The 56,194-nt window shown below is 65.9% G+C and carries 56 protein-coding genes (3 of these 56 only partly in view); 27 read left to right on the top strand and 29 right to left on the bottom strand.

The features are described from left to right. On the top strand, positions 1-5 hold the final stretch of the coding sequence (locus tag UU9_RS11600) for a hotdog family protein (RefSeq protein ID WP_007081944.1). 463 nt of this gene lie to the left of the window's left edge; 5 of the gene's 468 nt are visible here — the last part of the coding sequence; its start codon lies beyond the left edge, outside the window; its stop codon occupies positions 3-5. After that, a protein-coding gene (gene fabG / locus UU9_RS11595; RefSeq protein WP_007081943.1) for a 3-oxoacyl-ACP reductase FabG crosses the window boundary here: on the top strand, positions 1-726 show its 3' portion. The gene continues 3 nt to the left of window position 1, outside the view; the window shows 726 of its 729 coding nt (coding positions 4-729); its start codon lies off the left edge, out of view; its stop codon occupies positions 724-726. The genes UU9_RS11600 and fabG overlap by 8 nt, the downstream gene beginning before the upstream one ends. 92 nt (positions 727-818) lie before the next feature. After that, positions 819-1,259, top strand: a complete 441-nt coding sequence (locus UU9_RS11590) for a hypothetical protein (protein ID WP_007081942.1) — start codon at positions 819-821, stop codon at positions 1,257-1,259. Positions 1,260-1,380: 121 nt separating this feature from the next. Continuing rightward, positions 1,381-2,538: an isovaleryl-CoA dehydrogenase gene (locus tag UU9_RS11585; RefSeq protein ID WP_007081941.1), complete on the top strand. Its 1,158-nt coding sequence runs from the start codon at positions 1,381-1,383 to the stop codon at positions 2,536-2,538. A 178-nt stretch (positions 2,539-2,716) separates the two neighbouring features. Here the strand turns inward: UU9_RS11585 and UU9_RS11580 are convergent, their stop codons facing one another. After that, positions 2,717-5,557 carry a S8 family serine peptidase gene (locus tag UU9_RS11580; protein WP_007081940.1) on the bottom strand — a complete coding sequence of 947 codons (2,841 nt, stop codon included), beginning with the start codon at positions 5,555-5,557 and terminating at the stop codon, positions 2,717-2,719. A 220-nt stretch (positions 5,558-5,777) separates the two neighbouring features. On the opposite strand from UU9_RS11580, the gene UU9_RS11575 reads away from it, so the two are divergent. The 3 genes from UU9_RS11575 to UU9_RS11565 all read left to right on the top strand — a co-directional run bounded on the left by UU9_RS11575 (position 5,778) and on the right by UU9_RS11565 (position 9,301). After that, positions 5,778-6,962, top strand: coding sequence for an acetyl-CoA C-acyltransferase (locus UU9_RS11575; protein WP_007081939.1), 1,185 nt, complete (start codon positions 5,778-5,780; stop codon positions 6,960-6,962). A gap of 160 nt (positions 6,963-7,122) precedes the next feature. Beyond that, a complete protein-coding gene (locus UU9_RS11570) occupies positions 7,123-7,518 on the top strand; it encodes a hypothetical protein (protein WP_007081938.1) in 396 nt (131 codons plus the stop codon). A 175-nt stretch (positions 7,519-7,693) separates the two neighbouring features. Then, positions 7,694-9,301: a carboxyl transferase domain-containing protein gene (locus tag UU9_RS11565; protein ID WP_007081937.1), complete on the top strand. Its 1,608-nt coding sequence runs from the start codon at positions 7,694-7,696 to the stop codon at positions 9,299-9,301. Between the two features lie 30 nt (positions 9,302-9,331). Here UU9_RS11565 and UU9_RS11560 read toward each other — a convergent pair whose 3' ends face one another. The 5 genes from UU9_RS11560 to UU9_RS11540 form a co-directional block, all read right to left on the bottom strand. Continuing rightward, a complete protein-coding gene (locus UU9_RS11560) occupies positions 9,332-10,183 on the bottom strand; it encodes an FTR1 family iron permease (RefSeq protein WP_007081936.1) in 852 nt (283 codons plus the stop codon). A 5-nt stretch (positions 10,184-10,188) separates the two neighbouring features. Continuing rightward, entirely contained in the window at positions 10,189-10,497 is a 309-nt protein-coding gene (locus UU9_RS11555; protein WP_007081935.1) for a cupredoxin domain-containing protein, read from the bottom strand. A 150-nt stretch (positions 10,498-10,647) separates the two neighbouring features. Further along, positions 10,648-10,941 (bottom strand): DUF6587 family protein, encoded by a 294-nt coding sequence (locus tag UU9_RS11550; protein ID WP_007081934.1) that lies wholly within the window; start codon positions 10,939-10,941, stop codon positions 10,648-10,650. Continuing rightward, on the bottom strand, positions 10,938-12,773 hold the full coding sequence (gene feoB / locus UU9_RS11545) for a ferrous iron transporter B (protein WP_007081933.1): 1,836 nt from the start codon (positions 12,771-12,773) through the stop codon (positions 10,938-10,940). Before feoB ends, UU9_RS11550 begins: the two co-directional genes overlap by 4 nt. After that, positions 12,770-13,015 (bottom strand): FeoA family protein, encoded by a 246-nt coding sequence (locus UU9_RS11540; protein ID WP_007081932.1) that lies wholly within the window; start codon positions 13,013-13,015, stop codon positions 12,770-12,772. Before UU9_RS11540 ends, feoB begins: the two co-directional genes overlap by 4 nt. 115 nt (positions 13,016-13,130) lie before the next feature. Here UU9_RS11540 and UU9_RS11535 point away from each other — a divergent pair, with 115 nt between their 5' ends. The 8 genes from UU9_RS11535 (at position 13,131) to UU9_RS11500 (ending at position 22,399) form a co-directional block, all read left to right on the top strand. After that, a complete protein-coding gene (locus tag UU9_RS11535) occupies positions 13,131-13,925 on the top strand; it encodes an enoyl-CoA hydratase-related protein (protein ID WP_007081931.1) in 795 nt (264 codons plus the stop codon). Between the two features lie 156 nt (positions 13,926-14,081). Further along, positions 14,082-16,088, top strand: a complete 2,007-nt coding sequence (locus UU9_RS11530; protein ID WP_007081930.1) for an acetyl/propionyl/methylcrotonyl-CoA carboxylase subunit alpha — start codon at positions 14,082-14,084, stop codon at positions 16,086-16,088. A gap of 92 nt (positions 16,089-16,180) precedes the next feature. Next, positions 16,181-17,083, top strand: a complete 903-nt coding sequence (locus UU9_RS11525; protein ID WP_007081929.1) for a hydroxymethylglutaryl-CoA lyase — start codon at positions 16,181-16,183, stop codon at positions 17,081-17,083. A 38-nt stretch (positions 17,084-17,121) separates the two neighbouring features. Continuing rightward, positions 17,122-17,610 carry a GNAT family N-acetyltransferase gene (locus UU9_RS11520; protein WP_007081928.1) on the top strand — a complete coding sequence of 163 codons (489 nt, stop codon included), beginning with the start codon at positions 17,122-17,124 and terminating at the stop codon, positions 17,608-17,610. 8 nt (positions 17,611-17,618) lie between these two features. Continuing rightward, the gene (locus UU9_RS11515; protein ID WP_007081927.1) at positions 17,619-18,209 is read left to right on the top strand and encodes a GNAT family N-acetyltransferase; all 591 of its coding nucleotides are present in this window, start codon (positions 17,619-17,621) and stop codon (positions 18,207-18,209) included. Positions 18,210-18,240: 31 nt separating this feature from the next. Next, on the top strand, positions 18,241-19,008 hold the full coding sequence (locus tag UU9_RS11510; protein ID WP_007081926.1) for an SDR family NAD(P)-dependent oxidoreductase: 768 nt from the start codon (positions 18,241-18,243) through the stop codon (positions 19,006-19,008). Positions 19,009-19,108: 100 nt separating this feature from the next. Continuing rightward, a complete protein-coding gene (efpL, locus tag UU9_RS11505; RefSeq protein ID WP_007081925.1) occupies positions 19,109-19,672 on the top strand; it encodes an elongation factor P-like protein EfpL in 564 nt (187 codons plus the stop codon). A 609-nt stretch (positions 19,673-20,281) separates the two neighbouring features. Next, positions 20,282-22,399 (top strand): FUSC family protein, encoded by a 2,118-nt coding sequence (locus UU9_RS11500; RefSeq protein WP_007081924.1) that lies wholly within the window; start codon positions 20,282-20,284, stop codon positions 22,397-22,399. 33 nt (positions 22,400-22,432) lie between these two features. Here UU9_RS11500 and UU9_RS11495 read toward each other — a convergent pair whose 3' ends face one another. Further along, entirely contained in the window at positions 22,433-22,993 is a 561-nt protein-coding gene (locus UU9_RS11495) for an ECF-type sigma factor (RefSeq protein WP_007081923.1), read from the bottom strand. A gap of 221 nt (positions 22,994-23,214) precedes the next feature. Here UU9_RS11495 and UU9_RS11490 point away from each other — a divergent pair, with 221 nt between their 5' ends. The 5 genes from UU9_RS11490 to UU9_RS11470 all read left to right on the top strand — a co-directional run bounded on the left by UU9_RS11490 (position 23,215) and on the right by UU9_RS11470 (position 27,909). Beyond that, entirely contained in the window at positions 23,215-24,249 is a 1,035-nt protein-coding gene (locus UU9_RS11490; protein WP_007081922.1) for an amidohydrolase family protein, read from the top strand. Continuing rightward, positions 24,246-24,755: a hypothetical protein gene (locus UU9_RS11485; RefSeq protein ID WP_007081921.1), complete on the top strand. Its 510-nt coding sequence runs from the start codon at positions 24,246-24,248 to the stop codon at positions 24,753-24,755. Before UU9_RS11490 ends, UU9_RS11485 begins: the two co-directional genes overlap by 4 nt. A gap of 35 nt (positions 24,756-24,790) precedes the next feature. Further along, positions 24,791-26,083 carry a kynureninase gene (kynU, locus tag UU9_RS11480; RefSeq protein WP_007081920.1) on the top strand — a complete coding sequence of 431 codons (1,293 nt, stop codon included), beginning with the start codon at positions 24,791-24,793 and terminating at the stop codon, positions 26,081-26,083. 65 nt (positions 26,084-26,148) lie between these two features. Then, the gene (locus UU9_RS11475; RefSeq protein WP_040670865.1) at positions 26,149-27,180 is read left to right on the top strand and encodes an alpha/beta hydrolase; all 1,032 of its coding nucleotides are present in this window, start codon (positions 26,149-26,151) and stop codon (positions 27,178-27,180) included. Positions 27,181-27,411: 231 nt separating this feature from the next. Next, positions 27,412-27,909 (top strand): pyridoxamine 5'-phosphate oxidase family protein, encoded by a 498-nt coding sequence (locus tag UU9_RS11470; protein WP_007081918.1) that lies wholly within the window; start codon positions 27,412-27,414, stop codon positions 27,907-27,909. 76 nt (positions 27,910-27,985) lie between these two features. Here UU9_RS11470 and UU9_RS11465 read toward each other — a convergent pair whose 3' ends face one another. From UU9_RS11465 to UU9_RS11410, 12 genes are all read right to left on the bottom strand, one after another. Then, a complete protein-coding gene (locus tag UU9_RS11465) occupies positions 27,986-29,248 on the bottom strand; it encodes a glutamate-5-semialdehyde dehydrogenase (protein ID WP_007081917.1) in 1,263 nt (420 codons plus the stop codon). Further along, complete coding sequence (gene proB / locus UU9_RS11460; protein ID WP_040670863.1) at positions 29,245-30,423, bottom strand: glutamate 5-kinase; 1,179 nt, start codon at positions 30,421-30,423, stop codon at positions 29,245-29,247. The genes UU9_RS11465 and proB (UU9_RS11460) overlap by 4 nt, the downstream gene beginning before the upstream one ends. A 90-nt stretch (positions 30,424-30,513) precedes the next feature. Continuing rightward, positions 30,514-31,683, bottom strand: a complete 1,170-nt coding sequence (proB, locus tag UU9_RS11455) for a glutamate 5-kinase (RefSeq protein ID WP_007081915.1) — start codon at positions 31,681-31,683, stop codon at positions 30,514-30,516. A 157-nt stretch (positions 31,684-31,840) separates the two neighbouring features. Further along, on the bottom strand, positions 31,841-33,136 hold the full coding sequence (argH, locus tag UU9_RS11450) for an argininosuccinate lyase (RefSeq protein ID WP_007081914.1): 1,296 nt from the start codon (positions 33,134-33,136) through the stop codon (positions 31,841-31,843). A gap of 124 nt (positions 33,137-33,260) precedes the next feature. Then, complete coding sequence (gene argC, locus UU9_RS11445) at positions 33,261-34,214, bottom strand: N-acetyl-gamma-glutamyl-phosphate reductase (RefSeq protein ID WP_007081913.1); 954 nt, start codon at positions 34,212-34,214, stop codon at positions 33,261-33,263. After that, positions 34,211-35,533, bottom strand: a complete 1,323-nt coding sequence (locus UU9_RS11440; RefSeq protein WP_007081912.1) for an acetylglutamate kinase — start codon at positions 35,531-35,533, stop codon at positions 34,211-34,213. The genes argC and UU9_RS11440 overlap by 4 nt, the downstream gene beginning before the upstream one ends. Continuing rightward, positions 35,526-36,656, bottom strand: coding sequence for an acetylornithine deacetylase (locus UU9_RS11435; RefSeq protein ID WP_007081911.1), 1,131 nt, complete (start codon positions 36,654-36,656; stop codon positions 35,526-35,528). Before UU9_RS11435 ends, UU9_RS11440 begins: the two co-directional genes overlap by 8 nt. A gap of 10 nt (positions 36,657-36,666) precedes the next feature. Further along, positions 36,667-37,902, bottom strand: coding sequence for an argininosuccinate synthase (locus tag UU9_RS11430; protein WP_007081910.1), 1,236 nt, complete (start codon positions 37,900-37,902; stop codon positions 36,667-36,669). Positions 37,903-37,956: 54 nt separating this feature from the next. Beyond that, positions 37,957-38,454, bottom strand: a complete 498-nt coding sequence (locus UU9_RS11425; RefSeq protein WP_007081909.1) for an OsmC family protein — start codon at positions 38,452-38,454, stop codon at positions 37,957-37,959. Then, the gene (locus UU9_RS11420; protein ID WP_007081908.1) at positions 38,451-39,074 is read right to left on the bottom strand and encodes an FMN-binding negative transcriptional regulator; all 624 of its coding nucleotides are present in this window, start codon (positions 39,072-39,074) and stop codon (positions 38,451-38,453) included. The genes UU9_RS11425 and UU9_RS11420 overlap by 4 nt, the downstream gene beginning before the upstream one ends. Before the next feature lie 10 nt (positions 39,075-39,084). Beyond that, a complete protein-coding gene (locus UU9_RS11415) occupies positions 39,085-40,092 on the bottom strand; it encodes an N-acetylornithine carbamoyltransferase (protein ID WP_007081907.1) in 1,008 nt (335 codons plus the stop codon). A gap of 376 nt (positions 40,093-40,468) precedes the next feature. Next, the gene (locus UU9_RS11410; RefSeq protein ID WP_007081906.1) at positions 40,469-40,996 is read right to left on the bottom strand and encodes a glycine zipper 2TM domain-containing protein; all 528 of its coding nucleotides are present in this window, start codon (positions 40,994-40,996) and stop codon (positions 40,469-40,471) included. A gap of 178 nt (positions 40,997-41,174) precedes the next feature. Here UU9_RS11410 and cysS point away from each other — a divergent pair, with 178 nt between their 5' ends. Then, positions 41,175-42,539, top strand: coding sequence for a cysteine--tRNA ligase (gene cysS / locus UU9_RS11405; RefSeq protein WP_007081905.1), 1,365 nt, complete (start codon positions 41,175-41,177; stop codon positions 42,537-42,539). 67 nt (positions 42,540-42,606) lie between these two features. Further along, positions 42,607-43,032 carry a SufE family protein gene (locus UU9_RS11400; RefSeq protein ID WP_007081904.1) on the top strand — a complete coding sequence of 142 codons (426 nt, stop codon included), beginning with the start codon at positions 42,607-42,609 and terminating at the stop codon, positions 43,030-43,032. A 105-nt stretch (positions 43,033-43,137) separates the two neighbouring features. Here the strand turns inward: UU9_RS11400 and dksA are convergent, their stop codons facing one another. Continuing rightward, entirely contained in the window at positions 43,138-44,355 is a 1,218-nt protein-coding gene (gene dksA / locus UU9_RS18390; protein WP_237710274.1) for an RNA polymerase-binding protein DksA, read from the bottom strand. Between the two features lie 92 nt (positions 44,356-44,447). Between dksA and yidD the strand changes: the two genes are divergently transcribed. Next, complete coding sequence (yidD, locus tag UU9_RS11385) at positions 44,448-44,738, top strand: membrane protein insertion efficiency factor YidD (protein ID WP_425476849.1); 291 nt, start codon at positions 44,448-44,450, stop codon at positions 44,736-44,738. 71 nt (positions 44,739-44,809) lie between these two features. Here yidD and UU9_RS11380 read toward each other — a convergent pair whose 3' ends face one another. Next, positions 44,810-46,123 carry an MFS transporter gene (locus UU9_RS11380; RefSeq protein ID WP_007081900.1) on the bottom strand — a complete coding sequence of 438 codons (1,314 nt, stop codon included), beginning with the start codon at positions 46,121-46,123 and terminating at the stop codon, positions 44,810-44,812. A 109-nt stretch (positions 46,124-46,232) separates the two neighbouring features. Further along, complete coding sequence (locus UU9_RS11375) at positions 46,233-46,865, bottom strand: response regulator transcription factor (protein WP_007081899.1); 633 nt, start codon at positions 46,863-46,865, stop codon at positions 46,233-46,235. A gap of 80 nt (positions 46,866-46,945) precedes the next feature. Between UU9_RS11375 and UU9_RS11370 the strand changes: the two genes are divergently transcribed. Continuing rightward, entirely contained in the window at positions 46,946-48,553 is a 1,608-nt protein-coding gene (locus tag UU9_RS11370; RefSeq protein WP_237710273.1) for an MASE1 domain-containing sensor histidine kinase, read from the top strand. Between the two features lie 408 nt (positions 48,554-48,961). Here UU9_RS11370 and fur read toward each other — a convergent pair whose 3' ends face one another. Next, positions 48,962-49,384 (bottom strand): ferric iron uptake transcriptional regulator, encoded by a 423-nt coding sequence (gene fur / locus UU9_RS11365; RefSeq protein WP_007081897.1) that lies wholly within the window; start codon positions 49,382-49,384, stop codon positions 48,962-48,964. 77 nt (positions 49,385-49,461) lie between these two features. Between fur and UU9_RS11360 the strand changes: the two genes are divergently transcribed. Continuing rightward, positions 49,462-49,941 carry an outer membrane protein assembly factor BamE gene (locus UU9_RS11360; protein ID WP_007081896.1) on the top strand — a complete coding sequence of 160 codons (480 nt, stop codon included), beginning with the start codon at positions 49,462-49,464 and terminating at the stop codon, positions 49,939-49,941. Between the two features lie 50 nt (positions 49,942-49,991). Here the strand turns inward: UU9_RS11360 and UU9_RS11355 are convergent, their stop codons facing one another. Both UU9_RS11355 and UU9_RS11350 read right to left on the bottom strand, forming a co-directional pair. After that, entirely contained in the window at positions 49,992-50,291 is a 300-nt protein-coding gene (locus tag UU9_RS11355; RefSeq protein ID WP_007081895.1) for an RnfH family protein, read from the bottom strand. After that, entirely contained in the window at positions 50,284-50,715 is a 432-nt protein-coding gene (locus UU9_RS11350; protein ID WP_007081894.1) for a type II toxin-antitoxin system RatA family toxin, read from the bottom strand. The genes UU9_RS11355 and UU9_RS11350 overlap by 8 nt, the downstream gene beginning before the upstream one ends. Before the next feature lie 83 nt (positions 50,716-50,798). On the opposite strand from UU9_RS11350, the gene smpB reads away from it, so the two are divergent. Further along, positions 50,799-51,287: an SsrA-binding protein SmpB gene (gene smpB, locus UU9_RS11345; protein ID WP_007081893.1), complete on the top strand. Its 489-nt coding sequence runs from the start codon at positions 50,799-50,801 to the stop codon at positions 51,285-51,287. A 4-nt stretch (positions 51,288-51,291) separates the two neighbouring features. Here the strand turns inward: smpB and UU9_RS11340 are convergent, their stop codons facing one another. From UU9_RS11340 to orn, 4 genes are all read right to left on the bottom strand, one after another. Further along, complete coding sequence (locus UU9_RS11340; protein WP_007081892.1) at positions 51,292-52,230, bottom strand: isopenicillin N synthase family dioxygenase; 939 nt, start codon at positions 52,228-52,230, stop codon at positions 51,292-51,294. Positions 52,231-52,302: 72 nt separating this feature from the next. After that, positions 52,303-53,655 carry a phosphoglucosamine mutase gene (gene glmM, locus UU9_RS11335; protein ID WP_007081891.1) on the bottom strand — a complete coding sequence of 451 codons (1,353 nt, stop codon included), beginning with the start codon at positions 53,653-53,655 and terminating at the stop codon, positions 52,303-52,305. A gap of 52 nt (positions 53,656-53,707) precedes the next feature. Next, positions 53,708-54,622 carry a dihydropteroate synthase gene (gene folP, locus UU9_RS11330; RefSeq protein ID WP_040670859.1) on the bottom strand — a complete coding sequence of 305 codons (915 nt, stop codon included), beginning with the start codon at positions 54,620-54,622 and terminating at the stop codon, positions 53,708-53,710. Between the two features lie 25 nt (positions 54,623-54,647). After that, positions 54,648-55,214 carry an oligoribonuclease gene (gene orn / locus UU9_RS11325; RefSeq protein WP_007081889.1) on the bottom strand — a complete coding sequence of 189 codons (567 nt, stop codon included), beginning with the start codon at positions 55,212-55,214 and terminating at the stop codon, positions 54,648-54,650. A gap of 76 nt (positions 55,215-55,290) precedes the next feature. Here orn and sbcB point away from each other — a divergent pair, with 76 nt between their 5' ends. Beyond that, positions 55,291-56,194 carry the 5' portion of an exodeoxyribonuclease I gene (gene sbcB, locus UU9_RS11320; RefSeq protein ID WP_007081888.1) on the top strand. Its footprint extends 545 nt past the window's final position, so 904 of the gene's 1,449 nt are visible here — the first part of the coding sequence; its start codon is at positions 55,291-55,293; its stop codon lies beyond the right edge, outside the window.

Here is a 56,194-nt window from a genome sequence, read left to right as displayed (position 1 = left end):
CCTGAAACCATCCTCGTCACCGGCTCCAGCCGCGGCATCGGCCGCGCCATCGCCCTGCGCCTGGCCCGCGCCGGCTACACCCTGGTATTGCATTGCCGCTCACGGCGCGAGGAAGCCGACGCGGTGCGCGGCGAGATCGAGGCGCTGGGCCAGTCGGCCCGCGTGCTGCAATTCGACATTTCCGATCGCGCCGCCTGTGCCGCCGCGCTGGAAGCGGACGTCGCCACCCACGGCGCGTATTACGGCGTGGTCTGCAATGCCGGGCTGACCCGCGACGCGGCTTTTCCCGCGCTCAGCGGCGACGATTGGGACAGCGTGCTGCGCACCAACCTGGATGGCTTCTACAACGTGCTGCATCCGTTGATCATGCCGATGATCCGCCGCCGCGCGCCCGGCCGGGTGGTCTGTATCACCTCGGTCTCCGGCATCATCGGCAACCGTGGCCAGGTCAACTACAGCGCCTCGAAGGCTGGCGTGATCGGCGCCGCCAAGGCGCTGGCGGTGGAGCTGGCCAAGCGCAGGATCACCGTCAACTGCGTGGCGCCGGGGCTGATCGAAACCGACATGCTCGACCCCGAGGTGCCGGTGGAGCAGATCCTGAAGATGATCCCGGCCGAACGCACCGGCACGCCCGACGAAGTGGCTGCCGCCGTGGAGTTTTTGCTGGGCGCCGACGCGGGCTACATTACCCGCCAGGTGCTCGCCGTCAACGGCGGGCTGTGCTGAAGGGGATTGTTCAAGCACCCGCTCCGGACATGGTTTCCCGTGCTTTGTCACGGCCAGACGACCGCATCGATTCATCACCCAAGGAGTTGCACATGAAGGCCAAAGTTCTCGTCCTGACCCTGCTCACGTTGTCCGCGGTTCCCGCCATCGGCATGGCCGAAGACGTGGTGTACCTGTCGTTCCAGGACACCGTCGCCGCCGCCACCGCCGCCGGCAAGCTCGATGGCAGCGTGAAGTTCTACCTGGAAGGCAACCAGCCGGCCGGCAAGGTGGACGTGGTCAACAACAATGTCGTCACCAACAAGAAAACCAACGCCTTCGGCAAGTCCAGCCAGGAATCCTGCAGCTGGGCGCTGCAGTCGGCGCTGATCACGCTGCAGGATGCGGCCAAGCAGGCCGGCGCCAATGCGGTGGTGGACATCCAGAGCTACTACAAGAAACAGGTCCACAGCGACCCGAAAAACTATGAATGCCACAAGGGCAGCCTGATGTCGGGCGTGGCGCTGAGAGGCAAGTTGGCCAAGGTCCACTGAACCTGATGGCAGGGCGCTTCGACGCCCTGTCCCGATGAAGCGCGGCGCGGCATCACCAGTGGTGGGTCGCGCCTGCGCTACCATGGACGACCTGTCATCCGCGTCGTCCATGGAGTCCGCAATGCGTCCGTTTCCACTCGGAGAAGACATCGACCTGCTGCGCGAAACCGTGCACGCGTTCGCGGAGAAGGAGATCGCCCCGCGCGCGGACAGGATCGATCGCGACAACCTGTTTCCCGCCGACCTGTGGCGCAAGCTGGGCGAGATGGGCCTGCTCGGCATCACCGTCGACGAAGCGTACGGCGGCACCGGCATGGGCTTTCTGGCGCACATGGTGGCGATGGAGGAAATCTCGCGCGCCTCCGGTTCGGTCGGCCTGTCGTACGGCGCGCACTCCAACCTCTGCGTCAACAACATCTTCCACAACGGCAACGAAGCGCAGAAGCAGAAGTACCTGCCGAAATTGTGCAGCGGCGAACACGTGGGCGCGCTGGCGATGAGCGAGCCCGGCGCCGGCTCCGACGTGGTCGGCTCGATGAGCTGCAAGGCCGAGCTGCGCGAAGGCGTGTGGGTGGCCAACGGCAGCAAGATGTGGATCACCAACGGGCCCGATGCCGACGTGCTGCTGGTGTACATGCGCACCGCGCCGCGCACCGCCGGCAGCCGCTGCATGACCGCCTTCATCGTCGAAAAAGGCATGCAGGGTTTCAGCACTGCGCAGAAACTGGACAAGCTGGGCATGCGCGGCTCCAACACCTGCGAGCTGGTGTTCGAGGATTGCGAGATCCCGGCCGAAAATATCGTGGGTGAAGTCAACGAAGGCGTGCGCGTGCTGATGAACGGGCTGGATACCGAACGGCTGGTGCTGTCCGGCGGCCCGATCGGCCTGATGCAGGCGGCGCTCGACATCACCCTGCCCTACGTGCGCGAGCGCAAGCAGTTCAATGCGCCGATCGGCACGTTCGAGATCATGCAGGCGAAGGTCGCCGACATGTACACCGCGCTGCAGAGCTCACGCGGCTTCGCCTACCTGGTGGCGCAGCAGTTCGACAATGGCGTGAAGTCGCGCATCGACCCGGCCGCCTGCCTGCTCAACGCCTCGGCCAACGCGGTGAAAGTGGCGCTGGAGGCGATCCAGTCGCTGGGCGGCAACGGCTACATCAACGACTATCCGGCCGGCCGCCTGTTGCGCGATGCGAAGCTGTACGAGATCGGCGCCGGCACCAACGAGATCCGCCGCATGCTGATCGGCCGCGAGCTTTTTCACGGCAAGGCGTGAGAAGGCCGGGAATCGGGATTCGGGATTCGGGATTCGGAAGAGCAAGAGCGCCGGACTTTCTCTGCTTTGAAGCCCCTCTCCCTCTGGGAGAGGGGTTGGGGAGAGGGTCCGGTTTTCGCGATGAACCAACCCGTGCCCGGGGCCATCCCTCTCTCCACGAGGGAGAGAGGCAAGGGACTCAGAACGCCCAATTGAAGCTGGCGGTCGCCATTTTCGCCTGCTGGCGCTGGCCGAGGTACTGGTCGTAGCCCAACTGGAAACTGATGCGCGGCGTGAACGTCCAATCCACTGACGCACCCGCCATGCCGCCGTAGCGCGCCAGCCCGATGCCGCCCACCGGCGCCCATTGATTGACGCCGCTGAAGCTGGCCTGGAACACATCGCCGCGCATCCCGAACGATTGCTGCCACAGCAGATGCGTCTGCAATTGCACGTTGCCACCGCGATCGAACTGCCAACCGCGGGTGGCGCGCACGCCCAGGCCGGCCTGCCAGCGCGCGGCGGTTTGCGCCTCCGATTTCAACCCGAACCCGGCGCCGCCCAGTTCGTTGAAACCGTCGCGTCGAATCTGCGCGTACTGCAGGTTGGCATACGGCGTGACAACGTTGCGACCAAACGCCAGGCGGTAGCCGCTTTCCCCGTAAGCGACGCCGTAGCGGCCTCCGCTTCGGCTGCTGACGCTGCTGGACTGAGCACCCAGCTCAACCGTGCGCCGCATGTTTTCGCGATAGTTGCCGATGCCGAAACGGCCCATCGTGTACCACGCGCCATCGATCACGCCGCCATACAACATGCCTTCCATCGCGTGACTGCGGCCCTGGTCCGCGCTCTCGGCCAGGCGACCAAGGCCCTGGCTCTGGCTCAACGCGAAGCCGGCCACGCCGTTGCTGCCGATACGGTAGTCCTGGCCGGCCATCCAGCCGCTGAGGTCGTAACCCACCTCGCTGTAGCCGCTGCGTGACATGCCGCCGTGATAGCCCAGGTTCTGCGTCCAGCCGCCTGCGCCTGGTGTACTCAGCAGGTTGTCGAAACGATCCGACAAGGCGCGCGTACCGGCATCGATCGCCTCGAACGTCATCGCCGTACTGGCCGCATGCAACTGGCCGGACAGGCTTTCCAGCGAGCGTTGCAGCGTTTCGACGTTGGCCGTGCGCTGCAGGCCCGCTGCCGCCTTGATGAAACCACTGCTGACTGCCGCGCTGCCCGACGTACCGCCACTGAGCTGGCTGTTGATCTGGCCGAATGCCGCATCGACCCGCTGCGCGGCACCGTACGATGCCGCCGTATAGGCAAGCCCCGTCACGGCGGTGGCATTCACCTGACTGACATTTAGCCAGGCGTTGTTGGCGTCATAGCCCAGCGTGGCATTGAGCAAGGTCACGTTGGCAGACCAGGCGAAGCTGCTGAAGGCGCCGGTCAAGCCACCTGCTGCGTTCAGCACGACGGTATGCGAATCGGCAACGTAGCTGTCCTCCTTGCCGATCACATAGACATCGCCACCGGCGATCGTCGCCTTGCCCGCCACCTGCAACATCGAACCCAGCGACACGGCCAGGCGGCCGCTGCCTTGCTGGGTGTAATTGCCGGCCACCGAAACATTGCCGCCATTGACCCCGATGACGCCGCTGTTGACGACATCGCCACCGATGGCATGCGTGTTGGCCAACGTACCCGACGCACCGATGGTCACACCCGAAGCCAGGGATTTCGCCACCAGCGTGCCCGCTTGCACCTGGGTCAGCCCGGCGAAGGTCGAGGGCTGGGTCAGGGTCAACCTTCCGGTCCCCTGCTTGATCAGTCCGCCGGCGCCCGAGATCGGATTGTTCCAGCTGGAGCTCCCCGGCACGCTCACGGTGACGTCGCCCCAGTCGAACTTGGCCGGCCCGTTGACGGCCTTGCCTACATTGAGTTCGCCATAACCGAACACCTTGTCCACACCCGCCGCACCAAGGTCGTCGGCCGTGCCAAGCAGAGTCTGCCGCACCAGGTCGCTACTGAAATACGGGTAGGCCTGCCAGACCAGCGCGGCTGCGCCGGAAACCTGCGGTGCCGCCAGCGAAGTGCCGCCGACGACCAGGTAGTTGACGTTGGTGGTGGTGTCATCCTTGGCGCTGACGATCACGTCCCCGGGCGCGGCAAGGCAGTAATTCATGGCCACGCCGCAGGCGTTGGAGTAGCTGGCCAGTTGGGTCGGATGGTTGCTGTCGACCGCCACCACGGTAAGCCAGCCGCGCTCCAGATCGGGGGCGCGACTCGGCAACGCCGCGACGTCGCTGGGATTGGCCTCGCCACTGTTTCCCGCCGCCATCACGACCAGCCCTCCCCAGGTATTGATGAAGGGGGCGTAGGCGTCGTGGAAGCTCTTCGTCGTGGCCGTGGCGGTATCGGACCAGTACAGGCCGCCCCACGAGTTGTTCGAGATCTTGACGTTGTTGGCGATCAGGTCGTCATTGATCGTGCCCAGCGGGTCGGCGCTGGTGACCAGGTTGCCCTGCCCGGTGCCATCGTCGGTCGGCTCGACGTCACTGATGATGCGTGCCGACACCAGTTGCGCGCCCGGCGCGATGCCACCGGCGAAAAGGCCGAACGCCTTGCCCGCGGCAATTTCCGACACCCAGGTGCCATGGCCGACCACGTCATCGATGGAGGTGTTGTTGAACGACGAGTCGACATAGATCAGCTCCTTCGTCACCCGGCCGGCCAGCGCAGGATGGTTGCGCATGATGCCGCTGTCGACGACGCCGATGGTGACCCCGTTGCCATTGAAACCCTGCGCATGCGCGGCCCTGGCATTCGTGATGCTGAGCTGGGCATCGATCGGTGGATCCGGGGTGGGCCCCGGGGTGGGTGTCGGCGTGGGGGTTGGCGTCGGAGTGGGCGCAGGCGTCGGTGTCGGCGTGGGCTTCACATTGCCGATGCCGCCACCGCCGCCGCCGCCACCGCATGCGCTCAAGGCCAGTGCCATGCCCACCACCAGCGCCGCCTCGCAGCGACGCACGTTCTGAGCGACAGTTTTCATGTTGTTTCCCCTTTGGAGTCCCGGAACGGGGCAAGGCCACCAAACTTCGTGAGCTACGGCGCCGAACTCGAATACTGACACAACGAAAAGCTCACGAGATAGCGCCCGCACCGCATGGTAGCTTCGCCTTTCCCGGTTTGCGGCGACTTGTCGCCAACTGGGATAATCACTGGAATATCCTGCAGGCGCCAGCGCCTCTCAAGCATTGCGGAGACCCCCCATGTCGGACGACAGCATTGTCATTGCCGGTGCCAAACGCACCGCAATCGGTTCCTTTCTCGGCCAGTTCACCGGCGTCCCCACGCCGACGCTTGGCGCCACCGCGATTCGCGCGGCGCTGGAGCAATCCGGTGTGGCCGCGGCGGACGTCAGCGAAGTGCTGATGGGTTGCGTGCTGCCAGCCAACCTGGGCCAGGCGCCAGCCCGTCAGGCGGCGCTGGCCGCCGGGCTGCCCGCAAGCACCGGCGCCACCACGGTCAACAAGGTGTGCGGCTCCGGCATGAAGGCCATCATGCTCGGCCACGACCTGATCAAGGCCGGCTCGGCCACCGTGGTGGTGGCCGGCGGCATGGAGTCGATGACCAATGCCCCGCACATGGTCAACGCGCGCACGGGTATCCGTTATGGCGACGGCAAGCTGGTCGACCACATGGCATGGGATGGGCTGACCAATCCTTACGACGGCCAGTCGATGGGCGTCTTCGGCGAATTGTGCGCGGACAAGTACCACTTTACCCGCGAGGAACAGGACGCCTTCGTGATCGGCTCGGTCGAGCGCGCACAAGCCGCGCAGAAGAACGGTGCGTTTGCCGGCGAGATCGCCCCCGTCACCGTCAGCGGTCGCAAGGGTGATGTGCAGTTCGATACCGACGAGCAGCCGGGCCGCTCCGACATCGCCAAGATCCCCAGCCTGCGGCCCGCCTTCCGCAAGGAAAACGGCAGCATCACCGCCGCCAGCTCATCCAGCATTTCCGACGGCGCCGCCGCCGTGGTGGTGCTGACCGCGGCCGACGCCAAGGCGCGCGGACTCACCCCGCTGGCCCGCATCGTGGCCCACGCCACCCATTCGCAGGAACCGGAGTGGTTTACCACCGCGCCTGTCGGCGCCATCGGCAAGGTGCTGGAAAAGGCCGGCTGGAATATTGCCGACGTGGACTTGTTCGAGATCAACGAGGCATTTGCGGTGGTGGCGATGGCACCCATGCGCGAGCTCGGCATCCCGCGCGACAAGATCAACGTCAATGGCGGCGCCTGCGCGCTGGGCCATCCCATTGGCGCCAGCGGTGCGCGACTGGTGGTCACCTTGCTCAACGCATTGAAAACGCGCGGCCTCAAGCGCGGCATTGCCACCTTGTGCATTGGTGGTGGCGAAGCAACCGCGATTGCGGTCGAATCCGTAGACTGAACCCTCACGCGAGACGCGCAACAATCCGCTCCGCCAATGAAAGCGGGCTAAACCGGTTTTTAATGTGCACTGAAGCGTTGCTATAAAAATGTGGCGCAGGTTCGACGAAAGCGCTATTAATACACGGCCAAACGGCATTCCACGGCAAAGGAGATCCACCATGAAGTTTACGCGTACCCTACTCGCCTCCGCGCTCGTCGCGCTGTTGGCGGCATGCAGCAACGGCGCGCAGGATTCCGCGCAGGACGCCCAGAAGTCCGCTGATACGGCTCAGCAGGCTGCTGATACCGCACAGCAGGCCGCTGCGCAGGCTCCGTCCACGGAAGCGGTACAGGCTGCTGATCAGGCCAACACCGCGGCTGACGCTGCCGGTCAGGCGGCTGCGCAGGCCCAGCAGGCTGCCAGCTCTGCCTCCACCGCGGCCGGCAACGTTGCTGACCAGGCGAAGGACGCCGCTTCGAACGCTGCCGACCAGGCCGACAAGGCTGCTGACGCTGCGAAAGACGCTGCTACCACCGCGAAAGACGCTGCAGAAGACGCCAAGAAGGGTAATTGATCCCTGGCTGGTTTCCAAAAAAAACGGCCGCCTCGTGCGGCCGTTTTTTTTGCCCGTCATTCGGCATGCGCCACGGGTCGAAACGATGAGTGAGTCAATTGGTTGAAAACACCGCCACGGCTATCATCGGGAATCAACCACGCCCGTACCTGGCAAAACCCATGGACCCGTCAGCATGAGTGTCATCGCCTCGCAGATCGACCTTCGTTCCCCTGATTACCAGGCCGCCCATGCACGCCTGCAAGCACTGGTGAACGACCTGCGCGACCAACTGGCCCACGCGGGCAACGGTGGTGGCGAAAAGGCCCGCGACAAGCACACCGCGCGCGGCAAGCTGCTGCCACGCGAGCGGATCCGCGCCCTGCTCGATCCGGGCTCGCCGTTCCTCGAACTGTCGCCGCTGGCTGCTCACGGCATGTACGACGATGCGGCACCGGCAGCGGGGCTGATCACCGGCATCGGTCGCGTCAACGGGCTGGAAGTGGTCGTCGTCGCCAACGACGCCACGGTCAAGGGCGGTACCTATTTCCCGATGACCGTCAAAAAGCATCTGCGCGCGCAGGAAGTGGCGCTGGAAAATCGCCTGCCCTGCGTCTACCTGGTCGATTCCGGCGGCGCCTTTCTGCCTTTGCAGGACGAAGTGTTTCCCGACAAGGAGCATTTCGGTCGCATCTTCTACAACCAGGCGCGGATGTCTGCGCTGAACATTCCCCAGATCGCGGTGGTGATGGGCTCGTGCACGGCTGGCGGCGCCTATGTGCCGGCGATGAGCGACGAAACCATCATCGTGCGCGACGAGGGCACCATTTTCCTGGGCGGGCCTCCGCTGGTGAAGGCGGCCACCGGCGAAGTGGTCGATGCGCAAACCCTGGGCGGCGCGGACGTCCATACGTCCATCTCCGGCGTGGCCGACCATTACGCCGAGAACGACGCGCATGCGTTGTCGATCGCCCGCGACATCGTCGCCAGCCTCAACCGCGTCAAGTCCATGCCGCTGGCGCTTCGAACGCCGGCAGAGCCGAAATATCCCGCCGAGGAGCTCTATGGCGTGATTCCGGAAGATACCCGGCGCCCGTTCGACATCCGCGAAGTGATCGCGCGCATCGTCGATGGCTCCGAGCTGCACGAGTTCAAGGCGCGCTACGGCAAGACCCTGGTCTGCGGCTTTGCGCATATCCACGGCTATCCGGTGGGCATCATCGCCAACAACGGCATCCTGTTCGCCGAGAGCGCGCTCAAGGGCGCGCATTTCATCGAGCTGTGCAACCAGCGCAACGTGCCGCTGGTGTTCCTGCAGAACATCACCGGTTTCATGGTTGGCAAGAAGTACGAACAGGCCGGCATCGCGAAGGATGGCGCCAAGATGGTTACCGCCGTCGCCTGCTCGCACGTGCCGAAATTCACCGTGGTGATCGGCGGCAGCTTCGGCGCCGGCAACTACGCCATGTGTGGCCGCGCGTTCGGCGCGCGTTTCCTGTGGACATGGCCGAACGCGCGTATCTCGGTGATGGGCGGCGAGCAGGCGGCGTCGGTGCTGGCCACGGTCAAGCGCGACGGCATCGAGGCACGCGGCGGCGAATGGCCGGCCGCCGACGAGGAGGCGTTCAAGACGCCGATCCGCGAGCAGTACGAGCGGCAAGGCCATCCCTATTACGCCAGCGCGCGGCTGTGGGATGACGGCATCATTGATCCGGCCGACACCCGTCGGGTACTGGGTCTGGCGATCTCCGCCTCGACGAACGCGCCGATCGAACCGCAGCGCTACGGCGTGTTTCGGATGTAAGCCGCGCGCAGGCGCGCTGGCCGACGACAGCTACTGCGCGGGTTGGCCCAGGCCATCCGGCAGCGCGCGCTTGGCGACCGCTGCACCAGCATGCCCACGCGCCCACCGCGCACCGGACCAGAGCAGCAGCAAGGTCGCCGCGAAAAACAGCATCTGCATGCCAGCCGGTTGCGCGTCGTAACCCACCAGAACGTGCGCCGCCTGCCCCGGCAACGAACCATTGGCGAGCAACCACGAGCTGTCCCACAGACGGTATCCCAAGGCCGGCACGATGTTCGCCTGGATCAGGTAACGCGCCGCCGTGGATGCCAGGCCCGCGGCCAGCAACACCAGCATCGCGTTGGTGGCACTGAAAAAATGCCGCAAGGGAATGCGCAGCAATCCGGCGTACAACGCGTAGCCCAGCGCGGCACCGGCAACCACGCCGACCGACAAGCCTGCCCACAAGTGATCCGCCCCGCCGGCGCGCATGCCGAACAGGAACAGCACGATCTCCGATCCCTCGCGCAGCACCGCCAACGCCACCACTGCCAACAGCATCACCATCGAACTGGCACCCGCTTTCACGGCACTGCCCATGGCCTGCATCTGCCGGCTCAGCTCGCGACCGTGGCTGGACATCCACACCACGTGCCAGCCGATCATCAACACCGCCGCCAGCAGCACGCCCGCGTTGAAAACCTCCTGACCCGCGCCACTCACCGCCGCGGCGAGCCAGTCAGCCGACCACGCGACAAGCGCCGCGCCGACCACACCCAGCGCAATGCCGCCGCCGATGAACAAGCCGCGCTGACGTACGCCGCGGGTGGCCGCGGCCACCACGCTGACGATCAGTGCCGCTTCCAGCACCTCGCGAAAAACCAGCAATGCGATAGCCCACATGCGCCCTACTCCACGATCAACGTGCCCTGTGCGGTGGGCTGATGGAAGTCACCAAAAAAGTGGTAGCGTCCGGCTTTCAACGGGCCCACGAAAAGCGTGGCGCTGCTTTTCGGCATGACGATTTTCTCGGCCGGAAAATCATTGCTCTCGAATTCCTCCGGCGAGGGATCCTTGTTGATCACTTCCAGCTTCACCCGCGTGTCGGCCGGAATGTGCAACTCCGTGGGCTGATAGCGATGGTCCTGCAGCACCAGCGTGTAATCCTGCGACTCGGCTGCCACGGCAAGCCCCGAGGTGGCGATCGACAGCAACACCCCAAACGCGATGGATCCTGTGTATTTCACGACGAAGTCCGACGGCCTTGATTGGCTAATGATAATCATTCTCACAAACAGGCTCAAGCGGAACGTGGCCTCACCGGACGGCGTGCTCGCCTTGACGTGTTCGCTTTCAAGCCGGAATACCTAGCGCCGCGACCTGAATTCCAGCGGCTGTGGCTCGACCTGCGCACCGGCTGGCGGCTTCGGCCCGCAGGCGCCGCAGGTGGCGCAACCGTCGCTGCAATCGCCGGTGGCTTCCTTCGGCTTCAGGCGGCGCCCGATCGCACGTGCCCAGGCCGGCCGATCTTTCCGGTTGAAGCGGATGGACCCCGCCGCCAGCCAGCGGTTGGTGAGCTTGGGCGCCAGCTTGCGCAATACGATGAACACGCTGGCCAGCACGATCAGCCCCACGATCACGTATTGCAGCCCCATGCTCATGCCAGCGCACTCGCTACCTGGTAAACGACGAACGACGCCGCGTACGCCAGCACGAACATGTAGCCGAACGAGATGGCCACGTTGCGCCAGGAGTCGGTTTCACGGCGGATCACCGCCAGCGTCGACATGCATTGCGGCGCGTACGCAAACCACACCAGCAGCGACAGCGCACTGGCCAGCGAAATCTGCCCCGCCAACGCCTGACCCAGACCACTCGCCTCGCCGCCCACCAGATACACCGTGGCCAGCGCCGCCACCGCCGTTTCGCGCGCGGCAAAGGCCGGGATCAGCGCCAGGCTGATCTGCCAGTTGAAACCGATCGGTGCGAACACGTACTGCAAGGCGCGCCCGATATAGCCGGCGAAGCTGTATTCGATGGCCGGCCCCGTGGCACCCGCGGGCGGCGACGGGAAGGTGGAGATGAACCACATCAGGATAGTCAAACCCAGGATCACGCCGGTCAGGCGCTTCATGAAAATGGCGCCGCGCTCATACAGGCCAATCGCCACATCGCGCACCTTGGGCAAGCGATACGACGGCAACTCCATCAGCAGCGCATGCTCGCTCTTGTCGCGGCGGATGTGCTTCATCACCCAGCCCACCGCCATCGCGCCCAGGATGCCGGCCAGGTACAACGCGAACAGCACCACGCCCTGCAGGTTGAACACGCCGAGCACGCGACGGGTGGGGATGAATGCGCCGATCAGCAGCGCATACACCGGCAGCCGCGCCGAGCAGGTCATCAATGGCGCGATCAGGATCGTGGCCAGGCGGTCGCGCGGGTCCTGGATGCTGCGCGTGCCCATGATGCCGGGGATGGCGCAGGCGAAGCTCGACAGCAGCGGGATGAACGAGCGCCCGGTGAGCCCCACCGACAGCATCAGCCGGTCGAGCAGGAACGCGGCACGCGGCAGATAGCCGGACTCCTCCAGCACGATGATGAACAGGAAAAGGACCAGGATCTCGGGCAGAAAACCCAGCACCGTGCCGATGCCGCCGAACAGGCCGTCGGTCACCAGGCTCTGCAACGGCCCGGCCGGCATCAGCGCGGCGGCATGCTCACCCATCCAGCCGAAACCGTCGCCGATCAGGTCGGTCATCGGCTTGCCGATCGAGTACACCGCCTGGAACACCAGGAACATCACCACGGCCAGGATCATCAGGCCGAATACGGAATGCAGCGTCCAGCGGTCCAGCGCATCGTCGATGACGGCCGTGGCGCGTGGCATCGTCACTGTCGCCGCCAGCAGTTCGCGCACCTGCGCGTGGAGATCGGCGCGGCTGGCCGCGTCGTCCGTTTGCGCCGGCGCGGCGGCGGGCACCTCGCCATCCACGCGTTCGATCAGCGCCCGGGCACCACCGCGCTTCACCGCGATGGTTTCCACCACCGGCAGGCCGAGCCGTTCCTGCAACTGCGGCACGTCGATGACGATGCCGCGCTGGCGCGCGGTGTCCATCATGTTCAGCGCCAGCACCACCGGCCGGCCCAGCCGCTTCACCTCCAGCACGAAGCGCAGGTGCAGGCGCAGGTTGGTGGCGTCGGCCACGCAGACGATCAGGTCCGGCGGCGCCTCACCCGGGTAATTGCCGGCGCAGACGTCGCGGGTGATCTGCTCGTCCGGGCTGTTCGCCTCGAAACTGTAGGTGCCAGGCAGGTCCAGCAATTGCAGCACCCGCCCGGACGGCGCGGTAAACCGGCCCTCCTTGCGCTCCACCGTGACGCCGGCGTAGTTGGCCACCTTCTGGCGACCGCCGGTGAGCTGGTTGAACAAGGCCGTCTTGCCGCAGTTCGGGTTGCCGACCAGCGCGATCTTCAGCGTGGAAGCACTCACGCGGCGACCTCGACACGCACGCTGACCCGGGCCGCTTCGGCGCGACGCAGCGCAAAGCGGGTCGAGCCGATCTGGATCAGCAACGGATCGCCGCCCATCGGGCCGATCGCCACCACCCGCAACGGTTCGCCGTCGACGAAGCCCAGGTCGCGCAAACGTTGGGCAATCGGGTCGGACGCGTGCGCATCATCCACGCGGTCGACGACGGCGGGAGATCCCTTGGGCAACTCGGAAAGGCGCACGGCTTTTCTCAAATAAGAATTGTTCGCATTGTATCCCCTCACGTGCCCGGTTGCACCGCACGACACGGTCGTCCGCGGGCAGCGTTTATGATGCGGTTCTTTGCCGGATGCACTCATGACCGACTCCATCCTCAGCGAACGGCGCGACGGCATCTGCTGGCTCACGCTGAACCGGCCGCAGGTCCACAACGCGTTCGACGATGCGCTGATCGCCGCGCTCACCCTCGCCCTCGAACAGGCCGGTGCGGATCCGGCCGTGCGCGCCGTGGTGCTGAGCGGCAACGGCAGCTGTTTCTCCGCCGGCGCCGACCTCAACTGGATGCGCGGCATGGCCGGCGCCAGCGAAGCGGAAAACCACGCGGACTCGCTGCGCCTGGCCCGCCTCATGCGCACCTTGCAATACCTGCCCAAGCCCACCGTGGCGCGGGTCAATGGCGCCGCTTATGGCGGTGGCGTGGGGCTGGTGGCCTGCTGCGACATCGCCATCGGCGTGGACGGCAGCAAGTTCGCCCTGTCCGAGGTGAAGCTGGGCCTGGTGCCGGCGGTCATTTCGCCGTACGTCGTCGCCGCCATCGGTCTGCGCCAGGCGCGGCGGCTGTTCATCACCGGCGAAGTGTTCGACGCCACCACGGCAGCCCGCATCGGCCTGCTGCACGCCAGCGTGCCCGCGGTTGAACTCGACGAGGCCATCGCACGCCAGCTGCATCTGCTGGGCAAGGCAGGCCCGAACGCCCAGCGTGAAGCCAAGCAACTGGCGCTGCGCATCGGTGGCGCGGACGCGGCGCAGGCCGAGCGCATCGATGAAGAGAATGCGGCATTGATCGCCCGCCTGCGTGTTTCCGAGGAAGGCCAGCACGGGCTGGCCGCTTTCCTCGACAAGCGCGCACCGGCATGGGTGGGCGGCCTCTGACGCGATGGCCGAGTCGTGCAGTCGTTGGCTGCCGAGATCCTGTCTGGCGCACCGCTTGATGCGCGTTTCCATGCTGCGCCGCGCATCGGTTGCCATGCGCCTATCTGTTAGCGTTACAAGCTTTGCACCACCATCAAACGGCTGCAGGAATACCCCATGTTCGAGCGCGTACTGATTGCCAACCGCGGCGAGATTGCCTGCCGCGTGATCCGCACCTGCCGGCGGCTGGGCATCCACACCATCGCGGTGTATTCGGAAGCGGACCGCGACGCGCAGCACGTACGCCTGGCGGATGAAGCCTGGCCGATCGGCGGGCCGCGCCCGGCCGAGTCGTACCTGCGCGGCGATGTCATCCTCGAGGTGGCGAAAAAATCCGGCGCGCAGGCGATTCATCCCGGCTACGGCTTTCTTTCCGAGAACACCGGTTTCGCCCGTGCCTGCACCGACGCCGGCATGGTCTTCATCGGCCCGAAACCCGAAAGCATCGACGCGATGGGCTCCAAGGCCGCCGCCAAGGCGCTGATGGAGAAACACGCGGTGCCGCTGGTGCCGGGTTATCACGGCGAAAACCAGGATGCGGCATTCCTTGCCGGGCAGGCGGAAAAGACCGGCTTCCCGCTGATGATCAAGGCCGCCTCCGGCGGTGGCGGCAAGGGCATGCGGATCGTGCGCAGTGCGGCGGAATTCGCCGATGCACTGGCTTCTGCACAGCGTGAGGCCACCAGCGCGTTCGGCGATGCGCGGGTGATTCTGGAGCGCTATGTCGAGCATCCGCGACACATCGAGTTCCAGGTGTTCGGCGACACCCACGGCCATGTGATCCACCTCAACGAACGCGAGTGCTCGGCGCAGCGCCGCTACCAGAAAGTGCTGGAGGAAACGCCCTGCCCGTCGCTGGACGAAGCCACCCGCCAGGCCATGGGCCAGGCCGCGGTGGCGGCGGCGAAAGCGGTCGACTACGTGGGCGCCGGCACGGTGGAATTCATCGTGGCGCGGCAAGCCGATGGCAGTCCGGGCGAGTTCTTCTTCATGGAGATGAATACGCGATTGCAGGTCGAGCACCCAGTCACCGAGATGACCTTGGGGCTGGATCTGGTCGAATGGCAATTGCGCGTGGCCGCGGGCCAGCCGCTGCCGTTGCAGCAGGATCAGGTGCACGCCCACGGTCACGCGATCGAAGTGCGGCTGTACGCGGAAGACCCGGACCAGAACTTCCTGCCCGGCTCCGGCAAACTGCAGACGCTGCGCCTGCCCGTGCCGTCACCGCACGTGCGCCTGGATGGCGGCGTGGTCGAAGGCGACACGGTGACGATCTTCTACGATCCGATGATCGCCAAGCTGATCGTGTTCGATGCCACCCGGGCGAAAGCGTTGCAGCGATTGCGCGAAGCGCTGGCGGCCAGCGAGATCATCGGCCCCAAATCCAACATCGGTTTTCTGGAGCAGCTGGCGCGGCACCCGGCCATCACCGAAGGGCGCATCGACACCGGCTATCTGGATCGCCACCTGGATGAATTCGTGGTGGGCGATGCGGCGCCCGGCGACCGCGTGCTGTTCGCCGCCGCCACCGCCGCCTTGCTGCATGACGAAGCGCATGTGGACAGCGCACCCGCCGACCCGCATTCGCCCTGGGCGCGCGCCGATGCCTGGCGCATCGGCCACGCCGGCAAGCGGATCATCGCCTTGACCTGGCGCGAGCAGCGCCACGACATCGAAGCCCATGGCGACGGCGGCGATTATCGCCTGCGCCATGGCGAGACCGTCTGCGACGTACGCGGCGCGCGATTGCTGGAGAACACGCTGAGCGCACGCTTCGACGGCGAGTCGCTGCGCCTGCCGCTGCGGGCCGACGCACGGCACGTCATGCTGCACGACGCCGACGGCCAGCGCTACAGCTTCACCCGCGCGGTGGCGTTCGCCTGGGAAGCCAGCGATGCGGCGGGCGGCAACCAGGTGATCGCGCCGATGCCCGGGCGTATCGTGCTGGTGAAGGCGCAGGCCGGCGATCAGGTCGAGCAAGGCCAGGATCTGCTGGTGATGGAGGCGATGAAGATGGAGCTGGCCTTGAAGGCGCCACGCGCCGGCACCATCGAAAGCGTGAGCGCGACGCAAGGCGAATTCGTCGAGGCCGATGCGGTGCTGGTGAAATTCGCCGAAACATGAATTGTGGGAGCGACTTCAGTCGCGATGCTCTTTGCCATGTAACGAAAAGCATCGCGACTTAAGTCGCTCCTGCAGAAAAACCGGAGCTTGCCATGATCTCATCCGACCACGTCCGCATCGTCGAAGTCGGCGCGCGCGACGGGCTGCAGAATGAAAAGACGCTGCTGCCGGCGACGGTGAAGATCGAACTGATCGACCGGCTGTCGGATACCGGCTTGCAGACGATCGAGGCCACCAGTTTCGTCAGCCCGCAATGGGTGCCGCAGCTGGCCGACGCGGCGGAAGTGTTCGGCGGCATCCGCAAGAAGCCGGGCGTGAGTTATCCGGTGCTGGTGCCCAACATGCAGGGCTACCAGCGCGCGCTGGCCGCCGGCGCCACCGATGTGGCGGTATTCACCGCCGCTTCGGAGGCGTTCAACCGCCGCAACATCAACGCCTCCATCGACGAATCCATCGAGCGTTTCGCGCCCGTGCTGGAGCGGGCGCGGGCCGATGGCGTGGGCGTGCGCGGCTACGTGTCCACCGTGCTGGGTTGTCCCTACCAGGGCGACGTGGCGATAAGCGACGTGGTGCGCGTGGCGCGGCGGTTGCACCAAATGGGTTGCCACGAAATTTCTTTGGGCGACACCATCGGCGTGGGCACGCCGGCCAAGGCGCGCGCCATGCTGCGGGCGGTGGCCGGCGAGGTGCCGATGGCGGCGCTGGCGGTGCATTTCCACGACACCTACGGCCAGGCGCTGGCCAACATCCTGGCCTGCCTGGAGGAAGGCGTGCGCGTGATCGACAGCGCCGTGTCCGGCACGGGCGGTTGTCCGTACGCCAAGGGCGCCACCGGCAACGTGGCCAGCGAGGACGTGGTCTACATGCTGCACGGCATGGGGCTGGAAACCGGCGTCGATCTCGACCTGCTGATCAACACCGGCGCGTGGCTGGCCACGCAACTGCACAAGGAAACCGCCAGCCGCGTGACCCGGGCGCGCACCGCCGCGGCCTGAGCTACCATCCCTCCCCCCCACTGCGGCGCACCCACGCCATGACCGACACTTTCCTGATCCGCCCGATCCAACCCGCCGACGACGCGGCCATGGCCGCGATCATCCGCGCCGTGATGCCCGAGTTCGGCGCCGATGGCCCCGGCTTCGCCATCAACGATGCCGAGGTGGACATGATGACCGCCTCCTACGCGCAGCCGCGCAGCAGCTATTTCGTGGTCGAGCGCGACGGCACGGTGATCGGCGGCGGTGGCGTCGCGCCGCTGCAGAACGCCGAGCCGGATGTCTGCGAACTGCGCAAGATGTACTTCCTGCCCGCCGCGCGCGGCATCGGCGCCGGCCGCGCGATGATGCAGCGCTGTCTCGATACCGCCCGCGCCCACGGCTTCAAGCGCTGCTACCTGGAAACACTGACCGGCATGGACGCGGCGCAGGCGCTGTACAAGCACAGCGGCTTCACCCCGCTGTGCGCACCGATGGGCGGCACCGGACATTTCAGTTGCGACCGCTTTTTCATCCGCGAACTGTGAGCCCTACCTTGAGCCTGCCCATCCGCACGGCGCGCGTGGAAGACGCCGCCGCCATCCACGCCATCTACGCGCCGTCGATCACCCACGGCGTGGCCACCTTCGAAACCGAGCTGCCCGGCGTGGACGCCATGGCCGGGCGCATCCTGGCCCGGTTGCAGCACTACCCGTGGCTGGTGTGGGAAGAAGCGGGCGACGTCCTCGCCTATGCCTATGCCGGACGTTTCCGCGAGCGCGCCGCCTACGACTGGATCGCCGAAACCTCGATCTACGTACGCGACGATGCGCAGCGGCGCGGCATCGCGCGACGGTTGTACGGCGTGCTGCTCGACGTGATGCGCGAACAGGGCCTCACCCAGGCGGTGGGCGTGATCACCCTGCCCGGCACGGTCAGCGTGGCGATGCACGAAGCCATGGGTTTCACCCCCGCCGGCGTGTGGCGCCAGAGCGGCTACAAACTGGGCCAATGGTGGGACGTGGGCGTGTGGCAGAAGGAGCTGCAGCCCGCGGCGAACCCGCCCCGGCCGGTCACGCCGTTTCCCCGGCTTGCCCCCGCACAGAGGCAGACGCCGCTGGATCACGGCGACGACGCGCTCGGTTAAGATGGCGGGCCCTTCCCCACCGGGACATTCCATGCAACTCGATCAGGTCAAGGCAATCATCACCGGCGGCGCATCCGGCCTCGGCCTGGCGGTGGCGCGGCAGTTGGTCGCCAGCGGCGGCAAGGTGACCTTGTTCGACGTCAACGACGCCAACGGCCACGCCGCCGCCGGCGAACTGGGCGACGCCGCGCGTTTCCTGCGCACCGATGTCACCTCCGAAGATGGCGTGGCCACCAACGCAGCGGCGGCACACCACGCGATGGGCGGGCTCAACGTGGTGATGAACTGCGCCGGCATCCTGGGCGCGGGCCGCGTGCTGGGCAAGCAGGGCGCGATGCCGCTGGCCAATTTTTCCGGCACCGTCATGGTGAACCTCGTCGGCAGCTTCAACGTGGCCAAGGCCGGCGCCGCGCTGATGCAGCACAACGACGCGGGCGAGGACGGCGAGCGCGGCGTGATCATCAACACCGCCAGCGTCGCCGCCTACGAAGGCCAGATCGGGCAAGCCGCCTACTCCGCCTCCAAGGGCGGCGTGGTGGGCATGACCCTGCCGATGGCGCGCGAGCTGGCGCGCTTCGGCATCCGCGTGGCCACCATCGCCCCGGGCATCTTCTGGACCCCCATGGTCGATGGCATGTCGGCGGAAGTGCAGGCATCGCTGAACGCATCGATCCCGTTCCCCGCCCGCCTGGGCCAACCCGACGAATTCGCCAGCACCGTGGCCTTCATCCTGGGCAATCGCTACATCAATGGCGAGACCATCAGGCTGGACGGGGCGGTGCGGTTGCAGCCCAGGTAATCGGAATGGGGGATTCGAGATTCGGGATTCGCAAACCCGATCACGCCCCGGCCCCGACGCTTTAACGAATCCCGAATCCCAACTCTCGAATCCCAAACACATGAAAGCTTCCGATACCAAGAAAGGCAATGTCGTCGAGCACGAAGGCACCGTGTACCAGGTGCGCGACATCGAGCGCAGCTCGCCCAGCGCGCGGGGCGGCAACGTCACCTATCGCTTCACCCTGTATTCGATCCCGGGCGGGCGCAAATACGACCTCAGCCTGCGTGCCGACGACGACATCAGGGAGATGGATCTGGTACGCCGCGCGGCGAATTTCTCCTACATGGACGACGGCGCGTTCGTCTTCATGGATGCCGAGGATTACACCCAGTACCCGCTGTCGCCGGAGCTGGTCGGTGACAACGCCGGCTACATCGTCGAAGGCATCGAGGGCTACTACGTGCAGCTGATCGACGACGCGCCGGTAGGCCTGCAGGTGCCCAGCAGCGTGATCCTCACCGTCGTCGATACCGCGCCGGAAATGAAAGGCTCCAGCGCCACCAAGCGCAACAAGCCGGCAAGCCTCTCGACCGGCATCGAGATCCAGGTGCCCGAGTACATCGCCAACGGCGAGAAAGTCTGGGTCAACACCCTGACCGGCGAATTCGCTGGTCGAGCCTGACGCGCTTGTGGAATGCCCAAAGGCATTCCACGCGTCAGGCGAGGGCGAGGCAGGAAGCCGAGCGGCAGCGCTCCACGGACGGTTACTTGCCTCAGCTCCTCAACGCGCTTGTGGAATGCCCAAAGGCATTCCACGCGTCAGGCGAGGGCGAGGCAGGAAGCCGAGCGGCGGCGCTCCACGGACGGCTACTTGCCTCAGCTCCTCAACGCGCCTGTGGAATGCCCAAAGGCATTCCACGCGTCAGGCGAGGGCGAGGCAGGAAGCCGAGCGGCAGCGCTCCACGGACGGTTATTTGCCCCAGCTCCTCAACGCGCTTGTGGAATGCCCAAAGGCATTCCACGCGTCAGGCGAGGGCGAGGCAGGAGCCGAGCGGCAGCACTCCATGGACCGCTACTTGCCCCAGCCCCGAACGGCGTCATGCCCGTAGACAGCTACTTGTCTTGACCCAAAAAACCTGGCGCCCCGCCCCCTCGTTCCAGCGAAAGCTGAAAGAGCTCTACAACAGCCGTAGGCTGGTCATCCAACCTTACGCCCAAATGCTCATCATCGAATTCACCCCGCCGCGCTACTCTCCCCACTGAACAACCCACCTCGCGGCGACAGACACCCATGCCCTCCAGCGGTTATTCGCTACGCGCCCACGCGATCGAGAGTCTGGTCCGTATCAAGCGGCCCGACGTGCCCTGGCGGGTCGTCGTGCGCAATACCGCAGCGGTCGTGCTGCCGCTGGCGGTCGGCCTGGGCACCGGCCATCCGCAGGTGGGTCTGGGCGTGGCCGCTGGCGCGCTCAACACGATGTTCTCCGATCAGCCCGGCCCGTACCGCCAGCGCATGCGCCAGTTGCTGCTGGCGTCGCTGGCAGCCGGCACCGCCTCGTTGCTGGGGTTCCTGATCGGCGGCCACTTGCTGCCGATCCTGCTGGCCACCGCGGCGTTCGGCTTTTGTGGCGGGCTGCTGGTGGTGTTCGGTACCGATACCGCCCGCGTCGGCATGACCAGCATGATCCTGCTGGTGATCACGGCGGCCACGCCGATGCCACTGGCGCAGGCGGCAAGCGCATCGGTGCTGATTGTTTGCGGCGGCCTGTTGCTGGCCCTGTTTTCGCTGGCCGCGTGGCCGTTGCAGCGCTACTGGCCCGAGCGCCAGATACTGGCCACCGTGTACACCGGCCTGGCCAAGCAGGCCACACAGCCGTCGCAGGACAACGCCGACGCTCCCGCACTGACCGACGCCATGACGACCCTGCAGCACACCTTGCTGGGCCGGCACCGCTCGCACGGCCGGGCAATGGAAGCGTTCGGCGTGCTGCTGGAGCTGGCCGAGCGGATGCGGCTGGAATTCGTCGCCATGGGCGAACTGGACGCGGAAAACGACGTCTATCGCAAATTCCGCGAGCAGGCCGCCGAGGTGCTTTCAGGCATCGCCACCGCGCTGGAGGAAGGCGAAACACCCACCCAGGCCGCCCGCACGCTGCAACGACTGCAAGCGTGCGAGACCGAGATCGACGGCACCCAGCCCAGCGCCGGCATGAACCGGCACGTGCATGCGCTGACCGGCCAGCTGTCCGCCGCGGTACGCAACGCCGACTGGGCCGGCAGCCGCGGTGAATTGCGCGCAGGGGCGGCGGAAACGCAACTGCCCAAGGCGCTGCGAAGCGGCTCCGGCGTGGCCACCTTGCGCGCCAATCTCACCGTGCACTCGGTGGCTTTCTGCCATGCCGTGCGCACCGCCGTCTGCCTCACGGCGGCACTGTGGATTTCGCGCCTGCTGGGCCTGCCGCACGGCTACTGGCTGCCGATGACGGCGGCGATCGTGTTGCGTCCGGACTTCGCCGCCACCTTCAACTTCGGCCTGCTGCGCATGCTGGGCACGGTGGCCGGCCTGGTGATCACCACCGTATTGCTGCATGTCACCCCCGACCAGCCGTGGGCGCATCTGCTGTTGCTGGCCATCCTGTGCATGACGTTCCGCTACCTGGCCAGCGCCCACTACGGCATCGCGGTGGCGGCGCTGACCGGCACGGTGGTGATCCTGCTGTCGTTCGATGGCGTCAATTCCGGCGTGGCGGTGATGGATCGCGTCATCAACACCACGCTGGGTTGCAGCATGGCCTTGCTCGCCTACGTCGCCTGGCCGACGTGGGAGCGCGGCCGCGCACGCGCGGCCCTGGCCAAGATGCTGGAGGGCTACGCCGATTACCTGGCTGCACTGGCGCAACCCGCGCAGCGCACGGCCCATCGCGAAACCCGTACCGCGGCGCGCACCCGGCGCAGCAATGCGCAGGCGTCCATCGAACGCATGCGCGCCGAACCGGCCACGCCGCCGGAGCTTCTGAAAGTGGCGCGCGCCCTGTTCGCCAACGGCAACCGGCTGGCCCGCACGGCGATGACGCTGGAAGCCTTGATCGATGACAACGACAGCCTGCCCGAGCAAGTGGAGACCGGCAACTTCATCGAGCTGGTGGCGAACACGCTGCGCGCGATCGCCGATGCCCTGCGCGAACAACGCATGCCCGCCGACCTGCCCGACCTGCGCGCATTGCAGCAGACGCTGGTGGTGCTGTTGCTGATGTCCGAGAACCGCGCCGGCGCCGATCTGCTGACCCGCATCAGCGATCGTCTGGTCGACAACGTCAACACGCTGGCCCACGTGGTGCAGCAAAGCGTCACCACCTCCGACGGCCAGCGCTTGCGCTCCCACCCGGGCAAGCCCACCCAGGCAACCTGAGCCGCGGTTGGCGGCAAGGTCCGCGCGGCGCCGCTATCGCTCCAGCTCGCGCTGCAACCAGGCCCGCGCCACGCGCCACTCCCGTTGCACCGTGCTGGTGGAGATATCCAGCGCGGCGGCAATCTGCTCGCCGGTCATGCCCATGAAAAAGCGCATGGCCACGATGTTCGCCTGGCGCGGATCCAGCGCAGCCAGCAGGTCGAGGCATTCGGCCAGCACGGCGTAGTCGACGTTGTCGGAAAGCTCGGCGGTGATCTCCAGCAACTGCATGCGGCCGGCTTCCTGCGGCCGCTTGGCGGCCTTGCGCCGGCGCGCCGAATCCACCAGCACTTCACGCATGGCGCGCGCGGCCACACCCAGCAGATGGTGCCGGTTGGCCCACTGCGGCGGCTCCGAACTGCCGAAAACCTTCAGGTACGCCTCGTTGACCAGGGCCGTCGCGCTCAGCGTACGCTCCATCTGCTCGCGGTTGAGCTGGGCCTTGGCGATGCCGTGCAGCGCCGCATACATGTGGCGCAGCGCCTCGTTCAACGCCTGCGGGTTTCCCGACTGCGCGGAATGCAGCAAGCGTGTGACTTGGGCTTGATCGCTCATCGGATTCCGCCTCTCGCGCATGACGGCGGTTCGATGGCCGAAACCCCAACCTCACCCCGTCCAGACTGCCGCATGCAAGCCCTTATCGTAGCCGGAAAGCCGTTTGGCGTCTGGATGGAGATCACTTTTGGCGGCGTTTCGACGCCATTGCGGCCGTGGCACGGCGGGCGATTGTGCGACCGCGGCACGACACCGCCGCGGCCCGGTTTTACACTGCCCGGATGCTGAAGATCGACAGCCATGCGCACATCCTCCCCCGTGACTGGCCGAACCTGGCGGCCAAATACGGCAACGACCGTTTTCCGGTGATGACCCACTCCGACGGGCGCCACCGCATCTACAAGGGCGGCCGTTTTTTCCGCGAAGTGTGGGACTCGGCTTTCGACCCGCAGCAGCGCATCGACGATTACGCCCGCTTCGGCGTGGGCGTGCAGGTGATCTCCACCGTGCCGGTGCTGTTCTCCTATTGGGCGCCGGGCTACCAGGCGCTGGAGCTGCACCGCCATCTCAACGACCACGCCGCCAGCCTGTGCCGCGATCACCCGCGCCACTATGCGGCGCTGGGCACGGTGCCGCTGCAGGCACCCGAGCTGGCCATCGCCGAGCTGGAACGCTGCATCGACGAGCTGGGGCTGCAAGGCGTGCAGATCGGCTCCCACTGCGGCGACTGGAACCTGGATGCGCCGGAACTGTTCCCGTTTTTCGAGGCCGCCGCCGATCTCGGCGCCGCCGTGATGGTGCACCCGTGGGACATGATGGGCACCGCCACCATGCCCAAGTACTGGCTGCCCTGGCTGGTCGGCATGCCGGCCGAACAATCGCGCGCCGCCTGCTGCCTGGCGTTCGGCGGCGTGCTGGAGCGGCTGCCGAAACTGCGCGTGATGCTGGCGCACGGCGGCGGCAGTTTCCCCTTCACCATCGGCCGCATCGAGCACGGCTTCCGCATGCGCCCGGACCTGGTCGCCACCGACAATCCGCGCAACCCGCGCGACTACCTCCAGCGCTTCTACTTCGACTCTTGCGTGCACGACGAGCAGGCCTTGCGATATCTGCTGGATGTGACGGGCGTCGAGCAGGTGATGCTCGGTACCGATTATCCTTTCCCGCTGGGGGAACAGCAGCCCGGCAGCGGCATCGAGGAACTGGCACGGGGCGACGCCGATCGCGCCCGCCTGTTCCACGGCACCGCGCTGGAGTGGCTGGGTCTGCCCAAACACCGTTTCGCCCCTGACGCCCCACCATCGGAGCAAGCATGATCTTCCCGCGTACCGTCCTTATCGCCAGCGCCATGCTGTTGGCCGCCAGCGTGCACGCCGCCGACGTGAGCATGGCCAATGGCCAGGTCCACTTCACCACCCCGAATGGCTGGCTGGACATCATGGAAACCGAGGGCGACCCCGAGGCGCGCGTCTTCCAGGTGCCCGACCCTTCGCCCACCGCGCACAGCAGCCTGGCCCGCGTCACCGTGACGGTGAAGCAGACCGCCGACATCCCCGCCTTCCAGCAATACGTCGGCGAGGCGACCGCCAAGGCAGCGGCCCTGCCCGGCTACACGGCCACCGCCCACGGCGGCGCGAACAACACCTACACCTACACCGCGCAGGAAGCAGGTGCGCAGTTCAACTACAGCGAACGCTACTGGTACAAGGGCAATCACGCGATCCAGTTGCGTTGCGTGCGGCCGCAGCAGAGCCAGGCCGGCGCCACCTGGGCAGCGGCATTCGACAAGGGCTGCGATGCGATCGCCGCGCAACTGAAGTAACCGCGAAACGCATCCGCCGCGAGGACAGTTCATCCATGCACGACTACCAAGCCAGCGCCGCCTGGGCGCAGGCCCGCGACGCCGCCGATCCCCTGCGCCAGTTCCGCGACGAGTTCCTGATTCCGCCGCACGAGGACAGCAGCGGCCGCGCGGTCGACTCCGTCTATTTCTGCGGCAACTCGCTGGGCCTGCAGCCGCGCGCCGTGCGCGAGGCGGTCAACGCGGAGCTGGATTACTGGGGCGAACTGGGCGTGGAAGGCCATTTCAAGGGCCGCCTGCCGTGGATGGATTACCACGAGTTCCTGCGTGACGACCTGGCGGCCGTCGTCGGCGCGCAACCGAACGAAGTGGTGACGATGAACACGCTGGGCGTGAACCTGCACCTGATGATGGTGAGCTTCTATCGCCCCACGCCCGCGCGCCCAGCGATCCTGATCGAGGCCGGCGCATTTCCCACTGACCGTTATGCGGTGGAGTCGCAGATCCGCTTTCATGGTTTCGATCCCGCGCGCGACCTGATCGAGATCGAACCCGACGAACCCAACGGCACCTTGTCGCTGGCCGCGATCGAGCAGGCCCTGGCCAAACACGGCGCGCGCACGGCACTGGTGATGCTGCCTGGCGTGCAATACCGCAACGGGCAGGCATTCGACCTGGCGGCGATTACCGCGCTGGCGCATCGGCACGGCTGCAACGTGGGTTTCGACCTGGCCCACGCGGTGGGCAACCTGCCGCTGCAACTGCATGACAGCGGCGCCGATTTCGCGATCTGGTGCAGCTACAAATTCCTCAACGGCGGACCGGGCGCCATCGGCGGCGCCTTCGTGCACGCGCGCCACGCCAACGCCGTGCTGCCCCGCTTCGCCGGCTGGTGGGGCCACGACAAGAGCACGCGGTTCCAGATGGGGCCGCAATTCATCCCCACGCCCGGCGCCGACGGCTGGCAACTGTCCAACCCGCCGATCCTGGCGCTGGCACCGTTGCGCGTATCGCTGGAGATCTTCCGTCGCGCCGGCATGGCCCGCCTGCGCGAAAAATCGGTGCAACTCACCGGCTATCTTGAATGGCTGGTGCACACGCAGTTGAACGACCTGCTGCAGGTGGTGACACCCGCCGATCCCGAGCGCCGCGGTGCCCAGTTGTCCATCCGCGTGACCGCCGGCCGTGAGCGCGGCCGTTCGCTGTTCGACCACCTGATGGCGCAGGGCATCATCGGCGACTGGCGCGAGCCGGACGTGATCCGCATCTCGCCGGTGCCGCTGTACAACCGCTTTGCGGATTGCCTGGCGTTTGCACAGGCGGTGCAGGCGTGGGAACGCGCCGGCTGATTCACGTGCTTCGTCGGCGGCATTCGATCACCCATCCGCTTCAACTGCCTCGAACAGGGGAAAACATGAGAGCACGCCGCGCCGTGATGGCAAGTTTCCTCGTGGGCGCTCTGCTCGCGACCCCGTGTGTCGGCGAGGAAACGGCCAAGCCGTTGATCACCGATCCCGTCTACACGAAACCGCAGCAACGGGTGGACGTGGGACACGGCCGCCGCATGAACCTCTACTGCCTCGGTTCCGGTTCACCAACGGTGATCCTGGACGCTGGCATGGGTGACTCCACGATCTCATGGGCGTTGGTGCAACCGGCTATCGCAACCCGAATACGTGCCTGCTCCTACGACCGGGCGGGCCTGGGTTTCAGCGATGGCTCAAGCCGCCCGAGCACGGCGAGCAACGCCGCCGACGATCTGCACATCCTGCTGAAGGCTGCGCATATCGCCCCGCCCTACGTGCTGGTAGGCCACTCGGCTGCGGGCATGTACATCCGCGTGTATGCCGACCGCTATCCCGATGAGGTGGTCGGTATGGTCTCGGTCGAGGGTTCGCATGAAGACCAGTGGACGCGAGGGTGGGCCATCGGCGCACCAGGACAACAGGCAAAATGGGACAGTTTCCTGAAGGAATACGGCAGCTGCGTGGACGAGGCGAAACATGGTCTCGCGGCAGGCACGCCGGCTTACAGGAAATGTGTCGGCGGCCCCGATCCCCGCTTCAGTCCGGCCATCAACGAAGCACAGTTGCGGTACGCATCAACCGTGCGCTGGCAAGCCGCCATCGCTTCCGAACGCCAGTCCGTGGCCTATGCCAGCGCCGACCAGACCCGGGCCACGCGCAAGCACTACGGCGACATGCCGATCATCGTGCTGACCCACTCCCCTTATCCGAAAGCGCCGGACGAGACCCAGGAGGAGCGAAACCAGCGCACGCTGCTATGGGAATCGCTGCACCTCGACGTGGCCGCCATGTCATCCCGGGGCGTGAACGAGATCGTGCCGAACTCGGGGCACTACATCCAGTACGACCAGCCACAGGTCGTGATCGATGCAGTGAATCAGGCGGTAGCCATCGCCCGGGACCAAGCCGCGAAACAGTGAAGCAGGTGATTGGCTTCACAGCAGGCGCCCGGTCCGATGCACTGGAGGTCGTCACCATGTCGAACCGCAACGGCGCGTTGCGTAGCTCTCCACCCAGGATGATTTCGCCTGCGCCGCTCCAACCCCTTAGCCGGACCCGAGTTCGCGCTGGCTGACGGCGATCGCACCGATTTCATCGCGCGTTGAACCGTCGCCAGCCATCGTAGGGTTTTCGACCACGACGGAGCAGCCATGAAAAACGACGCACCGAAGTCCACCGACCTGCACAAGCTGGGCGAGCTCATCGACGACATCGAGGTGGCGATGCTGACCACGCGCGCCGCGGACGGCTCGATGGTGAGCCGCCCGCTGCAGACGCTGAAGCTGGACGCGAACGGCGAGCTGATCTTTTTCACCGCCGCCAGCAGTCACAAGGTGGCGGAGCTGACCGACGACCATGGCGTCAACCTTGCCTATGCCCATCCAGGCGAACAGCGCTACGTGTCCGTGCGCGGCCGCGCCCGCATGGATCGTGATGACGACACCATCAACGAGCTATGGTCGCCCGTGCAGAAGGTATTTTTCCCCGACGGCAAGGACGACCCGGACCTGATGGTGCTGCGTGTGAAAGTGCGTGACGCCAGCTATTGGGAAGCGGGCAATGCTGTCGAGCGGGTGCTCGACATGGCGCGCAGCATGCTGGGGGACTCGCCCGCCGATATCGGCGAGCATGGCCATCTGAAAGGCTGAAGGGCGGCCTGCGGCTGCTTGAAAGGCAAAGCCCGCCAGCGCCGTCTTCGCGGCAATGGCGGGCCGTCCGCACACGTTATGCGCGGCTTTGCGGATGCCGCACCTGACCTTCCCCGCGCACCACGAAACGTTCGATGGTGAGCGACTCCGCACCCATCGGGCCGTAGGCGTGCAGGCGCGTGGTGGAGATGCCGATCTCCGAACCCAGCCCCAGCTCGCCGCCGTCGGAGAAGCGCGAGGAAGCGTTCACCATCACCACCGCACTGCGCAGCGCGTGCACGAATGCGTCGGCGGTGGCCTGGTCGGCGGTGGCGATGACTTCGGTGTGATCGGAGCCGTAGCGACGGATGTGGGCGATGGCATCGTCGGCGCTATCCACCACGCGGATGGCCAGGATCAGGTCGAGGAATTCGGCGGCGTAGTCGTCCTCGCTGGCGACCGCCATGTCCGGCACCTGTTCGCGGCTGCGTTCGTCACCGCGCAGCTCGACACCGCGCTGGCGCAGCGCTGCCGCGGCCTTCGGCAGGAATTCGGCGGCCACATCACGATGTACCAGCAGCGTCTCAAGCGCGTTGCACACACCGGGTCGCGAGGTCTTGCCGTCGATCAGCAGATCCAGCGCGAGCGCGAGGTCGGCCGCCTTGTCCACGTAGAGATGGCAGACGCCCTTGTAGTGCTTGATCACCGGCACACGCGCGTGTTCGGTGACGAAGCGGATCAGGCCTTCGCCGCCGCGCGGGATGGCCAGGTCGATGATGTCGGCCAATTGCAGCAGCTCGACCATCGTCTCGCGGCGCAGGTCCTCGACCAGGGTGACGGCCGCGGCGGGAATGCCGTGCTTCTGCAACGCGGCATGCAGCGCCGCGGCGATGGCGGTGTTCGAATGCAGCGCCTCGGAGCCACCGCGCAGGATCACCGCATTGCCGGCCTTCAGGCACAGCGCAGCGGCATCGGCGGTGACGTTGGGGCGTGCCTCGTAGATCATCGTGATCACGCCCAGCGGGATGCGCACGCGCTCGATCGCCAGCCCGTTGGGCAGTTGATCGCGCCGCGTCACCTGGCCCACGGGATCAGGCAGGTCGGCCACCTCGCGCACGGCGTTGGCGATGGTCGCGACGCGCCCAGCATCCAGACGCAGCCGGTCGAGCATCGCGCCCTGCACGCCCTTGGCTGCAGCCTGCGCCATGTCCTTTTCGTTGGCGGCAAGGATGGTATCGGTCTGGCTGTCGACCGCCTGCGCCATGTCCAGCAGCAACAGGCGCCGGGCATTGTTGTCGAGCGCCGCGATGGCGGTGGCGGCGTCGCGGCAGGCCAGGGCCTGGGTACGGATGTCGCTCATGCGTATTCTCCTGTCAGCAACCCGGTGTCGCCCAGCGTGGCCAGGTCGTCGCGATGGACGACGTTTTCGCCGTAGCTGTAACCGAGCCGGTCGCCGATGTCGCGGGTGTGGGTTCGTGCGATGCGGTTGATTTCCGCCGCGCCATATTGGGCAATGCCGCGTGCGATGACGTGCAGCATGCCAGCATCGCCGTCCGTGACGATTTCGACCATGTCGCCACGCTGGAACATGCCGTCCGCACGAATGATGCCCATGGGCAGCAACGATGCCCCCTCGTGCGCGATGGCGTGCGCGGCGCCGGCATCGACATGGATATGGCCCGTCACCGCCGGCATGTGCCGCAGCCAGTATTTGCGCGCATGCAGCCGGGTGGCGCTGGTATGCAGCAGCGTGCCGCGCAGTTGGCCACGCGCAAGCAGGCTCACCACTTCGCTGTCGCGGCCGTTGAACAGCACGGTCTGGATCCCCGCGGTCGCGGCTTTCTCCGCCGCCTCCAGCTTGGTACGCATGCCGCCCGTACCCACGGACGATCCGGCGCAGCCTGCCATCGCCATGATTTCGGTAGTGAGTTCGAGCACTTCGTTGACCGGCTCGGCATCGAGATTCGTGCGCGGATCGGCCGTATACAGGCCATCGATATCGGTGGCGATCAGCAGCAGGTCGGCGTCGACCAGTGCCGCCACAATGGCCGCGAGATTGTCGTTGTCGCCCAGGGTGAGCTCGTCGATGGCGACGGTATCGTTCTCGTTCACCACCGGCATGATCTTGTAGTTGAGCAGCTCGCTCAGTGTGGCGCGTGCGTTGAGGTAGCGGCGCCGGTCGCGCAGGTCGTCATGGGTCAGCAGCACCTGCGCCAGCGGATGGTCGAACAGGCGTTGCCACAACGCCACGGTCTGCGTCTGGCCCAGCGCCGCCATGGCCTGGCGGGCGGCGTTGCTGGTGTCTTCGTGGGAATGGTCGCGCAGCATCAGGCGGCCGGCGGCGACGGCGCCCGACGACACCAGCACGATCTCGCGACCGTCGGCGTGGCAGGCTGAAATGAATTGTGCAAGGCCCAGGGCGTAGCGCGTACTGAGTCCGCCAGTGTCGGCGGCGAGCAGGCTGCTGCCCACTTTCAATACGGCGCGCCGCCATGGCGGCAGGGTTTGTGGTGTGAATGGTCGTGTCTGGGTCATCGTCCTCTACAGGTGGCCAAGGGAAATCCAACGTCGTGAATCCGTCATTTTAACCGATGCCCGCCGAAGGGTCGGCGGAGTGGCTTCCAGCTAGCGTTGCGGCAACGCATCGCCGGTGGCATCGGTCAGGGTCGCCATGTCGTCGCGATGCACCACCTCGTCGCCATAGCTGTAGCCGAGCACGGTCTCGATCTCGCGGCTGTGCCGGCCGGCCAGGCGCCGCACCTCGGCGGCCGAGTACTGGCTCAACCCACGCGCCACCGATTGGCCCTCGATGTCGAGAATCTCGACCAGGTCGCCACGATGAAACTCGCCCTCGGCACCGGTCATGCCGCCGGGCAGCAGCGAGGCGTGGCCGCCGGCCAGCGCACGTGCCGCGCCTGCGTCGATGCGGATGCTGCCGGGTGCGGCGGGCGCATGACGCAACCAGTGCTTGCGCGCATGCATCCGCGTGTTGGCCGCCGCCACCAGGGTACCGTGCAACACGCCATGCTGCAGCGCCTCGACCGTGGCGGCGTCGCGACCGCTGAACAACGCGGTGGGAATGCCGGCAGTCGCCGCACGCGCCGCCGCCTGCAACTTGGTGCGCATGCCGCCGGTGCCGACCTTGCTGCCGCTGCCGCCGGCCATCGCCATGATCTGCGGGGTCAGGGCGGGAATCTGCGCGAACGGCACGGCGTCGGGATGATGCCGGGGATCGGCGCTGTACAGCGCATCGACGTCGGACGCGATCAGCAGCAGGTCGGCATCGACCAGGGTGGCCACGATGGCGGCCAGGTTGTCGTTGTCGCCCAGCTTCAACTCATCCACCGATACGGTGTCGTTCTCGTTGATCACCGGCAACACGTCCAGCGCCAGCAGTTCGCGCAAGGTGGCACGCGCGTTGAGATAGCGGCGGCGATTGCGCACGTCGTCGTGGGTCAGCAGCACCTGGGCCACCGATTGCGACGCCAGCGATTGCCACAACGCGATCATCGGCGCCTGCCCCAGCGCCGCCAGCGCCTGCCGCGCGGCGATGTCCGGGCCCGCGCCCGATTTCGCCCGCAACATGGCACGCCCGGCCGCGACCGCGCCTGACGACACCAGCACCACCTGACGACCCGCGCGATGGCTGGCCGCCATGAAATCCGCCAGCGCGGCCGCGTACTGCGGCGTAAGCCCGCCGCCATCGGCCGCCAGCAGGTTGCTGCCGACTTTCAGCACGGCCCGCTTCCACGCGGGCAGCGGCTGGGCGGGCAAGGTGCGGGTCGCCGGGTTCATCGCTCGCTTCCAGACAGGACAAACGAGACGGGGAAGGCAAACACGTGACTAATTGAATGGACGTCTGGACGTCCACAAGATTGCCTTCGCACGCAAGGCAACGCATTTGCCGGATTGACTGTGGACATCTCCCCTACCCTCTCCATGTCGATCGTGGTCAGCCGCGTATGGCGTCGAGGCGCTGCTGCACCTGGTCCAGCTTCAGGTCATGACCGGCACCGGGCGAGACGCGCGCTTCCAGACTGGCCTCGGGCGTGCGCCCGGCACCGGCCGCGCTGGCGGCTTCGGCGGCGGCGCGATAGGCATCGCGGAACGGCACGCCGGCCGCCGCCTGCTCGATCGCCACGTCGGTGGCATACATCGACGGCTCGATCGCCGCGCGCATGGCCGGCTCGTTCCACTGGAAACGCGCCAGCAGATCGGGCACCAGCTCCAGCGCCGACAAACCGTGCGTCACGCCATGGAACAGCGAGCCCTTGGAAAACTGCAGGTCGCGCTGATAACCCGAAGGCAGCGACAGCAATTGCTCGATCTCGCAGCGCGCCGCCGCCACGCTGGCATAGCTGGCGCGCAGCAATTCGATCACGTCCGGATTGCGCTTGTTCGGCATGATCGAGCTGCCGGTGGTGTACTCGGCCGGCAGTTTCACGAAATTGAACTCAGCGGTGGTGAACAGCGACAGATCCCACGCCATGCGGCGCAGATCCAGCAGCGCGCTGGCGATCGCTTCCAGCACCGCCATCTCGAATTTTCCGCGCGACAGCTGCGCGTAGACCGGCGACACCTGCATGCGGGCGAAACCCAGCGCCTGCGTCGTGTGCGCGCGGTCCAGCGGAAGGTTGACGCCATAGCCGGCGGCGGTGCCAAGCGGGTTGGCGTCGATCCACACGGCGGTCTGCTGCGCGCGCAGGGCATTGTCGGTGAAGCCCTCGGCAAAACCGGCGAACCACATCGCGGTGGACGACACTACGGCGCGCTGCAGGTGCGTATAGCCCGGCAGCGGCAACGCCGCTTCCGCCGCACGATCCAGGCAGACCTGGGCGATGTCGTGGCACAGGGTCTGCAGCGTGGCCAGCTTTTCCTTCAGCCAAAGCCGAGTGGCCACCAGGATCTGGTCGTTGCGGCTGCGCCCGGTGTGCACGCGACGACCGGCGTCGCCGAGCCGCTCGGTAAGCCGCGCCTCGATCGCCGAATGGCCGTCTTCATGACGCTCGTCCAGCACGAACGCGCCGCTGCGGAAATCCTCGGCCAATGCATCCAGCTCGCGCTTCAGCGCGGCGGCCTCGTCCGCACCGATTACCCCAATGTTCGCCAGGCCTTCCACATGCGCCTTGCTGGCGGTGATGTCGTGCAGGAAAAACTCGCGGTCCAGCAGCACGTCGTTGCCGGCCAGGAACTGCATGATCTTCGCATCGATCTTGATGCCGTCTTTTTGCCACAGGGGTTGGGTCATGGTGCTGTCCTGGAAGCTCGGTGGGCGGTGATCTGTGGGAGCGGCTTCAGCCGCGATGCTTTTCGTCCTGCGCCAACCGCCAAAAAGCGATCGCGGCTGAAGCCGCTCCCACACAGGCGTCATCTCATACGGGAATGGCGGTGTACTCGTCCACGCCGATGGCGCGGTTGATGTTCTGCATCGCCTGGGTGGCGGCGCCTTTGAGCAGGTTGTCCAGCGTGGCCACCACCACCACCCGCTTGCCGTCGGCCGATACCGCGAAGCCGCCGACCTCGGCGCGATGGCTGTGGGCGATGCGGCTTACCCACGGCGCTTCGTCGGTGACATCCACCAGCTTTTCGCCGTCGTAGGCGGCATGGAAACGCGCCAGCACGTCTTCGCGCTTCAACGAGCGCGACAGATACAGGTTGGTGGTGACGGTGAGACCGCGGAAATGGGGCGCCACGTGCGGCATGAATTCCACCGGCAGACCGAGGTGGCGGCTGGCCTCCTTCTCGTGCATGTGGCCCGTGAGCGCGTACGGCATCAGGTTGTCGCGCAGCTTTTCCGGATCGTTCTTGTCCGACGGCGTGGTGCCGGCGCCGGAGTAACCCGACACGCCAAAGCACACCGGCGGCGCGGCCAGCAGATCCTTCAGCGGCGTCACCGAGAGCTCGATGGCCGTGGCATAGCAACCGGGGTTGCTGATGCGCTTTTCGCCGCGCCAGCGATCGCGGGTCAACTCGGGCAGGCCGTAGTACCAACGGTCATCGAAACGGTAATCGGCGGACAGGTCGAGCACCAGCGTATCGGGCCGGCTGGCCTCGATCGCGGCCACGTACGGCGCCGCCTTGCCATTGGGCAGCGCCAGAATCACCACGTCGGCCATCTGCGCCGCCACGGCGTCGGCGTCGAGGCTGGCGTAGCGCAATTCACCGGCAAAGCCCTCGACGTGATCGGCCACGCGCTCGCCATCGAGTTCGCGTGAGGAGACAAAAACCAGCTCAAGCGCGGGATGCGCCGCGATCAAGCGGATCAACTCGACGCCGGTATGCCCGCGCGCACCCACGATGCCGATAGTCTTGTTTTGCGTGCTCATGATTCCCGATCCAGCAAGGTGGGCTGCCGCGCCGCGCACAGGGCGACGCAGCGACCGATGTCATCGAAGTTTTCCAACCCGTACCAGAACACCTTCCAGCGCTCCTGCTTGAGGCTGCCATCGGACTCGGCGTAATAGAACGGGTTGACCGCGTTGCCGTGACGCGATCGCCAGAACAACCGCGGATGCTGCTCGCGCATCACCTGCCACACGGCACGGCCCAGACCTTCGCCCTGCGCGTCGTCGAGCACCGCGAACTTGTCGAGGTAAGGCAGGTCGCCTTCATTGATCAGGATCATCGCCGCGCGATAGTTCTCGCTGACGTAGACGCAACACGGCTGGGTCCGCTCGAAATAGTCGTCCACCAGGGTCCGCCCGAAACTCGATTCGATCAGCGCGCGCAGACGGTCCAGGTCGATGCCCTGCCACGAGTCGTACTTCAGCACCCGCTCGCCGCGACGCACCAGCGTGCCGGAGCCTTTGTGGGTGAACAGCTCCTTGGCCAGTTCGGACGGCCGGGTGATCGACACCGACGAGGTCAGCGGCAGGTCGGACAGCAGGTCGGCGATCTGCTCGATCTTCAGGCGCATGCCGCCGTTGATCCACGGCTGCGCCATCAGGTGCTCGTACTCGGTGCTGAGGTTGATCGAATCGATCACCTTGCCCTTCTCGTCCAGCAAGCCGCCGGTACCGGTGAGAAACACGATCTTGTACGGCTGCAGCACGCGCACCAGTTCGTTGGCGGCGAAGTCGGCGTTGATGTTGAGGATCTGCCCGCTCGGCGTTTCGCCGAGACTGGCGATCACCGGGATCGAGCCGGCGCGCAGGCTGGCATCGATCGGCGCCAGGTTGATGCTGTCCACCTTGCCGACCAGGCCGTATACGGACTGATCCAGGTAGCTGGAGGCGAATACGCCCGATGGCACCGAGGTGGCACGCGCATCCATGCTCTGCAGCGCTTCCACCAGGCGCAGGTTCTGCGCCTGGAACACCTTGCGCACGATCGCCAGCGCCTCGGGCGAGGTCACCCGCAGGCCGTTGACGGTTTCCTTGACGATGCCGGCGGCGGCCAACTCCTCGTCCAGTTGCGGGCCGGCGCCGTGCAGCACGATCGGCGTCAGGCCCACCTGCTGCAGGAAGGTCAGCGACGAGGTCAGCGCGGACAGGTCGTCGCGCAACACTGCGCCGCCGACTTTCACCACGGCAAAGCGCTTGGCGTCCAGCTGCGAGAAGCGTTTCAGGTACTGCTGGATTTCCTTCGCGCTGCCCATGCTCGAGAGCAGGCGCACGATGGTCTGACGAGTGCTTTTGTTATGCATTTCCACGATCGACGATCCGGTAGATGGTTTCTGCGTACTGCTGCAATTGGTCCAGCGCCACCCATTCGTCGGCGCTGTGCGCCTGGGCGATGTCGCCGGGGCCGTAGACGAAGGCGGTGTAGCCGGCGGCGGAGAACAGCGCCGCTTCGGTCCAGAAGTCCACCGCGTTGCCCACCGGGATACCCAACTCGTCGGCCAGGTCGCGCGCACGGAGGCGTCGCTCCTCGGCCCGCGCCGTGTCGCCCGCCGGCAGCGACGGGCCGCGGAAGGTTTCCTCGAAGTGCGCGGGCGCCGGTTCGGCCAGGGCGCGAAAGCTGTCCAGCAGTCCATCGGGTTGCATCGTGGGCAACGGCCGCATGCCGAAGCGCAGCTCGGCGCTGGGCGCAATCATGTTGGCCTTGATGCCGCCTTCGATGCGGCCGATGTTGAAGCGCAGGCCGGTGAGGCCACCGAAACGCTCATGCGATTGCGCGTCCACGAAATCCAGTGCGGCATCACCCCAACGCACCGCCTGGTGCAGCGCGCTGTCGCTGGCTTTCTGCTCGCCCGAGGCGTGACCGGCATGGCCGGCGAAGCGCATCAGCACCGACTGGATGCCGCGATGGGCCAGCACGGCTTCGCCCTTGGTCGGCTCGGCAATGATGATTGCCTGATAGCTCCCCTCTCCCACGGGGAGAGGGGGGAAAGCACGGAGAAACCCGGCGATGCAGCGCGGATCGTTGGCTTCCTCGTCAGTGGAAAACAGCAGCGCCATGTCGCCATCGCTGGCATTGGCCGCCCCCAGCAACGCGGCCGCCGCACCCTTGATGTCGCAGGCACCGAGGCCGATAGCGCGATCCGACGTGACACGCAGCGCATGCGGATCGGCCGTCCACGCCGGCGAATCGGGCACCGTATCCAGATGCACGTTGAACAGGTATTTCGGCGTGCCGCGCACGGCATGCAGGCTCACCGCGCCGGCGCCGTGATCGGTCACGGTCACGTCGAAGCCGGGCAACTGCGCACGCAGGTAATCGAAGATACCGCCGGTGTCGATCGCCCGCGGCGGGTTGCGCGTGTCGAAAGCAACCAGTGCCTTCAGGTGCGCCAGCGTCGCCTCGAGCAGCTTTTCGCTCTTGACCATTCCCGATTCCCTATTCTCCATTCCCGGTCCTGTTGACCTCGGCCCACAGCGTAGAGCTCATCCCGAACAGCTTGATGAAGCCCTCCGCCTCTGCCACGCCCCAGTCGGCCGACTGCGCGTAGGTGGCGCCCTTGGCATTGAGGATGTGCTTCGATTCGATCGCCACCGCGCTGACCACGCCGCCATGCGTCTCCAGCGTCACTTCACCGTTGACGGTGGACTGGCTGGACGCCAGGAACGCTTCCAGGTCGGTCTTGATCGGGTCGTGGAAGAAACCCTCGTACACCACCTCCACCCACTTGCGCGCCACGTCGGGCTTGAAGCGGTTCTGCTGCTTGCTGAGTACGGCTTCTTCCAGCGCGCGGTGCGCGGTCAACAGCGAAATCAGGCCGGGGGCCTCATAGATGATGCGGCCCTTCAGGCCGATGGTGGTGTCGCCGGTGTAGAGGCCGCGACCCACGCCATAGGGCGCGAACAGGCTGTTCAATTTCGCCAGCAACTTGTGGCCGGCGATCTTTTCGCCATCCAGCGACACGGCTTCACCATGCTCGAAGCCGATCTTCACCTGCAGCGGTTTGGACGGCCATTCGGCGCGCGGCTTGCACCAGCCCACCGCACCTGCACCCGGCGCCTGCCACTTGTCGATCTCGCCGCCGGACATGGTCAGGCCCAGCAGGTTTTCGTTGATGGTGTAGGCCTGCTGCTTGGCGCGCACGCCGAAACCGCGCTCTTCCAGGAACGCCTGCTCGTAGGCGCGCGTCTGCGTGTGTTCCTTCTGGATCTCGCGGATCGGCGCCACGATCTCGTAGTCACCCAGCGATTTCACCGCCAGATCGAAACGCACCTGGTCGTTGCCCATGCCGGTGCAGCCGTGCGCGATGGCGCGCGTACCCAACTCGGCGGCGCGCTTCAGCGCAGCCTCCACGATCAGGTAACGGTCGGACACCAGCAACGGGTACTGGCCCTGATAGCCCTCGCCTGCCCACACGAACGGCTTGACGAAGCCGCTCCAGATCGCGGGACCACCATCGATGGTGACGTGGCTGGCCACACCCAGCTCCTTCGCGCGGTTCTCGATAAAGGCGCGCTCCTCGGCATCCACGCCGCCGGTGTCGGCAAACACGGTGTGCACGGCCCAGCCGCGCTCCTTGAGGTAAGGCACGCAGAAGCTGGTGTCGAGGCCACCGGAGAAGGCAAGGACGATGTCCTTGGTGCCGGGATTTGCAGAAGCGGATTGAGGCGACATGGAAGTTCTCGATGTGAATGGAAGTGTTCGATACGGAAGTTCTGACGTTGGCTTTTACGAATCCCCAATCCCCAATCCCGAATCCCCGCCCACGACGGTGCGCGGTTCACAGCGCACGGGGAAATTCACGGAATTGGCAATGAAGCAGGCGTGGTGGGCAGCCTCGTGAGCCGCTTCGGCCTTGGCCGGATCGCTGGCGGCGCTGATCGTGACGGTCGGGCGCAACACCACTTCGACGAAACGGCCGCCATCCCCGTCCATGGCCATGCTGCCCTCAGCCGCATCGACATAGCCCGTCACCACCACCCCTGCCACCGTCGCCATGTGCAGGTACGACAGCATGTGACAGGTCGACAAGGCGGTGACCAGCATGTCCTCGGGATTGTGCCTGGCGGCGTCACCCCGGAAGCTGGGATCGGACGACCCGGCCAGCGTCGGCTTGCCCTCGATGCGGATGACGTGGTCACGGCTGTAGTTGCGGTAACCGTCCGTGCCGCTACCGAGGTTGCCGGTCCATTCCACGTCGACGCGATAGTGATGCTGATGGTTCACGATGCGGATTCCTCGCGTTGGCTCATCATGGCGGCCAGTTCCACGTCGCCATCGCCGTCGCGCTGACGCAGGCCGGCGATCACCCCTTCGCGGTTGCGTGCAGGATGGTTCTGGCTGAGCTTGAACTTGCCCTCGATGCGTTCGACCGTGACTTCGATACCGACGATCGCGCCCAGCAATTTCTCGACGTGATCCTCGGGCGCATCGCTGATTTTCCATGGCCGGAGCTGGCCGGATTCGTGGTGATCGGTGAGCGCTTCCAGTTGCGCGCGGACCCATGCCGCGTCGTCGACCACGCGCAGCCGGCCGTGCACATGCACCACGGTGTAGTTCCAGGTTGGCACTTCGCGCCCGGTCTCGTGCTTGCTCGGGTACCAGTTCGGGCTGATGTAGCCCTGCGGCCCCTGGAACACCACCAGCGCCTGGGCGCCATCCATCGCCACCAACTCGTTGCCACGGGCGACATGCGCCTGCAGCGCGTCGCCGTTCCATTCGAACGGCAGATGGTTCGCCGCCAGCCCGCCCTGCGCCTGCACGACCACGGTGGCGAACGGATACGCACGAACCAGGTCGTGCAGAACCTCTCGGCGTGTTTCGCGAAATGACGTGGGCACGTACATGGCGTTTGGCTCAGCCCTGGCCGATCAGCGAGGCCATGACCGCCTTCTGCACGTGCAGGCGATTCTCGGCTTCATCGATGGCGATGCATGCGGGCGAGTCCATCACCCCGTCGGTAGCCTTGATGTTCCGCCGCAACGGCAGGCAATGGCTGAACAGGCCGTTGTTGGTCAGCGCCATCTTCGCTTCGTCGACGATGAAGTGCTTGTTGGCCTCGCGGATGGGCTTTTCCTGTTCCCAGCGACCGAAGTAAGGCAATGCGCCCCAGCTCTTGGCGTAGACCACGTCGGCGCCGCTGTAGGCCTCTTCGATGTTGTGGCTGACCTTGAGCGAGCCGCCGTTCTGCTCTGCGTTCAGACGTCCATACGCCATGTAGCGCTCGTCCAGCACGTAATCCGGCGTGGGGCACAGCAGCGTGACGTCCATGCCCATCTTGGTGGCGATCAGCAAGGCGGAGTTCGCCACGGCGGTATTCAGCGGCTTGGGATGGTAGGTCCAGGTCAGTACGTACTTCTTGTTCTGCAGGCTGCCCAGGTGTTCCTTCAGCGCCAGCGCATGCGCCAGCTCCTGGCAGGGATGGGTGATCGTTTCCATGTTGATCACCGGCACCGTGGCGTACTGCGCGAACGCCTTGATCACGGTGTCCTGGCGGTCCACCGCCCAGTCCTGGAACTTGGGAAACGCGCGCACGGCGATCAGGTCGACATAGCGCGAAAGCACGCGCGCCACTTCGGCGATGTGCTCCTCGGTGTCACCATCCATCACGCTGCCGACTTCGAACTCGATCGGCCACGCATCCTTGCCCGGCTGCAACACCACGGCATGTCCGCCCAACTGGAACGCACCCAGCTCGAAACTGGTGCGCGTGCGCATCGAGGGGTTGAAGAACAGCAGCGCGATCGACTTGCCGGCCATTTGCCGCCCGCCGGGCGAGCGCTTGAATTCGGCGGCTTGGGTCAGCAACGCGTCGATCTCGGCGCGGCTGTAATCCTGCGTGGTCAGGAAATGTCGAGGTGCCATGGGGCGATACCTTGAGTGAGAGTCAGCCAATAGATACGTGTGAAACCAATTCCGAAAACGCAAAAACCCGGCACGAGGGCCGGGCTTTTTCGTCTATCCGCATAGTTAACGTGCGCGACTGCCTACCCGGCCGAAAGTCGGTACCGCGGTCGGCGCGCGCGCGACGTCATGCCAGCGGCCATGCGGGCGCTGGTGAGGACGTTGGCGGTATAGACGGCTATGGACATGCGCGTAAATCGGTGATCGGCGTTGAACACGAACACGCATGATGGCGGGAATTTCGCTGCCTTGCAACAAAAATCTGCCTCGCCGGCGCGCCCCCTGCAAACGAATACGCCGCCCGTAGGCGGCGTGTTCCGGTGAGGCCAGCCAGGGGTCAGTCGGCCGGTTGCACGTTCACCCTGACCCGGAGTCGTTCGCCCGGATCGTAGTTGAGCCGCGACACGTAGACCTCACCCCGATACTTATATTCGACATCGTAGCCGACGATACGGCGTTGCTCGCTGACCGTGCTGACCTGCCGGCACTGCGTCTGCGTGGTTTCATACGAACCGCCATGGTTGGACGCACGATTGCCCACCGCGCCGCCCGCCACCGCGCCCGCCACGGTTGCCGCGCGGCGACCGTCGCCCTTGCCCACGGTGTTGCCCAGCACGCCACCGACGACGGCGCCGAGGATCGTGCCCGCGGTGCTGTTGCCGCGCTCCTGATGCACGACTTGCTGGTCGTAGCACTCCTGCCGCGGCACTTCGGTCTGGGTGATGGCCGACACCGGATCGACACGCAACACGTCGGCCCAGCCGTAATGCGTGTTGTCGTCGCCATTGGCGTAGCGCCCGTCCTGGGCCTGGACGCCCGTCGTCGCCAAGGCCAGCAACAGCATGGGAAACAGCAACTTGGTCATTACGAACTCCGATCAATAAGCACTGCAAGGATTGCGGTTGCTCCGCCATTGCAACAAATTCACGCTGAATAAACGCTTAGAATCAGCGGGTTCCGCCTGCCCCGCTTACACCTTGTTAAGATGCCGGGCTGTCGTAAAACGCCAGCACGCTTGTTCTCCATCGCGGATGCTCCAACCCATGCCGATTTCGCTCTACAACGGCCTCACCCGCCGGCTCGAACCCTTTGTTCCGCTCGACCCGAAACGGGTGACCATGTATGTGTGCGGCCCCACCGTCTACAACTTCGTGCACATCGGCAATGCGCGCCCGCCGGTGGTGTTCGATGTGCTGGCGCGGCTGCTGCGGCGGCATTATCCGCAGGTGGTGTACGCCCGCAACATCACCGACGTCGACGACAAGATCAATGCCGCCGCGCAGCAGCAGGGCGTGCCGATCACGACCATCACCGACCGCTTCGCGCAGGCGTTCCGCGACGACATGGCCGGCCTGGGCGTGGCGCCGCCGGACATCGAACCGCACGCCACCGCGCATATCGGCGAGATCGTGGCGATGATCGGGCAACTGCTCGCCGGTGGTCACGCGTATGCCGCCGAAGGCCACGTGCTGTTCGATGTGGGCAGCTACCCGGCGTACGGCGAGCTGTCCGGCCGTGACACCGAGGAATTGATCGCCGGCGCGCGGGTGGACGTGGCGCCCTACAAGAAGAGCCCGGGCGATTTCGTGCTGTGGAAGCCGTCCACCCCCGAGCTGCCCGGCTGGGACAGCCCGTGGGGCCGCGGCCGCCCCGGCTGGCATATCGAATGCTCGGCGATGAGCGCCGCCCATCTGGGCGAAACCATCGATATCCACGCTGGTGGCATCGACCTGCAGTTTCCACATCACGAAAACGAGATCGCCCAATCCACCTGCGCGCATGGCGGCAAGACATTTGCCCGTTACTGGCTGCACAACGGCATGCTCACCTTCGGCGGCCGCAAGATGTCCAAGTCGCTGGGCAACGTGCTGCTGGTGCACGAGCTCCTGCAGCAGCATCCGGCCGAGGCGCTGCGCCTGATGTTGCTGCGCGGCCATTACCGCCAGCCGCTGGACTGGTCCGACGACGCCATCCAGCAGGCGGTGAACACGCTCGATGGCTGGTACCGCGTACTGCGTGACCTGGCCGACATCGAACTGCCCCCGGGCGCGCTGCCGGTTCCGCCCGCCGTCGAGGCCGCGCTGTGCGATGACCTCAATACGCCACAGGCGCTGGCGGAACTGTCGCAACTGGCCGATGCCGCGCGACAGGCGGGCACCGCCGCGGCCAAGGCTGAGCTGCTCGGTGGTGGCGCCTTGCTTGGCCTGCTGCAGCAGGTGCCCGAAGCGTGGTTCCAGCGCGGCGGGGAGGCGATCGACGCCGCCCACGTCGAAGACCTGTTGCAGCAGCGTCGCGACGCCCGCGCCGCGCGCGACTTCGCCCGCGCCGACGCCATCCGCGACGAGCTGGACGGGCTGGGCATCGTGATCGAGGACAGCGCCCAGGGCACCCGCTGGAGCGTCAAGTGAGGGTTGTGGATGCGCCGCTGAACCGAGCGCATCCCCTCGCCTCCATCCGTTGCGCGATAATGAGCCGATGAATACGCAAACCAGCGCCGAAGAGGCGCAGCAGGAAATCGCCGAGGAATTCGCCTATTTCGGCGACTGGACCGAGCGTTACCAATACCTGATCGACCTGGGCAAGCAACTGCCGCCGTTTCCGGAAGAGCACAAATCCGAGGACTACCGCGTGCTCGGTTGCCAGTCGATGGTCTGGCTGGTTCCCAGCGGTGACGCCCAGTGCATGCATTTCGAGGCGACCAGCGATTCGGCCATTGTTTCCGGCCTGATCGCGCTGGTGCTGCGTGTGTACTCCGACCGCCCGGCACGGGACATCGTGGATACCGAGCCCACCTTCATCGGCACCATCGGCCTGGCCAAGCACCTCTCGCCCACCCGCTCGAACGGGCTGGCATCGATGCTGGCGAAATTGAAGGGCTACGCCGCGCAGGCGCTGGCCTAACCACACGCCGGCAACTGCGCATCGAGCGCACTCGTCGCGCACGCGCCGGCAACGAAAAAGCCCCGCTTGAAGCGGGGCTTTTTCGTGGTCAATGAACCAGAGCCATCAATCGCCCATCTGCTTCTGCAGATGTTCGCGGCGCTCCTGCGCATCGAGCGACAAGGTGGCGATCGGACGGGCATCGAGCCGGTCCACGCCGATTTCCTCGTCGGTCTCCTCGCAGAAACCGTAGCTGCCTTCCTCGATCCGGCGCAGCGCCTTGTCGATCTTGGAAATCAGCTTGCGGTAACGGTCACGGGTGCGCAGTTCCAGCGAGTTTTCGGTTTCGCGGGTGGCGCGCTCGGCCTCGTCGCCGACATCGCGCACTTCTTCGCGCAGGTTGTCCATGGTCTGACGCGATTCCTCCACCAACTGGTCGCGCCAGTCGCGCAGCTTGTTGCGGAAGTAGGCCAGGTGCTGCGGGTTCATGTACTCCTCGTTGGAGGACGGACGATAACCCTTGGGCAAGGCGATGACGCTGGTGGAAGGCAGCGCATAGCGCCCGTCTTCCCGAGTGACACCGTTTTCAAGCTTTTTTGTAGCCGATTTATTCATTGATGACGAATTTTTATGATTATGGTGAGAGGCATGGTGTGCGGGAGCCGGGGCCTTCCGCGGGGTCACCATGGCGATGGCACTTGCCACCTTGCCTTTGTAGAGCGCGGTGGTGGAAGCCGAAACTGCCTGTTTTTTGGGTGCAGCCACCGGTGCGGGCCGGGGGGGAGCGGATTTGGCCGACACGGCAGTCTTTGCCGTCTTGTCCTTGGTCGGCAGCGGCGCCTTGGGTTTCGAAGCGGGCTTCGAAGCAACCTTCGCCGCGGGTTTTGCCGGTGGTGCAGACTTCTTCGCTACCGGCTTGATGGGGGTTTTCGAAACAGTCGAGTGCTTGGATGCTGGCTTCTGCGCCGACTTCTTTGCGACCGCCGGTTTGACCGGCGCCTTCGCCACAGCTTGCTTCACGGGGGCTTTTTTTGCCACCCCTTTCTTCGGCGCGCTCTTTCCGCTAGACGGTTTGGCAGACGCTTTCGCTGCCGGCTTGGCCACGACTTTCCTGGTCGTCACCGCAACCGGCTTTGCCTTTTTCACGGCCGCCGGTTTGCGTGCCGCAGTGGTCTTTGCAACGGGCTTCGCCGCAGTGACCGGGCGCTTGGCGGTTGCCGATTTCGCCACGGGCCTGGCTTTGCCGCCCTTGCTGGCAGCCACCTTGGGCTTGCCGGCCGACTTGGTCGGAACCTTGTCCTTTTTAACCTTGGCAGCGGTCGAACTACGCGTCGTATTCGCCATATTCCTTCACCGTTTTTGGCCGTGGCGGCCGGGAGTTATAGCCCATGTGCCCTACACCGGCAAGCTCGATTCTGGAATACTCGTGGCACTGAATTCCCCAGCTCGCCGCGGTTACGTCTGTCTTGACCCGATTGATACTGTTGTTGCTCCGTTTCTACAAGCGTTGGCTCAGTCCATTGCTGGGGCCGCGCTGCCGCTTTCATCCCAGTTGCTCTGATTATGCACGGATCGCGGTGACGCGCTTCGGCCCGTGGCGTGGAAGTTTGTTGACCGGCTGGCGCCTGCTGCGCTGCCAGCCGCTGTGCACGGGTGGTGAGGATCCGGTGCCCGAGCATTTCCACCTGGCCCGCTGCCGATCACACGACCACACCGATCCCCGTTGACCGTCAGCCGGGCTGACCGTCACGCGGAGACCTTACCCGAGATCCAGCGACGCCGTCGCTGATCCGCCCCTTCACTGGATCGCGACCGTGGGCTCACCTGACACAACCGGTTCGTGTGCGGAACGCGGCGTGATCAGCAGCGCCAGCAACGTCACCACCGCTGCCGCGGCAAGGTAGTAGCCGACATAGGCCAGGCCGCGCGTCGTCGCCAGCCAGGTGGCGATATACGGCGCCAGCGACGCACCGAAAATACCCGCCATGTTGAACGCCAGCGATGCGCCGGTATAGCGCACCGCGGTGGGAAACATCTGCGCCAACGCCGTGCCCAGCGGGCCGTATGTCAACCCCATCACGCCCAGACCCAGCGAGAGGAACAGAAGAACGCTGGTCATGCTGCCCGCTGTAAACAGCGGTGCGAAACCGATGCCGAAGGCCAGGATCAGCAAGGTGGAAAGCACCATCGCCAGGCGCGCGCCGTAGCGGTCGGCGAAGATCGCCGACAGGGGGATGGTGACGCCGAACAGGATCACCCCGAGCATCTGCAGCAGCAGGAACTCCTCGCGCGAATAACCCAGCCGCGTGGTGGCCCAGCTCAGAGCGAACACCGTCATCAGGTAGAACAATACGAAGGTGGCCAGCGCCGTGAAGGTGCCCGCCAGCAAGGCGCGCGGATGCCGCGCAAGTACGGTCAGCATCGGCATGCGCACGCGCTCATGGCGCGATATCGCGCGGGCGAAGTCGGGCGTCTCGTGCAGCTTCAGCCGCATCCACAAACCGATCACCACCAGCGCCGCACTGCCCAGGAACGGAACGCGCCAGCCCCAGGCGAAGAACGCGGCCTCGCCGATACCCTGGGTCAGCCACAAGAACATGCCCGAAGACAGGAAGAAGCCGATCGGCGCACCGAGCTGCGGAAACATGCCGTACCACGCACGCTTGCCCGGGGGTGCGTTCTCGGTCGCCAGCAACACGGCGCCGCCCCACTCGCCACCCAGCCCCAGACCCTGGCCGAAACGGCACAGCGCCAGCAGCGCGGGCGCAGCCACGCCGATGTCCGCATAGGTGGGCAACAAGCCGATCGTCACGGTGGAAATGCCCATGGTCAGCAAGGCCGCCACCAGGGTTGCCTTGCGCCCGATGCGGTCACCGAAGTGACCGAACACCGCCGAACCGATCGGGCGCGCGAAGAACGCCAGCGCGAACGTGGCCAGCGATTCCAGCGTGGCCGAGGTGGCGTCCGTCGCGGGGAAAAACAGCGTCGGGAAAATCAACACCGCCGCTGTGGCGTAGATGTAGAAATCGAAGAACTCGATCGTGGTGCCGATCAGGCTGGCAAAAAGAATGCGGCGCGGCGAATTGACCGGCACGACTTCGGTGTCACTCATGCCATGGCTCCCCTGTTGGCTGGACAGGTAATTCTGACAGAGCGCAGCCCGCAGCGGCATCATCGCGGCTCATCGCGGATGGCCGTCCATTCGAGGACTCGCTGGTGCGTCAGGCCGCCGGCAACAGACTGCGTTCGCTGGCGATGCGGTAAAGCTCGAGCTCGGAACCGGCACCGAGTTTTCCCATCACGCTGGCCCGATGGATATAGACGGTTTTCTGGCCAATGCCCAGCTCGGCAGCCACCTGTTTGGGCGCGCGCCCGGCGGCAAGCAGCAAAAAGACTTCGCGTTCGCGGGCCGTCAGCCGGTGGATGGGATCAAGCGCGTCGCCGGGACGTTCCGCGCGACGCTTGCGGATATCCGAGCTCAGGAAGCTCTCGCCATTCATCACGGCGCGCAGCCCGGCCACCAGCTCTTCCGGCGCCACGCCCTTGGTCACGTAGCCGCTGGCGCCACGGCGCATGGCTTCGGAAATGTACGGTTCGCCATCGTGCATGCTCAGCACCACGATGCGGGTCTGCGGCGCCACGCTCAGCAGATGCTCGATCAGCGGCAATCCGCTGCCGTCCGGCAACGACAAGTCCAGCGCCACCAGGTCGGGGAGCCACTGGGTTACCGCCTCCACCGCGTCGTCGGCGCAACGGCATTCGGCGATCACGTCCAGATCGGGCTCAAGCTCGATCAGGCGCTTGAACCCTTCGCGGACGATGGCGTGGTCGTCAACCAGAACGATACTGTGCATGACACTACTTTACACACGCGCGTGCGCCACGGCACGACTTCCGCTTCCGCCGGAACCACCACCGCGACATGGCGCCGCACATGTACCATCGCGCCATGCTATCGAAGTCGTTCCTCACGGCATGTCTCGGCCCGGTGCTGGGGCTCGCTTATTTGCTGGCGTGGCTGGCGCTGTGGCCCACGGCGCAGCCATTCTGGATGTTGCCGTACGGGCTGCGATTCGGTGCCCTGCTGCTCGCGCCCATGCGTTATTGGGGCTGGCTCCTGGGCGCGGAATGTGTCGCCTCGTTCGGCATCGTCATGAACCAGGGCGCGCCCGCCGGCTGGAACGGTCTCCTTTTCGGCGAACTGCCGGACATGCTGGTGATGGCCGGCGGCTTGTGGCTGGTGCGCCGGTTCGGCTGGCAGGTCACATTGAATACACCCCAGCAGATGGCGCGGCTGCTGTTGATCGTGCTGGTGCTGGTGGGCGCCACCGCGATCACCGACGCCACGGCGCTTACCACGCTCCATCGTGGCGGCGACCAGATGCTGAGGACACTGGGTGAACAACTGCTCAGCCATTATCTGGCGATTCTCCTGCTGGTCCCCCTGACGGTGATGCTGTTGCGGGACCGACTGGACCGCGGGGCGCTGATCAGCCTGCTGATCGACGGCGTGCTGGTGATGCTGCCCTCGATGGCGATCCTGCTTCTGCTGTCGCGACAGGCCGCTCCCGAGCCGCAATTCGCCCGCGTGCTGTCGCTGGCACCGATCCTGTATTTCGCGTTCCGGCATGGCTGGCGCGGGGCCAGCCTGGCCATGCTGGTCACCAGCGTGGGCATTACCCTGGCCGAGCACCATCTGGGCTACGCGCCCTCGACTGCCTCGGCCTATTTGCTGCTGGCGGTGGCCGGTACCGGCGCCATCATGCTGGGGTCGGCCACCGACGCGTTGCGCGAGAGCAGCGCGTACGTGGCCGAGCAGAACGCTTACATGGGGGCGGTCAATTACCACCTCGACCAGCTCACCGGCCAGCTGCGCAATGCCGCGCGCGGCAACCTGCGCGCCGACGAAAACCAGCGCAGGCACCTGGCCGCCGAACTCCACGACGAACTGGGGCAGAACATCACCGCGATCCAGACCCACGTGAAGCTGGCGGAAGCGCGTCTGCGGCAGGCCGGGCTGGAGGACATCAGCAGCTCGATCAACACCATCCTGGGGCACATGCGGCGAGCCCTGCATCGACTGCTCGACGATTTGCGCCCCGCGGTGCTGGACGAGTTCGGCCTGATGCGCGCGCTTGACGAAGGCCCGATACGCGACTTGCTGACCACCGCGGGCATCGCGTACCACACGGACCTGTACGGCGATCCACGCCAGCTTGACGAGGACATCCGCACGGCGATCTATCGTCTGGCGCAGGAAAGCGCCACCAACGCCGTCAAACACTCCGGCGCCACCGAATTCCGCCTGCGCCTGCGCATCGGCAAACGCCAGGGAGTCGCGCTGGCGCTGCTGGACTTGCGCGACAACGGCACAGGCCTGCCCGCTCGCGTACCGCGTGGCGGACGCGGCCTGCAGGGCATGCGCGACCGGGTGACTTCACTGGGCGGGGATTTCAGGCTGCACCCGCAGCAGCCCGGCGTTCACCTGCGGATCCTGCTGCGAAACAGCACCGGCGGCGCCGACCCCTCCGCGCTGGCGTGAGACGTAGCGGACAAAGAGCCCGCCTGAACCGAATGCCACCGATGTCATTGAGCTTCAAGGCGGATGCAACGGCGCATCGTCGCGTCACCTAGGAATTTTTCCAATATCCGGCCCGTGAAAGCTTCGTTAGTATCGCTCCATCGATGTGGGGGAGCCACCATCGCAAGATGGTGTATCGAAGCAACCGTGGGGACGGGCGCTTCGAGAAAAACGGCAGGATGCCGTTTTTGCCGCGACTTGTGGCGTACTCGATGCCAGCGAGCAATTCGCTGAATCGGAGCTCGACAGGTAACGGAACAACCGCAGGCGGACAGGAGTCCAACTGCGGTTTTTTTTGTGCTTTTTTTGTCCCCTGTCCGGATCTTGCCAGATACCGCCAGACGGCATCAGCGCCCGGCGACCGAAGGCTCAGGCCTTCCCGGCCCGCCGCTTTGGACGCACGTAGAGAACCAGGCTGTGGTCCTCGATGACGTAGCCATGCCGGGCCGCGATTTCGTGCTGCAGCCGCTCGATCTCCTCGCTGACGAACTCAATCACTTTTCCGCTGTCCACATCGATCATGTGGTCATGATGTTTGCCGCGGTCGAGTTCGTAGACAGCCTGGCCGCCCTCGAAATTGTGCTTGACGACGATGCCTGCTGCCTCGAACTGGGTCAGCACGCGGTAAACCGTCGCCAGGCCGATGTCTTCCTGATGGGCCAGCAATTTCTTGTAGACGTCTTCGGCGGTGAGATGATTACCCTCCTCCTCGTCGAAGATCTGCAGGATGCGCATGCGCGGATGGGTGACCTTGAGGCCAACCCGACGCAGCTCCCTGGTTTCCTGTTCCATCACTGACCTCCAGGCGCACAGCGCTACCGAAACGGTAGTGTATCATCCGACACCTTTATGATTGGGACGCACCACGCATGCAAAAGCTGATCTCCCTGCTGGTTTTCACCATGCTGGCGGTCTCCATCGCCGGCTGCCACATCGTCTACACGCCCGATGTGCAACAGGGCAACCTGCTCGACAAGAAGACGGTCGATCAGCTGAAGCCGGGGATGACCAAGCGTCAGGTGATGGTGCTGATGGGCACGCCCTCGGTGGCCACGCCCTTCGAGCAGAGCCGCTGGGATTACGTGTCCACGCAATCGCACCGCGGTGGCCCGATCAAGGTACGCACCCTCACGCTGACCTTCAACAACGACACGCTGGTGCGCACCGAAGGTGACTTCTTCCCGCAGGACGCGGAGAAATTGCTGGAAGACAGCAAGAAGTACCACGCCGACTATCCGGTCAACGAAACCGAGGGCGACAAGAGCGAGAGGCCGAAGCAGGATGACGGCGGTTTCGGCGCGGGCGCCAGCAGCGGCGGAGATAGTGGCAACAACGACGACGGTCAATGACCGCTTGAAGTAGCCCGCCGGGCATGCCATGGCATGCCCGGCACGGTTTCTCAGCGGCGCCGCGCCCGCCGACGACGCGCTTCCATGGGATCGAGCACCAGCGGCCGGTAGATTTCCACCCGGTCGCCATGGCCAAGCACCTGGTCGGCGGATACCCGTCGCGAGAAAATGCCCAGTCGCGCCGGATCGATCGTGCCAGGGGGCGCGTCCCTCTCCAGTCCCGACGCGACAACTGCTTCCATCACCGTGCTGCCAGCCGGCAACTCCAGGCGCCGAACGATCTGCCGCGTCGCATCGGCATACACCACTTCCACCGTAATCGCGGGGCCGTCTGGCGTGAGGTCATCCATACAGACGCTCGGCCTCGCGACAGAAGTCGTCGACCATGCGGTTGCCCAGGCTCTGGAAGCCCAGCTTGAGCAAGGCGCCACCAAAGCGGCCGGCGAATTCGAAATCCAGTGCCAGCGCCACCTTGCAACCGCTGTCGCCGAGCGCGGTGAAGGTCCAAACGCCATCGAGCGAACGGAACGGGCCGCCGACCAGCCGGATGTCGATGCGCTGCGGCGGCTCGGCCGTGTTGCGGGTGGTGAAGCTGTGGCGCAGGCCGGCGAAATTCAGATCCAGCCGCGCTTCCAGCACGTTGCCGTCGCGTTCGATCACTTCCGACGAGGCGCACCAGTTGAAACGCTTTGGGTATGCTTCCACATCATTGACCAGATCGAACATCTGCTCGGGCGTAAAGCGCACCAGCGCACTGCGACGAATTTCGATCACGGCAGCCTCTTCAAATCATCCATAGCCTGGCCTCTTCCGCGGTCACGCCAGCAGCAGGGCCGAAAGGCGAGAGTTTAACGGACATGGCCAAAACGAAGGACAAGGACACCAAGGGCGGCGGCACCATAGCGCTCAACAAACGTGCGCGCTTCGAGTACCACATCGACCAGCGCTTCGAGTGCGGCGTGGCCTTGCTGGGTTGGGAACTGAAGGCATTGCGCGCTGGCCGGATCAACTTCGGCGACAGCTACGCGGTGGTGCTGAAGAACGAGATCTTCCTGGTCGGCGCCTCGATCCCGCCGCTGATCAGCGCGTCCACCCACGTCATCGCCGAGGATCGACGCACCCGCAAGCTGCTGCTGCATCGCAAGGAGATCGACCAGCTGGTCGGCGCCGTCGAGCGCAAGGGCTACACGCTGGTGCCCACCGCGATGTACTGGAAGGGCAACAAGGTGAAGGTGGAAATCGGCCTGGCGCGCGGCAAGCAGGAGCACGACAAGCGCGATACCGAGAAGCAGCGCGACTGGCAGATCGAGAAGCAGCGCACCATGCGCTCGCACAATCGCGCCTGAGGGCTTAGCCGATCAACTTGATCTCGCGCAGCCGCTGCATGAGGTATTCGTGCGCGGTGATCGAGGTGTCATAGCGGCGAGGGTTGTCCGGCGTGATGCATGACGCCAGCGGATCGAGCACCACGTCCGGGTTCGGGTGCAGGAAGAACGGCACCGAATAGCGCGGCTTGCGCGCATTCTCGTTCGGCGGGTTGACCACCCGATGCGAAGTGGACGGAAACACGTGGTTGGTCAGCCGTTGCAGCATGTCGCCGATGTTCACCACGATGGCGTCGCCCCTGGTGGTGATCGGCAGCCAGCTGCCGTGGCTCAGCACTTCCAGCCCCTCGGCGCTGGCGCCGACCAGCAAGGTGATGAGGTTGATGTCCTCATGCGCGCCGGCGCGCACGTTGGGGATGTCGCTGGCGTCGTCGATCGGCGGGTAATGGATCGGGCGCAGGATCGAATTGCCGACGTCGGTCTTGTCCTCGAAGAAGTTCTCCGGCTGCCCGATATGCAACGCCAGCGCGCGCAGCACGCGGCTGCCGAGGTCGTCCAGCGCCTGGTACAGGCCGTATCCCCAGCGCTTGAAATCGGGCACCTCGGCCGGCCATACATTCGGCGGCATCACGTCGGCGAACTTCGAATCGCGCGGGATTTCGCGACCGATGTGCCAGAACTCTTTGAGATCGGCGTACTGGCTGTCCTTGGCCGTTTCCACCTTGAACGGCGTGTAGCCGCGCGCGCCGCCGCTGCCGGGGATGTGGTACTTCAGCTTGGCTTCGGCGGGCAACGCGAAGAAGCGCTGGAACGCGTCGTAGGAGCCGTCGATCAACTCGCGGGCGATGCCGTGGCCGCTGATGCAGCAGAAGCCGAATTCGCGATACGCCGCGCCCAGTTCGGCGACGAAGGCGTCACGGTCGCTGTCGTAGCGGCGGATATCCAGGGTGGGAACATGCTGCATGGCTGTAGTCCGGTTGGGCCCGCTTGGGCGGTGCACGTCGGGCCTGCCATGGCGACCCGTACAACTACAGGTTCACGAACGTTCGGCCACGGATTTTACAATCCCCGCCAGCTTTTCCGCCAACGACTGCACCTCGTCGGCGTCGGCGCCCTCGATGGTGACGCGCACCAGCGGCTCGGTACCCGACGCCCGCAAGACCACCCGGCCGCGACCGCGCAGAACGTCCTCCACCTCGGTCTGCGCCTGGCGCACCTCGGCGCTGTCCAGGGCTTCACGGGCGCCGTTGGCGCGCACGTTCAGCATCACCTGCGGCAGCTTTTTCAGCCCTGCGCGGGCGCCGGCCAGGTCCTGGCCAGCTTCCCCCAGCGCCTCCAGCACGGCCAGCGCGGAGACGATGCCGTCGCCCGTGGTGGCGCGATCCAGACACAGGATGTGACCGGAGGTTTCACCGCCGAGCATGCCCTTGTGCTGCTTCAGCTGCTGCATCACGTAGCGGTCGCCCACGTTGGCGCGGATCAGCGCTACATCGATGTCCGCCAGCGCCAGCTCCAGCCCGTAGTTGCTCATCAACGTGCCCACCACCGGGCCGCGCAGCAGGCCGCGCCGGTGCAGGCTGTGGGCCAGCACATAGAGGATATCGTCGCCGTCGGCCAGCGCACCGTGGCGGTCGACCAGCACCACGCGGTCGCCATCGCCATCGAAGCCGATGCCGATGTCGGCGTGGTGCTCAAGCACCGCCTGCTGCAGCGCCTGCGGGTGAGTGCTGCCCACGCCATGGTTGATGTTGAAGCCGTCGGGCTTGTCGCCGATGGACACCACCTCGGCGCCCAGCTCGGCGAAAACGCGCGGCGCCACCTGGTATGTCGCGCCATGGGCGCAATCGAGCACCAGCTTCAGCCCGCGCAGGCTGAAATCCTCGGGCACGGTGGCCTTGCAGAATTCGGTGTAGCGCGCCACCACGTCGGTGAGGCGGCTGGCCTTGCCCAGTTTCTCCGACGCCACGGTGACGAAGTCGGCATCGACTTCCTGCTCGATCGCCAGCTCCACCTCGTCGGACAGCTTCTCGCCGTCGGCGGAAAAGAACTTGATGCCGTTGTCGTGGTGCGGGTTGTGCGAAGCGCTGATCACGATGCCGGCACTGGCGCGCATCGAGCGGGTGAGAAACGCCACCGCGGGCGTGGGGATCGGGCCGAGCAGGCCCACGTCGACGCCCGCGGCCACCAGGCCGGCCTCCAGCGCCGACTCGAACATGTAGCCGGACACGCGCGTGTCCTTGCCGATCAGGACCAGCGGGCGGCCCTTGCTGTTGCGCGCCAGCACGCTGCCGGCGGCGCGCCCCAGGCGCAGCATGAAATCCGCGCTGATCGGCCACTCGCCCACCATGCCGCGGATGCCGTCGGTGCCGAAATACTTGCGTTGCGTCATGGGGTTTCCTTGTCCATTCCCGGCCATCCGACCGGCGGAAGAAGTGGATGGATCAATCGTCGTCGGGCCAGCGCGGCATCGCGCTCTTTTCCTCGCGGCGGGGGGCCGCGTCCAGTGCGTGCACCGGCTGCCACACGGCCAGCGCATCTACCGTGGCAGCTACGTCATGAACGCGCACCATGCGCGCGCCGCGCTGCACCGCGATCAGCGCGGCGGCGACCGAGCCGGCGATGCGCTCGGCGGGCACCTGTCTACCGGTCAGCGTGCCGATCATCGACTTGCGCGACAGGCCCGCGTACACGCCGCTGCCCAGCGGGGCGAACCGGTCCAGCGCGGCCAGCAACGCCAGGTTGTGCTCCAGCGTCTTGCCGAAGCAGAAGCCCGGGTCGACCATCACGTTGCGCCGCTCGATACCGGCCAGTTCGCAGGCGAACAGGCGGTCGGTGAGGAAACGGTGCACCTCGCCCACCACGTCGTCGTAATGCGGCGCCTCCTGCATGCTGCGCGGCTCGCCCTGCATGTGCATCAGGCACACCGGCACGCGCAACTCGGCGGCCGCTTCCAGCGCGCCCTCGCGGCGCAGCGCGTAGACGTCGTTGATCATGCCCGCGCCGGCAGCCACAGCCGCGCGCATCACCTCGGGCTTGGAGGTGTCGATGCCGATCGGCACGCCGCTGCGCGACGCCAGCTGTTCGATCACCGCGATGACGCGGCGCAGTTCCTCGTCCACCGGCACGTCGGCGGCACCGGGGCGGGTGGATTCGCCACCCACGTCGATCATGTCGGCGCCCTCCTCCACCATCCGCAGCGCGTGCGCCACGGCCGCGTCCACGCTGTCGTGGCTGCCGCCGTCGGAGAATGAATCCGGGGTGAGGTTGAGGATGCCCACCACGCGCGGGCGATCCAGCCGCAGCAGTCGGCCATGGCAATCCAGCACGGGCGCCAGCAAATCCATCGACATGGGCATTACCTCGGGCGGCCGCCGGGCAGGATCACGGCGCCTGCAACCCGCCGAGCGCACCCATGAACTGGCGGTAGTGGCGCAGTTCGCTGATCGAATCGCGGATGTCGGACAGCGCGGTATGCGCCGATTCCTTGCCGAAACTCTTGGCGATGTCCGGCGCCCAGCGCCGCGCCAGCTCCTTCAGCGTGGACACGTCCAGGTTGCGGTAATGGAAGTAGCGTTCCAGCCGCGGCATTTCGCGATGCATGAAGCGGCGGTCCTGGCAGATGGAGTTGCCGCACATCGGCGACTTGCCCGGCGGCACCCAGGCGCGCAGGAAATCCACCGTGGCCTGCTCGGCCATGGCGTGATCGGTTTCGGAAATCAGCACCTGCCGCCACAACCCCGACTTGTGGTGCTGGTTGCGGTTCCAGCTATCCATCGATTCCAGCTGATCGATCTCATGGCGGATGGCGAATACCGGGCCGTCGGCCAGCACGTTCAAATCCTTGTCGGTAACCACCGTGGCGATCTCCAGGATGGAATCGTTGTCGGTGTCGAGGCCGGTCATCTCCAGATCGATCCAGATCAGGTTCTCGTCGTTGGCTTGGCTCATGGATCCTCCTTGGGAGCGTCAGTTTATCAGCCTTGCCTGCGCTTGCCCGTGATTGGCGCGTGAGATGATTCGTCCCATGCAGACCTTCTTCTGGCACGACTACGAGACCTTCGGCGCCGATCCGCGGCGCGACCGGCCGGTGCAGTTCGCCGGTATCCGCACCACGCTGGAGCTGGAAATCATCGGCGAGCCGGTGATGTTCTACGGCAAGCCGCCGCGGGAAATGCCGCCGCACCCCGATGCCTGCCTGATCACCGGCATCACGCCCCAACTGGCCGAGCGCGAGGGCGTGATCGAAGCGGAATTCGCTGCCCGTGTGCACGAGCAACTGGCCCTGCCCGGCACGTGCGGCGTGGGTTACAACTCGCTGCGCTTCGATGACGAGATCACGCGGCAGATGCTGTACCGCAATTTCTACGAGCCCTATGGCCGGGAATGGGAGAACGGCAACTCGCGCTGGGATCTGATCGATCTGGTGCGGCTGTGCCAGGCACTGCGGCCGGAAGGCATCGTGTGGCCCACCCGCGAGGACGGCTCGCCCAGCTTCAAGCTGGAGCACCTGGCCCAGGCCAACCAGTTGAAGCAGGAGCGCGCGCACGACGCCTTGTCCGACGTGTATGCGCTGATCGACCTGGCCCGGTTGATCCGCGTGCGCCAGCCGCGGCTGTGGGACTGGTACTACGCGCTGCGCCGCAAGCAGAAGGTGTTCGAGCTGCTGGACGTGGTGAACCGCACGCCGATGGTGCACGTGTCCTCGCGCTACCCGGCCAGCCGGCATTGCCTGGCGCTGATCGTGCCGCTGGCGGCGCACCCTGCCCGACCCGGCGAGATCATCGTGTACGACTTGGCCACCGACCCGGCCGAATGGCTGGCGCTGGACGAGGACGACATCGCCGACCGCATCTTCACCGCCCGCGCCGACCTGCCCGAAGGCATCGAGCGCATCCCGCTGCGCACCATCCGCGCCAACCACGCGCCGG

Origin of the sequence: Rhodanobacter fulvus Jip2, from assembly GCF_000264315.1 — a bacterium.
Taxonomy (GTDB): domain Bacteria; phylum Pseudomonadota; class Gammaproteobacteria; order Xanthomonadales; family Rhodanobacteraceae; genus Rhodanobacter; species Rhodanobacter fulvus.
This window is presented reverse-complemented; position numbering and strand designations above follow the sequence as displayed.

Excerpts from the sequence above, each read along its gene's own strand:
- orn (WP_007081889.1), bottom strand. The coding sequence starts at position 55,214 with ATGAGCCAAGCCAACGACGAGAACCTGATCTGGATCGATCTGGAGATG.
- argH (WP_007081914.1), bottom strand. The coding sequence starts at position 33,136 with ATGACCCAACCCCTGTGGCAAAAAGACGGCATCAAGATCGATGCGAAG.
- UU9_RS11525 (WP_007081929.1), top strand. The coding sequence starts at position 16,181 with ATGATCTCATCCGACCACGTCCGCATCGTCGAAGTCGGCGCGCGCGAC.
- UU9_RS11575 (WP_007081939.1), top strand. The coding sequence starts at position 5,778 with ATGTCGGACGACAGCATTGTCATTGCCGGTGCCAAACGCACCGCAATC.
- UU9_RS11435 (WP_007081911.1), bottom strand. The coding sequence starts at position 36,656 with ATGGTCAAGAGCGAAAAGCTGCTCGAGGCGACGCTGGCGCACCTGAAG.
- proB (WP_007081915.1), bottom strand. The coding sequence starts at position 31,683 with ATGAACCCGGCGACCCGCACCTTGCCCGCCCAGCCGCTGCCCGCGTGG.
- proB (WP_040670863.1), bottom strand. The coding sequence starts at position 30,423 with ATGACCCAGACACGACCATTCACACCACAAACCCTGCCGCCATGGCGG.
- kynU (WP_007081920.1), top strand. The coding sequence starts at position 24,791 with ATGCACGACTACCAAGCCAGCGCCGCCTGGGCGCAGGCCCGCGACGCC.
- UU9_RS11470 (WP_007081918.1), top strand. The coding sequence starts at position 27,412 with ATGAAAAACGACGCACCGAAGTCCACCGACCTGCACAAGCTGGGCGAG.
- UU9_RS11370 (WP_237710273.1), top strand. The coding sequence starts at position 46,946 with ATGTACCATCGCGCCATGCTATCGAAGTCGTTCCTCACGGCATGTCTC.
- UU9_RS11565 (WP_007081937.1), top strand. The coding sequence starts at position 7,694 with ATGAGTGTCATCGCCTCGCAGATCGACCTTCGTTCCCCTGATTACCAG.
- UU9_RS11585 (WP_007081941.1), top strand. The coding sequence starts at position 1,381 with ATGCGTCCGTTTCCACTCGGAGAAGACATCGACCTGCTGCGCGAAACC.
- UU9_RS11420 (WP_007081908.1), bottom strand. The coding sequence starts at position 39,074 with ATGTACGTGCCCACGTCATTTCGCGAAACACGCCGAGAGGTTCTGCAC.
- UU9_RS11520 (WP_007081928.1), top strand. The coding sequence starts at position 17,122 with ATGACCGACACTTTCCTGATCCGCCCGATCCAACCCGCCGACGACGCG.
- UU9_RS11360 (WP_007081896.1), top strand. The coding sequence starts at position 49,462 with ATGCAAAAGCTGATCTCCCTGCTGGTTTTCACCATGCTGGCGGTCTCC.
- UU9_RS11500 (WP_007081924.1), top strand. The coding sequence starts at position 20,282 with ATGCCCTCCAGCGGTTATTCGCTACGCGCCCACGCGATCGAGAGTCTG.
- efpL (WP_007081925.1), top strand. The coding sequence starts at position 19,109 with ATGAAAGCTTCCGATACCAAGAAAGGCAATGTCGTCGAGCACGAAGGC.
- UU9_RS11355 (WP_007081895.1), bottom strand. The coding sequence starts at position 50,291 with ATGGATGACCTCACGCCAGACGGCCCCGCGATTACGGTGGAAGTGGTG.
- UU9_RS11580 (WP_007081940.1), bottom strand. The coding sequence starts at position 5,557 with ATGAAAACTGTCGCTCAGAACGTGCGTCGCTGCGAGGCGGCGCTGGTG.
- UU9_RS11340 (WP_007081892.1), bottom strand. The coding sequence starts at position 52,230 with ATGCAGCATGTTCCCACCCTGGATATCCGCCGCTACGACAGCGACCGT.
- argC (WP_007081913.1), bottom strand. The coding sequence starts at position 34,214 with ATGAGCACGCAAAACAAGACTATCGGCATCGTGGGTGCGCGCGGGCAT.
- UU9_RS11495 (WP_007081923.1), bottom strand. The coding sequence starts at position 22,993 with ATGAGCGATCAAGCCCAAGTCACACGCTTGCTGCATTCCGCGCAGTCG.
- folP (WP_040670859.1), bottom strand. The coding sequence starts at position 54,622 with ATGCCCATGTCGATGGATTTGCTGGCGCCCGTGCTGGATTGCCATGGC.
- smpB (WP_007081893.1), top strand. The coding sequence starts at position 50,799 with ATGGCCAAAACGAAGGACAAGGACACCAAGGGCGGCGGCACCATAGCG.
- UU9_RS11400 (WP_007081904.1), top strand. The coding sequence starts at position 42,607 with ATGAATACGCAAACCAGCGCCGAAGAGGCGCAGCAGGAAATCGCCGAG.
- UU9_RS11485 (WP_007081921.1), top strand. The coding sequence starts at position 24,246 with ATGATCTTCCCGCGTACCGTCCTTATCGCCAGCGCCATGCTGTTGGCC.
- UU9_RS11380 (WP_007081900.1), bottom strand. The coding sequence starts at position 46,123 with ATGAGTGACACCGAAGTCGTGCCGGTCAATTCGCCGCGCCGCATTCTT.
- UU9_RS11590 (WP_007081942.1), top strand. The coding sequence starts at position 819 with ATGAAGGCCAAAGTTCTCGTCCTGACCCTGCTCACGTTGTCCGCGGTT.
- UU9_RS11375 (WP_007081899.1), bottom strand. The coding sequence starts at position 46,865 with ATGCACAGTATCGTTCTGGTTGACGACCACGCCATCGTCCGCGAAGGG.
- UU9_RS11430 (WP_007081910.1), bottom strand. The coding sequence starts at position 37,902 with ATGTCGCCTCAATCCGCTTCTGCAAATCCCGGCACCAAGGACATCGTC.
- UU9_RS11475 (WP_040670865.1), top strand. The coding sequence starts at position 26,149 with ATGAGAGCACGCCGCGCCGTGATGGCAAGTTTCCTCGTGGGCGCTCTG.
- UU9_RS11415 (WP_007081907.1), bottom strand. The coding sequence starts at position 40,092 with ATGGCACCTCGACATTTCCTGACCACGCAGGATTACAGCCGCGCCGAG.
- UU9_RS11560 (WP_007081936.1), bottom strand. The coding sequence starts at position 10,183 with ATGTGGGCTATCGCATTGCTGGTTTTTCGCGAGGTGCTGGAAGCGGCA.
- UU9_RS11570 (WP_007081938.1), top strand. The coding sequence starts at position 7,123 with ATGAAGTTTACGCGTACCCTACTCGCCTCCGCGCTCGTCGCGCTGTTG.
- fur (WP_007081897.1), bottom strand. The coding sequence starts at position 49,384 with ATGGAACAGGAAACCAGGGAGCTGCGTCGGGTTGGCCTCAAGGTCACC.
- cysS (WP_007081905.1), top strand. The coding sequence starts at position 41,175 with ATGCCGATTTCGCTCTACAACGGCCTCACCCGCCGGCTCGAACCCTTT.
- UU9_RS11490 (WP_007081922.1), top strand. The coding sequence starts at position 23,215 with ATGCTGAAGATCGACAGCCATGCGCACATCCTCCCCCGTGACTGGCCG.
- UU9_RS11410 (WP_007081906.1), bottom strand. The coding sequence starts at position 40,996 with ATGACCAAGTTGCTGTTTCCCATGCTGTTGCTGGCCTTGGCGACGACG.
- UU9_RS11535 (WP_007081931.1), top strand. The coding sequence starts at position 13,131 with ATGACCGACTCCATCCTCAGCGAACGGCGCGACGGCATCTGCTGGCTC.
- glmM (WP_007081891.1), bottom strand. The coding sequence starts at position 53,655 with ATGACGCAACGCAAGTATTTCGGCACCGACGGCATCCGCGGCATGGTG.
- UU9_RS11510 (WP_007081926.1), top strand. The coding sequence starts at position 18,241 with ATGCAACTCGATCAGGTCAAGGCAATCATCACCGGCGGCGCATCCGGC.
- UU9_RS11530 (WP_007081930.1), top strand. The coding sequence starts at position 14,082 with ATGTTCGAGCGCGTACTGATTGCCAACCGCGGCGAGATTGCCTGCCGC.
- UU9_RS11550 (WP_007081934.1), bottom strand. The coding sequence starts at position 10,941 with ATGAGCATGGGGCTGCAATACGTGATCGTGGGGCTGATCGTGCTGGCC.
- UU9_RS11465 (WP_007081917.1), bottom strand. The coding sequence starts at position 29,248 with ATGAGCGACATCCGTACCCAGGCCCTGGCCTGCCGCGACGCCGCCACC.
- UU9_RS11440 (WP_007081912.1), bottom strand. The coding sequence starts at position 35,533 with ATGCATAACAAAAGCACTCGTCAGACCATCGTGCGCCTGCTCTCGAGC.
- dksA (WP_237710274.1), bottom strand. The coding sequence starts at position 44,355 with ATGGCGAATACGACGCGTAGTTCGACCGCTGCCAAGGTTAAAAAGGAC.